At 57.8% G+C, this 57,357-nt stretch carries 53 protein-coding genes and 4 tRNA genes (1 of these 57 only partly in view); 13 read left to right on the plus strand and 44 right to left on the minus strand.

The annotated features are described in order from the left end of the window. Positions 1-127: 127 nt before the first annotated feature. The 4 genes from hemG to pepQ are packed head-to-tail and all read right to left on the minus strand — an operon-like array spanning position 128 to position 4,110. Complete coding sequence (hemG, locus tag EDF75_RS26155) at positions 128-661, minus strand: menaquinone-dependent protoporphyrinogen IX dehydrogenase (RefSeq protein ID WP_133601403.1); 534 nt, start codon at positions 659-661, stop codon at positions 128-130. A gap of 11 nt (positions 662-672) precedes the next feature. Next, complete coding sequence (trkH, locus tag EDF75_RS26160; RefSeq protein ID WP_076948014.1) at positions 673-2,124, minus strand: Trk system potassium transporter TrkH; 1,452 nt, start codon at positions 2,122-2,124, stop codon at positions 673-675. Positions 2,125-2,164: 40 nt separating this feature from the next. Beyond that, entirely contained in the window at positions 2,165-2,779 is a 615-nt protein-coding gene (locus tag EDF75_RS26165) for an IMPACT family protein (RefSeq protein WP_133601404.1), read from the minus strand. Then, entirely contained in the window at positions 2,779-4,110 is a 1,332-nt protein-coding gene (gene pepQ / locus EDF75_RS26170; RefSeq protein WP_045853581.1) for a Xaa-Pro dipeptidase, read from the minus strand. Before pepQ ends, EDF75_RS26165 begins: the two co-directional genes overlap by 1 nt. A gap of 192 nt (positions 4,111-4,302) precedes the next feature. On the opposite strand from pepQ, the gene fadB reads away from it, so the two are divergent. Together fadB and fadA are read left to right on the plus strand one after the other, a co-directional pair. Further along, entirely contained in the window at positions 4,303-6,492 is a 2,190-nt protein-coding gene (gene fadB / locus EDF75_RS26180) for a fatty acid oxidation complex subunit alpha FadB (protein ID WP_133601405.1), read from the plus strand. Positions 6,493-6,501: 9 nt separating this feature from the next. After that, entirely contained in the window at positions 6,502-7,665 is a 1,164-nt protein-coding gene (gene fadA, locus EDF75_RS26185; RefSeq protein ID WP_041143527.1) for an acetyl-CoA C-acyltransferase FadA, read from the plus strand. 258 nt (positions 7,666-7,923) lie between these two features. On the opposite strand, the gene fre is transcribed toward fadA, so the two are convergent. Together fre and ubiD are read right to left on the minus strand one after the other, a co-directional pair. Then, the gene (gene fre / locus EDF75_RS26190) at positions 7,924-8,625 is read right to left on the minus strand and encodes an NAD(P)H-flavin reductase (RefSeq protein WP_123710435.1); all 702 of its coding nucleotides are present in this window, start codon (positions 8,623-8,625) and stop codon (positions 7,924-7,926) included. A 55-nt stretch (positions 8,626-8,680) separates the two neighbouring features. Further along, positions 8,681-10,150, minus strand: a complete 1,470-nt coding sequence (gene ubiD, locus EDF75_RS26195) for a 4-hydroxy-3-polyprenylbenzoate decarboxylase (RefSeq protein WP_041143525.1) — start codon at positions 10,148-10,150, stop codon at positions 8,681-8,683. A gap of 177 nt (positions 10,151-10,327) precedes the next feature. Between ubiD and rfaH the strand changes: the two genes are divergently transcribed. Further along, entirely contained in the window at positions 10,328-10,816 is a 489-nt protein-coding gene (gene rfaH, locus EDF75_RS26200) for a transcription/translation regulatory transformer protein RfaH (protein ID WP_133601406.1), read from the plus strand. Between the two features lie 8 nt (positions 10,817-10,824). On the opposite strand, the gene tatD is transcribed toward rfaH, so the two are convergent. The 9 genes from tatD to udp form a co-directional block, all read right to left on the minus strand. Then, the gene (tatD, locus tag EDF75_RS26205; RefSeq protein WP_166646244.1) at positions 10,825-11,619 is read right to left on the minus strand and encodes a 3'-5' ssDNA/RNA exonuclease TatD; all 795 of its coding nucleotides are present in this window, start codon (positions 11,617-11,619) and stop codon (positions 10,825-10,827) included. A 27-nt stretch (positions 11,620-11,646) separates the two neighbouring features. After that, positions 11,647-12,420, minus strand: a complete 774-nt coding sequence (gene tatC, locus EDF75_RS26210; protein ID WP_045853586.1) for a Sec-independent protein translocase subunit TatC — start codon at positions 12,418-12,420, stop codon at positions 11,647-11,649. A gap of 2 nt (positions 12,421-12,422) precedes the next feature. Beyond that, a complete protein-coding gene (gene tatB / locus EDF75_RS26215; protein ID WP_045853587.1) occupies positions 12,423-12,959 on the minus strand; it encodes a Sec-independent protein translocase protein TatB in 537 nt (178 codons plus the stop codon). A 3-nt stretch (positions 12,960-12,962) separates the two neighbouring features. Continuing rightward, positions 12,963-13,214, minus strand: a complete 252-nt coding sequence (tatA, locus tag EDF75_RS26220; RefSeq protein ID WP_041143520.1) for a Sec-independent protein translocase subunit TatA — start codon at positions 13,212-13,214, stop codon at positions 12,963-12,965. A gap of 131 nt (positions 13,215-13,345) precedes the next feature. Then, the gene (gene ubiB / locus EDF75_RS26225) at positions 13,346-14,986 is read right to left on the minus strand and encodes a ubiquinone biosynthesis regulatory protein kinase UbiB (protein ID WP_076948006.1); all 1,641 of its coding nucleotides are present in this window, start codon (positions 14,984-14,986) and stop codon (positions 13,346-13,348) included. Beyond that, entirely contained in the window at positions 14,983-15,588 is a 606-nt protein-coding gene (gene ubiJ / locus EDF75_RS26230; RefSeq protein WP_133601408.1) for a ubiquinone biosynthesis protein UbiJ, read from the minus strand. Before ubiJ ends, ubiB begins: the two co-directional genes overlap by 4 nt. A gap of 13 nt (positions 15,589-15,601) precedes the next feature. Continuing rightward, positions 15,602-16,357, minus strand: a complete 756-nt coding sequence (gene ubiE, locus EDF75_RS26235) for a bifunctional demethylmenaquinone methyltransferase/2-methoxy-6-polyprenyl-1,4-benzoquinol methylase UbiE (RefSeq protein ID WP_041143517.1) — start codon at positions 16,355-16,357, stop codon at positions 15,602-15,604. 70 nt (positions 16,358-16,427) lie between these two features. After that, entirely contained in the window at positions 16,428-17,876 is a 1,449-nt protein-coding gene (gene rmuC, locus EDF75_RS26240; RefSeq protein WP_133601409.1) for a DNA recombination protein RmuC, read from the minus strand. Positions 17,877-18,017: 141 nt separating this feature from the next. Then, positions 18,018-18,779 carry a uridine phosphorylase gene (gene udp / locus EDF75_RS26245; protein WP_041143515.1) on the minus strand — a complete coding sequence of 254 codons (762 nt, stop codon included), beginning with the start codon at positions 18,777-18,779 and terminating at the stop codon, positions 18,018-18,020. Positions 18,780-19,046: 267 nt separating this feature from the next. On the opposite strand from udp, the gene EDF75_RS26250 reads away from it, so the two are divergent. Beyond that, entirely contained in the window at positions 19,047-19,862 is an 816-nt protein-coding gene (locus EDF75_RS26250; protein WP_123550846.1) for a dienelactone hydrolase family protein, read from the plus strand. A gap of 122 nt (positions 19,863-19,984) precedes the next feature. Here EDF75_RS26250 and metE read toward each other — a convergent pair whose 3' ends face one another. Then, positions 19,985-22,249: a 5-methyltetrahydropteroyltriglutamate--homocysteine S-methyltransferase gene (gene metE / locus EDF75_RS26255; RefSeq protein WP_133601410.1), complete on the minus strand. Its 2,265-nt coding sequence runs from the start codon at positions 22,247-22,249 to the stop codon at positions 19,985-19,987. 232 nt (positions 22,250-22,481) lie between these two features. On the opposite strand from metE, the gene metR reads away from it, so the two are divergent. Continuing rightward, positions 22,482-23,435, plus strand: a complete 954-nt coding sequence (metR, locus tag EDF75_RS26260) for an HTH-type transcriptional regulator MetR (RefSeq protein WP_133601411.1) — start codon at positions 22,482-22,484, stop codon at positions 23,433-23,435. On the opposite strand, the gene EDF75_RS26265 is transcribed toward metR, so the two are convergent. The 3 genes from EDF75_RS26265 to pldB form a co-directional block, all read right to left on the minus strand. Continuing rightward, the gene (locus EDF75_RS26265; RefSeq protein WP_133601412.1) at positions 23,323-24,222 is read right to left on the minus strand and encodes a carboxylate/amino acid/amine transporter; all 900 of its coding nucleotides are present in this window, start codon (positions 24,220-24,222) and stop codon (positions 23,323-23,325) included. The genes metR and EDF75_RS26265 overlap by 113 nt on opposite strands. An 88-nt stretch (positions 24,223-24,310) precedes the next feature. Further along, the gene (gene yigL, locus EDF75_RS26270) at positions 24,311-25,111 is read right to left on the minus strand and encodes a sugar/pyridoxal phosphate phosphatase YigL (protein WP_045853595.1); all 801 of its coding nucleotides are present in this window, start codon (positions 25,109-25,111) and stop codon (positions 24,311-24,313) included. 191 nt (positions 25,112-25,302) lie between these two features. Beyond that, positions 25,303-26,295: a lysophospholipase L2 gene (gene pldB / locus EDF75_RS26280; protein WP_133601414.1), complete on the minus strand. Its 993-nt coding sequence runs from the start codon at positions 26,293-26,295 to the stop codon at positions 25,303-25,305. A gap of 109 nt (positions 26,296-26,404) precedes the next feature. Here pldB and rhtB point away from each other — a divergent pair, with 109 nt between their 5' ends. Further along, on the plus strand, positions 26,405-27,025 hold the full coding sequence (rhtB, locus tag EDF75_RS26285) for a homoserine/homoserine lactone efflux protein (RefSeq protein ID WP_133601415.1): 621 nt from the start codon (positions 26,405-26,407) through the stop codon (positions 27,023-27,025). A 42-nt stretch (positions 27,026-27,067) separates the two neighbouring features. On the opposite strand, the gene rhtC is transcribed toward rhtB, so the two are convergent. The 3 genes from rhtC to pldA all read right to left on the minus strand — a co-directional run bounded on the left by rhtC (position 27,068) and on the right by pldA (position 30,616). Beyond that, positions 27,068-27,688, minus strand: a complete 621-nt coding sequence (gene rhtC / locus EDF75_RS26290) for a threonine export protein RhtC (RefSeq protein WP_045853598.1) — start codon at positions 27,686-27,688, stop codon at positions 27,068-27,070. 160 nt (positions 27,689-27,848) lie between these two features. Beyond that, the gene (recQ, locus tag EDF75_RS26295; RefSeq protein ID WP_123710424.1) at positions 27,849-29,675 is read right to left on the minus strand and encodes an ATP-dependent DNA helicase RecQ; all 1,827 of its coding nucleotides are present in this window, start codon (positions 29,673-29,675) and stop codon (positions 27,849-27,851) included. A gap of 68 nt (positions 29,676-29,743) precedes the next feature. Continuing rightward, on the minus strand, positions 29,744-30,616 hold the full coding sequence (gene pldA, locus EDF75_RS26300; RefSeq protein ID WP_133601416.1) for a phospholipase A: 873 nt from the start codon (positions 30,614-30,616) through the stop codon (positions 29,744-29,746). A 156-nt stretch (positions 30,617-30,772) separates the two neighbouring features. Between pldA and yigI the strand changes: the two genes are divergently transcribed. Further along, positions 30,773-31,237, plus strand: coding sequence for an acyl-CoA thioesterase YigI (yigI, locus tag EDF75_RS26305; RefSeq protein WP_041143499.1), 465 nt, complete (start codon positions 30,773-30,775; stop codon positions 31,235-31,237). Between the two features lie 49 nt (positions 31,238-31,286). After that, positions 31,287-32,180, plus strand: coding sequence for an EamA family transporter RarD (gene rarD, locus EDF75_RS26310; protein ID WP_133601417.1), 894 nt, complete (start codon positions 31,287-31,289; stop codon positions 32,178-32,180). Positions 32,181-32,238: 58 nt separating this feature from the next. On the opposite strand, the gene EDF75_RS26315 is transcribed toward rarD, so the two are convergent. The 9 genes from EDF75_RS26315 to lptM all read right to left on the minus strand — a co-directional run bounded on the left by EDF75_RS26315 (position 32,239) and on the right by lptM (position 40,313). Beyond that, the gene (locus EDF75_RS26315; protein ID WP_133601418.1) at positions 32,239-33,141 is read right to left on the minus strand and encodes an endonuclease/exonuclease/phosphatase family protein; all 903 of its coding nucleotides are present in this window, start codon (positions 33,139-33,141) and stop codon (positions 32,239-32,241) included. 215 nt (positions 33,142-33,356) lie between these two features. Beyond that, the gene (corA, locus tag EDF75_RS26320) at positions 33,357-34,307 is read right to left on the minus strand and encodes a magnesium/cobalt transporter CorA (RefSeq protein WP_041143496.1); all 951 of its coding nucleotides are present in this window, start codon (positions 34,305-34,307) and stop codon (positions 33,357-33,359) included. A 148-nt stretch (positions 34,308-34,455) separates the two neighbouring features. Beyond that, on the minus strand, positions 34,456-34,512 hold the full coding sequence (gene ysgD / locus EDF75_RS27700; protein WP_350028775.1) for a YsgD/CorL family protein: 57 nt from the start codon (positions 34,510-34,512) through the stop codon (positions 34,456-34,458). 148 nt (positions 34,513-34,660) lie between these two features. After that, positions 34,661-36,823, minus strand: coding sequence for a DNA helicase II (gene uvrD, locus EDF75_RS26325; RefSeq protein WP_133601419.1), 2,163 nt, complete (start codon positions 36,821-36,823; stop codon positions 34,661-34,663). 78 nt (positions 36,824-36,901) lie between these two features. Then, a complete protein-coding gene (gene yigB, locus EDF75_RS26330) occupies positions 36,902-37,618 on the minus strand; it encodes a 5-amino-6-(5-phospho-D-ribitylamino)uracil phosphatase YigB (RefSeq protein ID WP_133601420.1) in 717 nt (238 codons plus the stop codon). Next, positions 37,618-38,520 (minus strand): tyrosine recombinase XerC, encoded by a 903-nt coding sequence (gene xerC, locus EDF75_RS26335; protein ID WP_133601421.1) that lies wholly within the window; start codon positions 38,518-38,520, stop codon positions 37,618-37,620. Before xerC ends, yigB begins: the two co-directional genes overlap by 1 nt. Next, positions 38,517-39,224: a DUF484 domain-containing protein gene (locus EDF75_RS26340; RefSeq protein ID WP_133601422.1), complete on the minus strand. Its 708-nt coding sequence runs from the start codon at positions 39,222-39,224 to the stop codon at positions 38,517-38,519. The genes xerC and EDF75_RS26340 overlap by 4 nt, the downstream gene beginning before the upstream one ends. Next, positions 39,221-40,045: a diaminopimelate epimerase gene (gene dapF / locus EDF75_RS26345; protein ID WP_123710446.1), complete on the minus strand. Its 825-nt coding sequence runs from the start codon at positions 40,043-40,045 to the stop codon at positions 39,221-39,223. Before dapF ends, EDF75_RS26340 begins: the two co-directional genes overlap by 4 nt. 64 nt (positions 40,046-40,109) lie before the next feature. After that, complete coding sequence (gene lptM, locus EDF75_RS26350; RefSeq protein WP_041143491.1) at positions 40,110-40,313, minus strand: LPS translocon maturation chaperone LptM; 204 nt, start codon at positions 40,311-40,313, stop codon at positions 40,110-40,112. Positions 40,314-40,451: 138 nt separating this feature from the next. Between lptM and cyaY the strand changes: the two genes are divergently transcribed. After that, positions 40,452-40,772: an iron donor protein CyaY gene (gene cyaY / locus EDF75_RS26355; protein WP_133601423.1), complete on the plus strand. Its 321-nt coding sequence runs from the start codon at positions 40,452-40,454 to the stop codon at positions 40,770-40,772. 83 nt (positions 40,773-40,855) lie between these two features. On the opposite strand, the gene cyaA is transcribed toward cyaY, so the two are convergent. After that, positions 40,856-43,408, minus strand: a complete 2,553-nt coding sequence (gene cyaA, locus EDF75_RS26360; protein WP_045853607.1) for a class I adenylate cyclase — start codon at positions 43,406-43,408, stop codon at positions 40,856-40,858. Between the two features lie 348 nt (positions 43,409-43,756). Between cyaA and hemC the strand changes: the two genes are divergently transcribed. Genes hemC through hemY form a run of 4 tightly spaced genes read left to right on the plus strand, consistent with a single transcriptional unit; the run spans position 43,757 to position 47,844 of the window. Beyond that, positions 43,757-44,698, plus strand: a complete 942-nt coding sequence (hemC, locus tag EDF75_RS26365) for a hydroxymethylbilane synthase (protein ID WP_133601424.1) — start codon at positions 43,757-43,759, stop codon at positions 44,696-44,698. Beyond that, complete coding sequence (gene hemD, locus EDF75_RS26370; protein WP_133601425.1) at positions 44,695-45,435, plus strand: uroporphyrinogen-III synthase; 741 nt, start codon at positions 44,695-44,697, stop codon at positions 45,433-45,435. Before hemC ends, hemD begins: the two co-directional genes overlap by 4 nt. Before the next feature lie 21 nt (positions 45,436-45,456). Further along, the gene (gene hemX, locus EDF75_RS26375) at positions 45,457-46,644 is read left to right on the plus strand and encodes a uroporphyrinogen-III C-methyltransferase (protein ID WP_133601426.1); all 1,188 of its coding nucleotides are present in this window, start codon (positions 45,457-45,459) and stop codon (positions 46,642-46,644) included. 3 nt (positions 46,645-46,647) lie between these two features. Beyond that, positions 46,648-47,844, plus strand: coding sequence for a protoheme IX biogenesis protein HemY (gene hemY / locus EDF75_RS26380; RefSeq protein WP_133601427.1), 1,197 nt, complete (start codon positions 46,648-46,650; stop codon positions 47,842-47,844). Between the two features lie 490 nt (positions 47,845-48,334). On the opposite strand, the gene EDF75_RS26385 is transcribed toward hemY, so the two are convergent. The 12 genes from EDF75_RS26385 to wecC all read right to left on the minus strand — a co-directional run. Next, a tRNA-Pro gene (locus tag EDF75_RS26385) sits at positions 48,335-48,411 on the minus strand. A 42-nt stretch (positions 48,412-48,453) separates the two neighbouring features. Further along, positions 48,454-48,539 (minus strand) — tRNA-Leu (locus tag EDF75_RS26390). A 22-nt stretch (positions 48,540-48,561) separates the two neighbouring features. Beyond that, positions 48,562-48,637, minus strand: a tRNA-His gene (locus tag EDF75_RS26395). A gap of 65 nt (positions 48,638-48,702) precedes the next feature. Then, a tRNA-Arg gene (locus tag EDF75_RS26400) sits at positions 48,703-48,779 on the minus strand. 102 nt (positions 48,780-48,881) lie between these two features. After that, complete coding sequence (gene thrP, locus EDF75_RS26405; protein ID WP_133601428.1) at positions 48,882-50,267, minus strand: bifunctional threonine/serine APC transporter ThrP; 1,386 nt, start codon at positions 50,265-50,267, stop codon at positions 48,882-48,884. Positions 50,268-50,604: 337 nt separating this feature from the next. Beyond that, on the minus strand, positions 50,605-51,345 hold the full coding sequence (gene wecG, locus EDF75_RS26410; RefSeq protein ID WP_133601429.1) for a lipopolysaccharide N-acetylmannosaminouronosyltransferase: 741 nt from the start codon (positions 51,343-51,345) through the stop codon (positions 50,605-50,607). 11 nt (positions 51,346-51,356) lie between these two features. Then, the gene (gene wzyE, locus EDF75_RS26415; RefSeq protein ID WP_133601430.1) at positions 51,357-52,703 is read right to left on the minus strand and encodes an ECA oligosaccharide polymerase; all 1,347 of its coding nucleotides are present in this window, start codon (positions 52,701-52,703) and stop codon (positions 51,357-51,359) included. Next, positions 52,700-53,779: a TDP-N-acetylfucosamine:lipid II N-acetylfucosaminyltransferase gene (locus tag EDF75_RS26420; protein ID WP_133601431.1), complete on the minus strand. Its 1,080-nt coding sequence runs from the start codon at positions 53,777-53,779 to the stop codon at positions 52,700-52,702. The genes wzyE and EDF75_RS26420 overlap by 4 nt, the downstream gene beginning before the upstream one ends. Further along, entirely contained in the window at positions 53,776-55,026 is a 1,251-nt protein-coding gene (gene wzxE / locus EDF75_RS26425) for a lipid III flippase WzxE (protein ID WP_133601432.1), read from the minus strand. The genes EDF75_RS26420 and wzxE overlap by 4 nt, the downstream gene beginning before the upstream one ends. A gap of 1 nt (position 55,027) precedes the next feature. Further along, complete coding sequence (rffA, locus tag EDF75_RS26430; RefSeq protein ID WP_133601442.1) at positions 55,028-56,158, minus strand: dTDP-4-amino-4,6-dideoxygalactose transaminase; 1,131 nt, start codon at positions 56,156-56,158, stop codon at positions 55,028-55,030. A gap of 4 nt (positions 56,159-56,162) precedes the next feature. Further along, positions 56,163-56,837, minus strand: a complete 675-nt coding sequence (rffC, locus tag EDF75_RS26435) for a dTDP-4-amino-4,6-dideoxy-D-galactose acyltransferase (protein WP_133601443.1) — start codon at positions 56,835-56,837, stop codon at positions 56,163-56,165. 78 nt (positions 56,838-56,915) lie between these two features. Next, positions 56,916-57,357, minus strand: partial view of a UDP-N-acetyl-D-mannosamine dehydrogenase gene (gene wecC / locus EDF75_RS26440; RefSeq protein ID WP_133601433.1) — the final stretch only. It continues 821 nt past the right edge of the window; only the last 442 of its 1,263 coding nucleotides appear in the window; its start codon lies off the right edge, out of view; the stop codon is at positions 56,916-56,918.

The raw sequence follows: 57,357 nt of genomic DNA on the forward strand, positions 1-57,357 counted from the left end.
GCGGCCTGTAAGCCGTTGTTCCGTGTCAGTGGAGGCGCATTATAGGGAGTTCTCCGACGTTGACAAGCCCTGTTTGCAAAAAACTTTTCAACCGCTCAGTTTGCCATCATCACGGTGATTTTATCCGCTATTTGCTGCTCATTTGTGCGATCTCTCGCGCAAAATTAGCGACCTGCTGCCAGTCGGTATAGACCACTTCTTTACTGGTATCCGTTTCACCGCCGGTCATCTTCATAATCAGGCGGATCATTACGCGGTCGTACCAGTTGTAGCGCGGATAGCGCAGCGCACCGGCAAACACCGCGCTATGCTGCGGCTGCCACGGCGAGCTGAGCAGGAACTTGCGCGTATAGCTATTGGTTTGCGGAGTACGCTTCTCAGGTTTACGCGCCACGAGGTTAACCGAAAAAAACGCACCGGGCAGCGCGTTCAGCGACTGCAGGTGCTTCTTCACGAAGCGGTCAACCGCAGGATGGAAGTGGCCATAGCGAATGGATGCCCCAATCACCACGCGATCGTAGTCGTGCCATGCAACCGCATCGGCGCGGTTAAGGTTGAGGGTGTCCGCATCGACGCCCAGCTCTTTCAGCTCGGATGCCAGAAAGGAGGCAATTTCACGAGTCTGCCCATCACGGGTGGAAAATAGAATCAACGTTTTCACAAATACTCCAGCTATTCACGCCAGAAAGTGGGAGTAAACAGCACCAACAGGGTGAACACTTCCAGACGACCAAACAGCATATTAGCAATCAGGATCCATTTTGCGACCGGATTCATCGTCGCAAAGTTATCCGCCACGACGCCCAGGCCCGGCCCCAGGTTGTTTAATGTTGCGACGACCGAAGCAAATGCGGAGAAGTCATCGACGCCGGTAGCAATAATCGCCAGCATACTAATGATAAACACCAGCGCATAGGCGGAGAAGAATCCCCATACTGCTTCGAGGATGCGTTCCGGCAGCGCGCGGTTGCCCAGCTTAATGCTGTACACCGCGTTCGGGTGTACCAGGCGTTTCAGCTCGCGGTTCCCCTGCTTAAAGAGCAGCAGGATACGAATAACCTTCAGACCACCGCCCGTCGAACCGGCACAGCCGCCGATAAATGCCGAGCACAGCAGCAGCACCGGAAGGAACAGTGGCCAGCGCGCAATGCTATCGGTGGTGAAGCCCGCCGTCGTGGCCATTGAGACAACCTGGAAGAAGGCCTGATTCAAGGTGGTTAACGCGGAGCTATAGACATCATGCAGCCACAGCACCAGCGTGCAAATCACCACCAGCGTCAGCTGTACGCCAATAAACATGCGGAATTCGGGGTCACGCCAGTACACCTTCAGGCTTCGTCCGCTAAGCAATGAAAAGTGCAGGCCGTAGTTACAGCCGGAGATCAGCAGAAAGACCGCAATAATCGAGTTAATCGTCGGACTGTCAAAGTAGCCGACGCTGGCGTCATGCGTGGAGAAGCCGCCAATAGCGATGGTCGAAAAGCTGTGACCGATGGCGTCAAACGCCGGCATCCCGGCAAACCACAGCGCCAGCGCGCAGGCGACGGTCAGCAGAACGTAGATGAGCCACAGCGTTTTTGCCGTTTCGGCAATTCGCGGGCGCATTTTGTTATCCTTCAGCGGCCCGGGCATCTCCGCCCGGTACAGCTGCATCCCACCGACGCCGAGTATCGGCAGGATCGCGACCGCCAGCACAATGATCCCCATACCGCCAAACCACTGCAGCATCTGGCGATAGAAAAGGATGGCATGAGGCAGCGAGTCGAGGCCAACCAGAGTGGTCGCGCCCGTGGTGGTGAGGCCAGAGAAGGATTCAAAAAACGCATCGGTTACCGTCAGGTTTGGCTGCTCGGCGAAGATAAACGGTAGCGCACCGACGCTGCCCAGCACGGTCCAGAAGAGGACGACGATCAGGAAGCCCTCGCGGGATTTCAGTTCACCCTTTTCACGGCGGTTCGGCCACCATAATAGAGAGCCAATAGCTAAAGCGGCGAAAAAGGTCTGGGTAAACGCCCGCCCGGCACCATCACGGTATATCAGGGCCACTAATCCCGGGAGGATCATGGTCCCCGAAAATAAAATGACCAGCAGTCCAACGATTCGGGTAATCGCGCGAAAATGCATCTCTGGCGCTTCCTTTGATATGCAAAAAATCAGGTGGGGATTATTCGTCAATCTTCAGTAATTGCAACGAGCCACGGCTAAAATCAGCCAGTTTTGCTGAAAATGACGCCACTTCAGCTTGAGGAAGCGCAACACGCAGCTGGACGAACGCCTGATATTCGCTTTCGACAATTTGCCCTGCGAACTGGGTCAACAGCGCCTCAACACCGGCTAATTGCCCGTATTCACACTGCAAAGTATATGCGGTCAGCGGCGTCTTGCGCTGCGTTGTCAGCTGAGCAAGCGCCTGGTGTACGCCACCGCCATAGGCCTTCACCAGACCACCGGTACCCAGTAGAATACCGCCGTAGTAACGCACTACGACGGCGGTTATCTCACCAACGCCGCTGCCCATAAGCTGTGCCAGCATCGGTTTACCCGCCGTTCCCGCCGGTTCGCCATCGTCGGAGAAACCCAGCTGCTGTGAATCATTCGGCGGCCCGGCCACCCACGCCACGCAGTGGTGGCGAGCGTCCGGATGATCCGCTCTTACTGATTCAACAAACGCCTTTGCCGCCATTACGCCATCGGTATGCGCCAGTAGCGTAATAAACCGGCTCTTCTTAATCTCTTCGACAAAACTCACCGGCGCGGCCGGTATCAACCAGCTGTCCATCAGGCCAGTTTCAGATCACGCGTCATATTTTCGACACTGCTTTCATGGATAACGACGTTATCTTCGATACGAATGCCGCCAAACGGCTTCAGCGCTTCAATTTTCTGCCAGTCGAAGTGCTTGCTGAACTGCCCTTCGCGCCACGGCGCCAGCAGGGATTCAATAAAGTAGATACCCGGCTCAATGGTCAGCACCATACGCGGCTGGATCACGCGCGTGCAGCGCAGGTACGGATATTTAGACGGCGCCGCCAGATGGGTACCGGAATCATCCTGCATAAAGCCGGCGACATCATGCACCTGCAGGCCCAGCGGGTGGCCGATGCCGTGAGGCATAAACGGCCCGGTCAGGTCGTTTTCGACCATCGCCTCTTCGCTCATGTTGGTAACGATCTGATGTTTACGCAACAGCTTAGCAATGCGCTGATGGAACTGGACGTGATAATCCACGTAGCTGGTGCCGACTTTCAGCGTGCTAATCAGCGCCAGCTGCTCGTCATTAACGTCCTTAATCAGCTGGGCAAAGTCGCTATCGCCATGCGCGGCCCAGGTACGCGTGAGATCCGCTGCATAGCCGTTATATTCCGCACCGGCATCGAGCAGGAAGCTGCGCGCTTCCGCCGGCGCACGGTGATCCAGTTTGGTGTAGTGCAGCACCGAGGCGTGCTCATTGATCGCCACGATGTTGCTGTACGGTACGTCGGTATCGCGGTGGCCGGTCGCGGTCAGATAGGCCTGGTTGATATCGAACTCGCTCATCCCGGACAGGAAGGCTTCATGCGCCGCCCGATGACCGTTGATCGCTGATTTCTGCGCTTCGCGCATGCAGGCCAGCTCATAATCCGTTTTATAGGAGCGGTAGTAGTGCAGATAGTCGATAACCCCTTTCGGGTTGATTTTATCCGCGGCGATCTCTAACCCCAGCGCGCGCTCAGGGACCGGGCCGATATAGCCAATGTTGCCGCGCGCCGCCGGGAGCTGGCTACCGATACCATCCGCCTTCGGCAGCGCAATCACGTCCACCTCTTCGGTCCAGAATGAAGTCGGCAGCGGCTCAACGTTATGCCAGTAATCAACCGGCAGGTAGAACCACAGCTTCGGCTTATTGACGCCATCCACCAGCAGCCAGCAGTTAGGAACCTGCGTGACGGGCACCCACGCTTTAAACTGCGGATTGACCTTGAACGGGTACGGATGATCGTCAAGAAAAACGTTAACCAGCTCACCGGAGTGAATCAGTAAGGCATCGAGCTTAAAGCGAGATAAAACATCACGGGTACGTTCTTGTAGGGTAGCAATATGGTTTTTATAGAGCGCGGCTAGTGATTCCATCTATTTATCCTTTGATTTTATTAGATCGTGACTCTCCGCATCTTAGCACATCGGCTTCCGGCAGGGCGATTTCCGCCGGGTGTGATCCGACCAGCATTTATTTAAAGACTTGTTTGCAATTCTTTAACATAAATCCCACACTCCGTTTCATCTGGTACGACCAGATCATATTGCTGGACTCAGGAGACTGACATGCTCTACAAAGGCGACAACCTGTACCTCGACTGGCTGGAAGATGGCATTGCCGAACTGGTGTTCGATGCCCCCGGCTCGGTGAACAAGCTCGATACCGCAACCGTAGCCAGCCTCGGCCATGCGCTGGACGTGCTCGAAAAGCAAACAGATCTTAAAGGGCTGCTGCTGCGCTCTGAAAAAGCGGCCTTTATCGTCGGTGCCGACATAACCGAATTTCTCTCCCTGTTCCTGGTCCCGCAGGAGCAGCTGAGCCAATGGCTGCATTTTGCCAATAGCGTTTTCAACCGCCTCGAAGATTTACCGGTGCCCACCGTTTCAGCGGTCAACGGCTATGCGCTGGGCGGCGGCTGCGAGTGCGTGCTGGCGACGGACTATCGCCTGGCCACGCCGGACCTGCGCATCGGCCTGCCGGAAACTAAGCTGGGCATTATGCCGGGCTTCGGCGGTTCAGTGCGTATGCCGCGCCTGCTCGGCGCCGATAGCGCGCTGGAAATTATCGCCGCCGGCAAAGACGTCGGTGCGGATCAGGCGCTGAAAATCGGCCTCGTCGACGGCATCGTCAAGCCGGAGAAGCTGCGCGACGGCGCGCTCAGCATTTTACGCCAGGCCATTAGCGGCGATCTCGACTGGCAGGCGAAGCGCCAGCCGAAGCTGGAGCCGCTGAAGCTCAGCAAAATCGAAGCGACCATGAGCTTCACCATTGCGAAAGGCATGGTTGCCCAGACCGCCGGTAAACACTATCCGGCGCCGATGACCGCCGTCAAAACCATCGAAGCTGCCGCCCGACTCGGCCGCGATGAGGCGCTGAAGCTGGAAAATCAAAGCTTCGTCCCGCTGGCGCACACCAAAGAGGCCCGCGCGCTGGTCGGCATCTTCCTCAACGATCAGTACGTCAAAGGCAAAGCGAAGAAGCTCACCAAAGACGTTGAAACCCCAAAACAGGCCGCCGTGCTGGGCGCGGGGATTATGGGTGGCGGTATCGCCTATCAGTCTGCCTGGAAAGGCGTGCCGGTCATCATGAAGGATATTAACGACAAATCGCTGACGCTCGGCATGAACGAAGCCGCCAAGCTGCTTAACAAACAGCTTGAACGCGGCAAGATTGACGGCCTGAAGCTGGCTGGCGTCATCGGCACCATTCACCCGACGCTGGACTACTCCGGCTTTGAGCGCGTGGACGTGGTCGTTGAAGCCGTTGTCGAAAACCCGAAAGTGAAAAAAGCGGTGCTGGCTGAGACCGAAGGCAAAGTGCGCCCGGATACGGTGCTGGCCTCCAACACCTCAACGATCCCGATCGGTGAACTGGCGGACGCTCTGCAGCGTCCGGAGAACTTCTGCGGCATGCACTTCTTTAACCCGGTGCACCGTATGCCGCTGGTTGAAGTGATTCGCGGCGAAAAAACCTCGGACGAGACGATTGCCAAAGTGGTGGCCTGGGCCAGCAAGATGGGCAAAACGCCGATCGTGGTTAACGACTGCCCCGGCTTCTTCGTCAACCGCGTGCTGTTCCCCTACTTCGCCGGCTTCAGCCAGCTGCTGCGCGATGGCGCGGACTTCCGCAAGGTCGATAAGGTCATGGAGAAGCTGTTCGGCTGGCCGATGGGCCCGGCGTACCTGCTCGACGTGGTCGGCATCGATACCGCTCACCACGCGCAGGCGGTGATGGCCGCCGGCTTCCCGCAGCGCATGCAGAAAGATTATCGCGATGCGATTGACGCTCTGTTCGACGCTACCCGCTTCGGCCAGAAAAACGGCCTTGGCTTCTGGCGCTATACCCAGGACAGCAAAGGCAAACCGAAGAAAGAAGAGGACACGGCCGTTGAAGGCCTGCTGGCGGACGTGAGCCAGCCGAAGCGCGACTTCAGCGATGAAGAAATTATCGCCCGCATGATGATTCCCATGGTCAACGAAGTGGTGCGTTGCCTGGAAGAAGGCATTATCGCCAGCCCGGCGGAAGCGGATATGGCGCTGGTTTATGGCCTCGGCTTCCCTCCGTTCCACGGCGGCGCCTTCCGCTGGCTGGATACGCTGGGCAGCGCAAAATATCTCGATATGGCACAGCAGTATCAGCACCTCGGCCCGCTGTATGAGGTGCCGGAAGGTCTGCGCAGCAAAGCGCGCCATAACGAACCCTATTACCCCCCGGTTGAACCTGCCCGTCCGGTAGGCGAGCTGAAAACGGCTTAAGGAGTCACAATGGAACAGGTTGTCATTGTCGATGCAATTCGTACCCCGATGGGCCGTTCAAAAGGCGGCGCGTTTCGCCACGTGCGTGCGGAAGACCTCTCCGCGCACCTGATGCGTAGCCTGCTATCGCGTAATCCGGCGCTCGACGCGACCACGATCGACGATATCTACTGGGGCTGCGTACAGCAAACGCTGGAGCAGGGTTTCAACATCGCACGTAACGCTGCGCTGCTGGCGGAGATCCCGCACTCGGTGCCCGCGACGACGGTTAACCGCCTGTGCGGTTCATCGATGCAGGCGCTGCACGATGCGGCGCGCATGATCATGACCGGCGACGCCAGCGTATGCCTGATTGGTGGCGTGGAGCATATGGGCCACGTGCCGATGAGCCACGGCGTCGATTTCCACCCGGGCCTTAGCCGTAACGTCGCCAAAGCGGCCGGCATGATGGGCCTGACGGCAGAAATGCTGGCGCGTCTTCACGGCATCAGCCGCGAAATGCAGGACCAGTTTGCCGCTCGCTCCCACGCTCGCGCATGGGCTGCGACGCAATCCGGCGCCTTTAAAAATGAGATTGTCGCCACGGGCGGTCACGACGCCGACGGGGTACTGAAATCATTTAACTATGATGAAGTTATTCGCCCGGAAACCACCGTAGAGGCGCTGGCCGCGCTGCGCCCCGCCTTTGACCCGGTCACCGGCACCGTCACGGCGGGCACCTCTTCCGCCCTCTCCGACGGCGCTGCCGCCATGCTGCTCATGAGCGAGAGCCGCGCCCGGGAGCTGGGGCTGAAACCCCGCGCCCGCGTACGCTCAATGGCCGTTGTTGGCTGCGATCCGTCCATCATGGGCTATGGCCCGGTTCCGGCCTCAAAGCTGGCGCTGAAAAAGGCCGGACTGAGCGCCAGCGATATCGACGTTTTTGAAATGAACGAAGCGTTTGCCGCGCAGATCCTGCCGTGCATAAAAGATCTGGGCCTGATGGAGCAGATCGACGAAAAGATCAACCTTAACGGCGGAGCGATCGCCCTGGGCCACCCGCTGGGCTGCTCCGGCGCGCGTATCAGTACCACGTTAATTAATCAGATGGAGCGCAAAGACGCGCAGTTTGGGCTCGCCACCATGTGCATTGGTTTAGGTCAGGGGATTGCGACGGTATTTGAGCGGGTTTAATTGAAGGGGGTTCTCAACGCCACTGGACCCAGAACAGCCGAAGGCTGCCTTCGGTGAGGGACACGGATGTCCCTTATTCATCCCGATGAGCTGACGCAAGTGAGTAATGCGGGTGAATGAGCGCCGCCAACGCAGTGATGGTAACAATGGCGAAGAGAGAAGGTTTAGTTGCCGTTCTTCCCGCCTGTCAGGGGCGGGTTTTTTATTTCTGCAATCCACCATCAGCCGCCCCTTCCCGCAAGAACGGGGCGCCGATAATCAGATAAACGCGAAGGCGTCACCAAACAGACGATCTTCACGCGCCTGACGCTCATTACAGAACAGGTCGCGGGCAATTTTAGCCATCTCGAAGCGACCGGCGATGTAGATATCATGCTCCGCCAGGGTACCGTAATCCTGCAGCACCGCGGTCAGCACGGTTCCGGAACGTCCGCGCCAGTCTTCTTCCGGCTGTTCAACAACCGGCTCGATGCGCAGGCCAGGATGCTCAATGCTCAGCGCTTCCAGCTCAGACAGATCGTAGAGGTGCTTCGCCTCGCGGCCGCCCCAGTAGATGGCAATATCGCGATTCGGATTGCGGGCCAGAGCCGTTAACAAAATGGAACGCACGTATGAAAAACCGGTTCCCCCGGCAATGAGAATGAGCGGACGATCCTCATCTTCACGCAGCCAAGCTTCGCCATGCGGGATATCAACCTCAATCTCACGCTCTTTCAGGATGCGATCCATGACCGCCATCGCATACAGGTTTAGCTCAGAAGCGCCGATATGCAGTTCAATAAACTCCTGTTCCGCTGGCGTAGAGGCCATAGAGAACGGACGCTTATCGCGCTCATCCATTACCACCATCAAATACTGGCCGGCGCGGAAAGAGAAAGCCGCTTCTGGCACTAATCGAACGCGATACACGGTATCGGTAATCGCCTCCACCGAGGTCACTTTACAGCTTAAGGTTGTCATGCGTCCCCTCTGTCGGGTCTATAGAGCAAAACAGCGGCGTTAGCCCCGCTTACTGTTATTTAAAGATAGCCAGCTCGTCCCAGATGGCGTCGACGCGCGCCGTCACCTCAGGATCTTTTTTGATTGGGCGGCCCCATTCTCGCTGGGTTTCGCCTGGCCATTTGTTTGTGGCATCCAGCCCCATTTTTGAACCCAGGCCGGAAACCGGCGAGGCAAAATCCAGATAATCAATTGGCGTATTTTCTACCAGTACCGTATCACGAGCCGGGTCCATCCGGGTAGTAATCGCCCAGATCACATCGTTCCAGTCGCGCGCGTTAACGTCATCATCGCAGACAATAACGAATTTGGTGTACATAAACTGGCGCAGGAAGGACCATACGCCCATCATCACGCGTTTAGCATGTCCTGCGTACTGTTTCTTCATCGTGACTACCGCCAGGCGGTAAGAGCATCCTTCCGGCGGCAGGTAGAAATCGACAATTTCCGGGAACTGCTTTTGCAGAATCGGCACAAAGACTTCGTTGAGCGCCACGCCTAATACGGCAGGCTCATCGGGCGGTCTTCCGGTGTAGGTCGAATGGTAAATGGCATCTTCGCGTCGGGTAATATGGGTCACCGTAAACACCGGGAAGCTGTCCACTTCATTGTAATAGCCGGTGTGATCGCCGTACGGCCCTTCCGGCGCCATTTCACCCGGTTCAATATACCCTTCCAGCACAATTTCAGCGCTGGCGGGGACTTCCAGATCGTTAGAAATACACTTCACGACTTCCGTTTTCGTTCCGCGCAGCAGGCCGGCAAAAGCGTACTCCGAAAGGGTATCGGGAACCGGCGTCACTGCCGCAAGAATGGTCGCCGGGTCGGCGCCGAGCGCCACGGAGACCGGGAAACGCTCTCCCGGATGAGCCGCACACCACTCCTGGAAATCCAGCGCGCCGCCGCGATGGGATAGCCAGCGCATAATCAGCTTATTTTTGCCAATCAGCTGCTGGCGATAGATACCCAGGTTCTGCCGTTCCTTATGCGGGCCGCGGGTGACCGTCAGCCCCCAGGTAATCAGCGGCGCGGCATCATCCGGCCAGCAGGTCATAATCGGGATCTGCGTCAGGTCGACGCTCTCGCCTTCGATAATTTTCTGCTGACAGGGAGCGCCGCGCAGGCGCTTAGTCGGCATGTTCAGTACCTGCTTGAACTGCGGCAGCTTATCGAAGAGATCGCGAAAGCCTTTTGGCGGCTCGGGTTCTTTGAGGAAAGCTAACAGCTTGCCCACTTCCCGCAGCGAGCTAACGTCTTCCTGCCCCATGCCCATCGCCACGCGCTTAGGCGTGCCAAACAGATTACACAGCACCGGCATGGTGTAACCTTTAGGATTTTCGAATAGCAGAGCCGGGCCGCCGGCACGTAAAGTGCGATCGGCAATTTCGGTGATTTCCAGATGAGGATCGACCGGCAGGGATATCCTTTTCAGTTCCCCCTGCTGCTCCAGTAATGTCAGAAAGTCGCGTAGATCGTGGTATTTCATGGAGTTGTTATTGACCTCTATACAGGCGGCTGATTATACGGTGTTCGCCGGCGCCATGCTGTACTTTTGTTAAATTAGCGTGAAAGAATATAGAATTTTAGTTTTCACTTATAATGGCTTTCGCGATCGCTCCAGGCTTTTGTTATGCTTGCTACTAATCGAGTGGAAAGAGTTATTATGCAAGCCTGGTATTTACTGTATTGCAAGCGTGGGCAGCTTCAGCGCGCCCAGGAACATCTCGAACGGCAGGCGGTCAATTGCCTGATGCCGACGATCGCACTGGAAAAAATCGTCCGCGGTAAACGCACTACGGTCAGCGAACCCCTGTTCCCTAACTATCTGTTTATCGAATTCGATCCGGAAGTTATCCATACCACGACCATTAGCGCTACGCGCGGCGTGAACAGCTTCGTTCGTTTTGGCGCCCAGCCGGCTACCGTACCGTCGGCGGTTATCCATCAGCTCTCGATCTATAAACCGGAAGGCATTACGGATCCGGAAACGCCGCATGGCGGCGATAGCGTGCTGATTACCGACGGGGCGTTCGAAGGCCTGCAGGCGCTCTTCAGCGAGCCGGATGGCGAAACTCGCTCTATGCTGCTGCTGAACCTGCTTAACAAGCAGGTGCTGCAGAGCGTCAAAAATACCGACTTCCATAAAATCTAACGGCGCGGTTAAAAGCGAACGCCAAAGAGCGTTCTGGCGTTGGCGTCCGTCACCTCCTCCAGCCGCTGAGCCTCCTCTCCACGCCAGCCCGCAACGCGCGTCAGGATGTGCGGCAGGTGCACGGGCTCGTTGCGCCGGGAATTGGGTTTAGGGCTCAGGTCTCGCGGCAGTAGATAGGGCGCATCGGTCTCAATCAGCAGGCGATCGGCCGGAATTTCAGTCAGCAGATTGCGCAGCTCAAGGCCTCGACGCTCGTCGCATACCCAGCCGGTGATCCCGATATACAAACCTCTCTTCAGACACTCGTGCACTTCATCACGACTGCCGGTAAAGCAGTGCAGCACGGCTCCGGGCAGCTTATCCAGCCACGGCGAGAGCAGCGTCAAAAAGCGCTCGTGGGCGTCGCGGCAGTGCAAAAATACCGGCAGCGAAAGTTCGGCCGCCAGCGCCAGCTGGGCGCTAAACGCCGCTTCCTGCTCCGTCGGAGTCGAAAAGTTACGGTTGAAATCGAGGCCGCATTCACCGATTGCCACCACTTCCGGTCTGCGAGCCAGCTCGCCGATCGCCACAGCGACCGACTCCGTCCAGCTGCTGCTGTCATGCGGGTGCACGCCAGCGGTTGACCAGCAGCGGGAATAGCGCTGCGCCATCTGCTGCGCCTGTTCACTCTCATGGAGATTGGTGCCGGTCAGCAGCATGCCGGTCACGCCGGCCGCCTGAGCGCGGGCAACGACCTCGTCACGATCGCGAGAAAACTGTGAACTGGTCAGATTTACGCCAATATCAAACATCTCCCCTCCCATATGACAACCGCCCTGACGGGCGGTTAATTACTCTTCTTTACTGCCCGCCTCTTCGGCAGCGGCATCTTCATCGCGCGTCAGGCGTTTTCCGGTGTAGAAGCGGGCGAAGAAGACCCCAACTTCAAACAGGCAGTACATCGGAATCGCCAGCAGCGTTTGCGAGAATACGTCCGGCGGCGTCAGCAGCATACCCACAACGAAGGCACCAACCAGCACATAGGGCCGTTTCTTGCGCAGATCGTCCGGCGTGGTGACGCCCATCCAGCACAGCAGGACGATGGCCACCGGCACTTCAAACGAGACGCCAAAAGCGATAAATAGCGCCATGACGAAGTCGAGATAGCTGCGGATATCGGTGGAGACCTGCACGCCTTCCGGCGCCGCGTGCGTGAGGAAGCCAAACGCCAGCGGGAACACCACAAAGTAGGCGAAGGCCATACCGATGTAGAACAGCAGCGTGCTGGAGACCAGCAGCGGCATCACCAACCGGCGTTCATGCTTATACAGGGCCGGCGCCACAAACGCCCAGACCTGATAAAGAATGACCGGCACCGACAAAATGATCGAGACCATAAATGTCAGCTTGATCGGCGTAAAGAAAGGAGAGGCTACGTCCGTGGCGATCATCGTCGCGCCAACCGGCATCTGCCGGATAAGCGGGGCCGAAACCAGCTGATAGATGTCGTTGGCAAAGTAAACCAACGCCAGAAAAATCACCAGAATCGCGAGAATGCTGTTGATCAGACGCTTACGCAGCTCAATCAGATGCGAAATTAGCGGTTGAGTATCGTCTACGCCCATTTTTACGGTTTATCACTCGATGCGGGGGAGGAATCGGTAGCTTTTACGGCAGCCTTTTCTTTGGCTTCAGGAAGCTCGGTCGACGGCGTCAGCGGCTCATCGACGGCGCTGGCTGGCGCATGAACCGGCGCGCTGGCCTGGCGTTCAGCCGTCGCCGGCGTGACGTCCTGGCGCTGTTCTTCGCTGCCTTTCACCACCGGGTTATGGATAGTGTTCGCTTCGTCGCTGGCTTTCTCAGGATCGTGCGCGGAATAGGAGCGTTTCATGGATTCGGCGGCTTCACGCAGCTCGTCCATTGAGGCCTTCAGCTCAGGCGTCAGGTTATCCAGGCTCGCCTTTTCGACTTTCTTCAGGCTTTCCTGAAACTCCTGCAGTTTTAGTTCCTGAGTGATCTCATTTTGCACGGTAGCCGCCAGCGACCGCAGCGTGCGGATCCAGCTAGCCACCGTTTTTACCGCTACAGGCAGTCGCTGTGGCCCCAGTACGATGAGGCCAATAACAAACACCAGCAGTAGTTCACTAAAACCGATATCGAACACGAATTACACCTGCTCTTTGTCGTGGCGTTTTGTCTCGTCTTTTTTCGCATCATCCTGCTTATCAGCGATAGATTTCGCCGCGAAATCCGCGTCCGGAGTCCCGTTTTCAGGTTTTTCATCATCACTCATGGCCTTTTTAAAGCCCTTGATTGATGCGCCTAAATCCGATCCCAGCGAGCTCAGCTTTTTTGTCCCAAAAAGCAGAACGACGATGACGACAACAATTAATAACTGCCAGATACTGATACCACCCATACACATTCCCCTATGACAGATGATGAATTAATGGGACGCATTATACACGTCATCCCGCGGGCCGCCTCTTCGTCAGGCTGCTCGCATGACTTCGCGCAACAACGAATGCGCCGTGATGGAGGCCATACCGCTTAGCGCGTTTTCCGCCAGCCAATCAGCCAGGTCACAACGCCACCGGCCATTAGCCAGCCGGGCATCAGGCCCCACTCCGGCCGGTGGATAAATAACAGCGTACCGCTGAGTAATAAAACGGCGCCTATACCAAACAGATAACGGGACTGTCCCTGGCGAGCGTGCCGCACCTGGATGTCGCGGACAATCGTATCAACGCTGTGCTGCAGCTGTTTGCTCTGCTGCAGGCTTTGGTACACCAGCTCCGGTATCTCCGGCATTCTTTCAATCCAGAACGGCGCTTTTTCTTTGAACGCGCGTACCAGCGCCGGAATACCGACCTGATCTTTAATCCACGACTCAAGGAAAGGCTTCGCCGTTTTCCACAAGTCTAACTGAGGATAGAGCTGGCGGCCTACCCCTTCTACGTAAAGTAATGTCTTCTGTAGCAATACCAGCTGCGGCTGAACTTCCATATTGAAGCGCCGGGCGGTATTGAACAGGTTCAGCAGAACATGCCCAAAGGAGATTTCAGCCAGCGGCTTTTCGAAGATAGGTTCGCAGACGGTGCGGATGGCAAACTCGAACTCTTCAACGTTTGTATCCGCAGGCACCCAGCCGGAATCGACGTGCAGCTCGGCGACTTTGCGATAGTCACGGTTGAAGAAGGCGATGAAGTTTTCCGCCAGATAGCGCTTATCTTCTTTATTCAGCGAGCCCACGATGCCGCAGTCAATGCCGATATATTTCGGGTTCTCCGGATGCTCATAGCTGACAAAAATATTGCCCGGATGCATGTCCGCGTGGAAGAAGCTATCGCGGAATACCTGGGTGAAAAACACCTGCACGCCCCGCTCTGCAAGCAGCTGCATGTTGGTACCCTGAGCTTCCAGCGCCTCGACATCGGAAACCGGGATGCCGTAAATCCGCTCCATCACCATCATGCCTTCGCTACAGTAATCGGAGTAAACCTCCGGAACGTAGAGCATCGGGCTATCTTCGAAATTGCGCCGCAGCTGAATGGCGTTTGCCGATTCGCGCAGCAGGTTGAGCTCGTCGAGCAGCGTCTTTTCATACTCGCGCACCACTTCCTGCGGGCGCAGGCGGCGGCCGTCGGGCAGCAGGCGAGGCACCCAGCGCGCCAGGCGATAGATAAGCTTCATATCCGCTTTGATAACCGGCACGATGTCCGGGCGGATAACCTTAATCACAATCTCTTTGCCGTTCTCTTTCAGGCGCGCGGTATGCACCTGTGCAATCGAGGCGGAGGCCAGCGGCTCAATCGAGAAATCATCAAACCAGGCATCAACCGGAAGGCCGCCCATCGCCTGCTCGATCTGCTTTTTAGCCAGCTGGCCATCAAACGGCGCCACGCGATCCTGCAGGAGCGCGAGCTGATCGGCTATTTGCGGAGGAAAGAGATCGCGACGGGTTGACAGCATCTGGCCAAATTTGATCCACACGGGCCCCAGCTCCTGCAGCGCAAGGCGTAAGCGTTCACCGAGAGGTTTGTCTTTGTGACGATTTGGCATCCAGAACAGCGTACGCCGCCAGATACGCAGCGGCAGCGTGATACGCATTTTGGGGATCAGCTCATCGAGCCCGTAGCTCAAAAAGGTGCGGATAATAAGATACAGGCGCCGTAATTCTCCTGGCGTCATTTGCCCTCCAGCATTTCCAGCCGTTTTTCAAGCGCAGCCAGGGCGCGTTCCGCGGCGGCGGTCTCTTCCCCAAACCAGGCCATTTCCAGCGGGCCCGGCGCCAGACGCCACTCTTCGGTGAGCGTCTCAGCGATATACCGCTGCTGGCGCTGCGCGCCGTGCAGCAGAAAGCGAGCGCCGGTGCGGAATACTTTGCTGACGCCCTCGGCGACAATATCGCCGGTATACGGGGCCAGCAGCTCAGCGGGATCAAACTCCGCCAGATCGCACAGCGTCACCATATTCTGCACCACCTGCAGATCGCCCTGCACCTGCAGGTCACCGCTGCGGATAAGCGCGGTAAGCTGCTGACGATTGCGCAGCTGCGGCAGGACGCTCAGGCGGGTGATGACGGTACAGTCGGCTTCGCCTTCCCACGCGCCAAGCACATCGACCTGGCGCTCGCTAAAGGCCAGAACCACCGGCGTCGCCAGCTCCTGCAGCTCCACGCGCAGCACTTTCCCTGACAGACGCTGACGCGCCGGTTTTAAGGCTTTATCACGCCAGAGAAAGGTATTCAGAACCGTCTCAATACCCGCGGTTACCAGTGGTTTGAAAGGCATAGCGTCTCCCCTGTCAGAACTTATAACCGCGGTGTAACGCCACGATACCTGCCGTCAGGTTGTAGTAGTCGACGCTTTCAAAGCCCGCATCCTGCATCATGCCCTTCAGGGTGTCCTGATCGGGGTGCATGCGAATAGATTCCGCCAGATAGCGATAGCTTTCGCCGTCGCTGGCTACCAGTTCACCCACGCGCGGCAGGATATGGAAGGAGTAGGCGTCGTACGCTTTGCTCAGCGGTTCAATAATCGGTTTTGAAAACTCCAGCACCAGCAGGCGTCCGCCCGGCTTCAGAACCCGGTACATGGAGCGCAGCGCTTTTTCTTTATCGGTGACGTTGCGCAGGCCGAATGAAATAGTGATGCAGTCAAAGGTGTTATCGGCAAACGGCAGCGCTTCGGCATTGGCCTGAACGTACTCAACGTTGCCGACGATGCCGACATTGCGCAGCTTTTCGCGGCCCATCTTCAGCATTGAATCGTTAATATCGGCCAGCATGACGCGGCCAGATTCACCGACCAGGCGGGAGAATTTTGCCGTCAGGTCACCGGTGCCGCCGGCCAGATCCAGCACGGTCTGCCCGCGACGCACGCCGCTGCAATCGATGGTGAAACGCTTCCACAAACGATGAATACCGAACGACATCAAATCGTTCATCACATCATATTTTGCGGCCACAGAATGGAATACATGCGCAACCATGTCCGCCTTCTGCTCTTTGGCAACCGTCTGAAAGCCAAAGTGCGTCGTTTCTTGTGAATCCTCAACCATCTCAATGCCTGCTTGCTTATCAAGAAAATGTTCGCCGAGTGTAACAGATTTAGCGCATTTCCCATACGGTTCAACGCGGCTGAGAACCCTCGCCCGACATCGATGAGGCGGAAGGTTCGGATGAAAAACCGTTATTTTCCGATAGGTTATCATCATCATCCAGCCGGTATTCATCGTCCTGGGCGGTTGCCTGTTCGACTAAGTCCGGATTAATCCCGCGCTTAACCTCCACCCCGAGGCCGCGAAAGGCTTCAGCCTGCACCAGCAGGTTGCCGCGACCGGAGGCCAGCTTTTTCATCGCCTGGCGGTAATTATCCTGCGCTTTGTCGAGGCTCTGGCCTATTGCGGACATGTCATCGACGAACAGCCGCATCTTGTCGTACAGGCGGCCCGCGCGTTCGGCAATTTTCTGCGCATTGCGGCTCTGATGCTCATAGCGCCAGAGGTTGGCGATAGTGCGTAACGCAACCAGCAGCGTGGTGGGGCTGACCAGCATAATATTGTGCTGCAGCGCTTCGCTGATAAGCTCTGGCTGGCGGTCTATCGCCAGCAGAAATGCGGGCTCAACGGGGATAAACATCAGAACGTAGTCGAGCGATCGCAGCCCCGGCAGCTGCTGGTAGTCTTTCCTGCCAAGCAGGCGGATATGGCTGCGCACCGAGGCAATATGCTCCTGCAGCGCCGCCTCGCGGGCGTAATCATCTTCGGCGTTGAAGTAGCGCTCATAGGCCACCAGCGTCATTTTGGCATCAATGACCACGTCTTTTCCCTGCGGCAAACGGACGATCACGTCCGGCTGCATCCGCGAGCGGCTTTCCGTTTCGATGCTGACCTGGGTCTGGTACTCGTAGCCTTCCCGCAGCCCGGAAGCCTCCAGCACGCGGGTTAATACCACTTCCCCCCAGTTGCCCTGGGTTTTGTTATCGCCCTTAAGCGCGCGGGTCAGGTTGAGAGCCTCCTGCGCCATTCGGGTATTGAGCTGCTGTAAATTGCGGATTTCATGGGCCAGGGTGTGACGCTCTCGCGCCTCCTGACCGAAGCTATCCTGTACCTGGCGACGAAAGCCGTCCAGCTGTTCACGCAGCGGCGTCAGCAGGCCGTGCAGGCTTTGTCGGTTCTGCTCATCAACCCGCCGGTTGCTGTGCTCGAAAATGCGGTTAGCCAGATTTTCAAACTGCTCGCTGAGGCGCTGCTCGCTGTTCATCATCTGGCGAACTTTCTCTTCCGCATGTAGCCGGGTAGATTCAAGGCGGGTGGTGACTTCACGGAGGTCGGCCTCCAGCGAACTATTGATATCGCGCAGGCTGCGCAGCTCATTATTCAGCAGCTCGCACTCATCGCGCCAGTGGGCCGCCTGCACCACCTGCTGGCGGGCCGAGCTGAGCTCAATATCCAGCTCGCGCCGCTCTTCGATGAGGTCGGCACGCGTCCGATCGGCAGCGGCCTTCGTCGCCAGCCAGCCGACGACCAGCCCTACGACCAGCGCCGCGATGGCACTTATAATAATTGAGATATCCACAACGCCCCCTGCTACTGCAACCGCCTACGGCACAAAAATAGAATTGTGCTGTACAAACGTCCAGTTTAAAAGGAATTTCCTGCGAGGCGCAGCGCAAAAAAGAGAGGCCGGGCGAGCCGGCCTTCGCGATAAGGGGAGGAACTACAGCAGACGGCGGGCCGCTTCAACGACAATTTTCACCGCATGGCTTTCGGTTTGCTTCATGGTTTCGGCGTTAGGAATTTCCTGCTGGGTACGGTTAACGATAACCCCGGCAACCATCCCGGCGCGCAGGCCCTGGCTGGAGCACATGGTCAGCAGCGTGGCGGATTCCATTTCGTAGTTCATGACGCCCATCGCCTGCCACTCTGCCATCGAGCCTTTAAAACGGCTCACCACGCGACCGGAAACGGTGTCATAGCGCTCCTGGCCCGGATAGAAGGTGTCAGAAGAGGCGGTTACGCCGATATGGGTCGTTGCGCCGATTGATTTAGCCGCTTCCACCAGCGCGGTGGTGCAGGCAAAGTCAGCGACGGCCGGATATTCCATTGGCGCAAAGTGCAGGCTCGCGCCGTCGAGGCGCACGGATGCCGTGGTCACCAGAACGTCGCCAACGTTGATATTCGGCTGGATCGCGCCGGTGGTGCCGATACGCAGGAAGGTATTGATTCCCAGCTGAGCCAGTTCTTCAACGGCAATCGACGTCGACGGGCCGCCGATACCGGTAGAGCATACGATCACCGGCTTGCCGTCAAGCTCGGCGCGCCAGGAGGTAAATTCGCGGTGCGATGCCAGCTTGACCGGCTTATCCATCAGCGCGGCGATCTTTTCCACACGCTCCGGATCGCCAGGGACGATAGCCAGCGTAGCCCCTTGTAAATCATTTTTGGTGAGGCCGAGATGAAAAACATCAGACTTAGACATAAAAAACTCCTCTGTGGGTCGAATTATCAGCAGAAGCAAAACGGTACTTTACAGAAGCCATCCGCTTAATTTTGTGACACCAATCACCATGAATGAAAATCATTGCAACAATATTCCATTAAATAGTGAGTTACGTCACATTAACAAGTTATATTCGCCGTGCCTGAACAAAAGATAGCCTGTTTCGGGCACTGTGGTTTGTTAACGTCCGGTCTTAAGAGTCTATAGTTATCGATGCGCTAATAAATTAAGGGTACGGAGAATACCATGACCACAACCAAGCAACCCGGCTTTGCACCTGCAGCCACCCCGCACGCTTCTACCGCCGTTTATACGCCGGAAGAGAGCATTACCGCTGGAGAAACCTCGATCCCTTCTCAGGGCGAGAACATGCCGGCGTACCATGCCCGGCCGAAAAATAGCGATGGCCCGCTTCCGGTGGTGATCGTGGTGCAGGAAATTTTCGGCGTCCATGAGCACATCCGCGACGTCTGCCGTCGTCTGGCGCTGGAAGGCTATCTGGCGATCGCTCCAGAGCTGTACTTTCGCCAGGGCGATCCAAACGAGTACACCGATATCCCGACGCTATTCCAGGAGCTGGTCAGCAAAGTCCCGGACTCGCAGGTGCTGGCAGACCTTGACCACGTCGCCAGCTGGGCGGGACGTCACGGGGGCGATGCTCATCGCCTGCTGATCACCGGTTTCTGCTGGGGTGGACGTATTACCTGGCTCTATGCCGCGCATAACCCGCAGCTGAAGGCCGCCGTCGCCTGGTACGGCAAGCTGGTCGGGCAGAAAACGCTGAACTCCGCAAAGCATCCGGTGGACGTCGCCGTCGATCTTAATGCTCCGGTGCTGGGACTCTACGGCGCGAAGGATGACAGCATCCCGCAGGATACGGTAGAAACCATGCGCCAGGCGCTGCGCGCCGCCAACGCGACGGCAGAGATCGTGGTCTACCCGCAGGCCGGCCACGCGTTTAATGCCGACTATCGTGCCAGCTACCATGAAGAGTCGGCGCAGGATGGCTGGCAGCGCATGCTGGCGTGGTTTGCTCAGTATGGCGGGGGAAAGAAGGCTTAAATTTGCGCTCCCGATGAATATAAAAGAGGAGGCATCCGCCTCCTCTTTTTATTACCGCACGATCAATTTATTACCGCACGATCAATTTCTGCGTTACCGCTGATTTTTACCGCGGCGGCTCTTTATGCGGATTCACGCAGGTTCTGCGCGGCTTTCACCATGTTCGCCAGCGCCGCACGGGTTTCCGGCCAGCCGCGAGTTTTCAGTCCGCAGTCCGGGTTAACCCACAGACGCTCCGCCGGTATGCGCTGAGCGGCTTTCTCCAGCAGGGCTTCAATCCACTCCACGCTCGGGACGTTAGGCGAATGGATGTCATACACGCCCGGCCCGATTTCGTTCGGATATTCGAACTCCTCGAACGACTCCAGCAGCTCCATGTCGGAACGCGAGGTCTCAATGGTAATCACGTCCGCATCCAGCGCCGCAATAGAATCCATGATGTCATTGAACTCGCAATAGCACATATGGGTATGGATCTGGGTATCATCCTGCGCCACGGCGGCGTTGATACGGAAGGCTTCCACGCCCCACTGCAGGTATGCATCCCAGTCGCTCCGCTTCAGGGGCAGGCCTTCTCGCAGCGCCGGTTCATCAATCTGGATGATACCGATACCGGCCGCTTCCAGATCCGCCACTTCGTCACGCAGCGCCAGCGCAATCTGCTTCGCGATGGTTTCGCGGCTGACGTCTTCGCGGGGGAATGACCAGCACAGAATCGTCACCGGGCCGGTCAGCATGCCTTTCACCGGCTTGTCGGTAAGAGACTGCGCGTATTTCGCCCACTCAACGGTGATGGCTTCCGGGCGGCTGACGTCGCCGATCACCACCGGCGGCTTGACGCAGCGCGAACCGTAGCTCTGCACCCAGCCGTTTTGCGTAAAGATAAAGCCGTCGAGGTGCTCACCGAAATACTCCACCATGTCGTTACGCTCGGCTTCGCCGTGCACCAGCACGTCGAGGCCTAAGCGCTCCTGTTCAACGATCGCCTGCTTAATGTGCTCCGCGATGCCGGTACGGTAGTTATTAGCGTCGAGATTGCCTTTCTTGAAGTCCAGACGCAGGCCGCGAATTTCGGTGGTCTGCGGGAAAGAGCCGATGGTCGTGGTCGGCCACGCCGGCAGGTTAAAGCGGGCGCGCTGGGCCTGGGCACGCTCCGCGTACGGGCTGTTGCGCTGGCTGTCCCGGGCGGTAATGGCCGCCAGACGTTTTTCCACCGCGGCGTTGTGTACGCGGGTTGAGTGACGGCGGGCCTGAATCGGCGCACTCCACGCCTCAATGGCGGCGGTATCGCCGCTGTTCAGCGCATCGCGCAGCAGCGCCAGCTCGGCGCATTTTTGCAGAGCGAAGGCAAACCAGCTTTTCACTTCCGCATCCAGGCGGGTTTCCACGCTCAGATCGATCGGGCTGTGCAGCAGGGAGCAGGAGGAGGCGACCCACAGCTGACGTTTGCCGACGATCTCTTTAATTTGCGCATATTTCTCGGTGAGATCTGCGCGCCAGACGTTACGACCGTTGACCAGGCCCGCGGAGAGCAGCCAGCCTGACGGCAGGCGCGCATGCAGCCCGGCAATATCATCTTTACCGTGAACCAGGTCAACGTGCAGACCCTGTACCGGCAGCGCGACGATGGTATCGAGGTTGGCGCTCACCCCTTCAAAATAGGTAGTCAGCAGCAGCTTAACCTGGCCCTGCAGCGCGTCGTATGCCGGCTTAAAGGCATCCAGCCACGCCTGCGGCAGCTCCAGCACCAGCGCCGGCTCATCAATCTGCACCCACTCAACGCCGCGTTTTGCCAGCTCAGCCAGCACCTGCTGATAGACCGGGAGAATGTCATTCAGCAGCTCCAGGCGATCGAACTGCTCGCCTTTCACTTTACCCAGCCACAGATAAGTAACCGGGCCAAGCAGCACGGGCTTCACCTTATGGCCCAGCGCCAGCGCTTCGTCAACTTCGTCCAGCAGCTGGGTCCAGGTCAGTTTGAACGCCTGACCTTTCACAAACTCCGGCACCATGTAGTGATAGTTGGTGTTAAACCATTTGGTCATTTCCGCCGCTGCCGCCGGTTCACCGGTCGGCGCACGGCCGCGGCCAATGCGGAACAGCGTATCGATATCGACGGAGCCGTCTTTGTTCTGATGACGAGCCGGCACGTTGCCCAGAAGCAGGCTGGTGGTCAGAACATGGTCGTACCAGGCGAAATCGCCCACCGGCAGCAGATCGATACCCGCCTGCTTTTGCTGATCCCAGTGGCGGGCGCGCAGCTCACGGCCCGCTGCCAGCAGCTCTTCGCGGGTGGCGTTACCCGCCCAGTAGCTCTCTTGCGCTTTTTTCAGCTCGCGGCGAAGACCAACGCGAGGGAAACCGAGGGTGTGATTGATAATTGTCATTTTTTGAGCCTCATGATGTGCAAATCCTAAGGATTTTAAATTCAGAGAAGGCGGCAAACTTGCTCATCCCCGGGAGCTTACTGAAGTAAGTGACCGGGTGAGGAAGTGCGGCCAACGCACCATAAATTCGAAAGATAAAGGATTTAGACGTCCAGATGTTTACACATCCATAATTGGCGGTTACTGTATATTCCTCAAGCGCAAATTATTCATGCCGAAGTGAAGGACTTTCATGATCGAAATTAAACACCTGAAAACGCTGCTGGCGTTGCGGAATAGCGGTTCACTCGCGGGCGCTGCGGCGGCCCTGCACCAGACCCAATCCGCCCTGTCCCACCAGTTCAGCGATCTGGAACAGCGCCTTGGCTTCCGTCTGTTTGTGCGTAAAAGTCAGCCTTTGCGCTTCACCGCGCAGGGCGAGATTTTGCTGCAGCTGGCACACCAGGTGCTGCCGCAAATCACTCGCGCCCTGCAGGACTGTAACGAGCCGCAGCAAACCCGGCTGCGCATCGCCATTGAGTGCCATAGCTGCATTCAGTGGCTGACACCGGCGCTCGAGAGCTTCCGCGCCAGCTGGCCGCACGTCGAGGTTGATTTCCAGTCCGGGGTGACCTTTGACCCGCAGCCCGCGCTCCAGCAGGGCGAGCTGGATCTGGTGATGACGTCCGATATTCTGCCGCGCAGCGGGCTGCACTATTCGCCGATGTTTGATTTTGAAGTGCGCCTGGTGCTGGCGCCGGATCATCCGCTGGCCTTGAAAACGCGGATTGTGCCGGAAGACCTGGCCGCAGAGCTGCTGCTGATTTACCCGGTGCAACGCAGTCGCCTGGATATCTGGCGCCACTTCCTGCAGCCGGCGGGTATCAGCCCGCAGCTGAAGAGCGTCGATAATACGCTGCTGCTCATTCAGATGGTTGCCGCGCGGATGGGCATCGCGGCGCTGCCGCACTGGGTGGTGGAGAATTTTGAACGCCAGGGTCTGGTGGTCACCAAAACCCTGGGTGAAGGCCTGTGGAGCCGGCTGTACGCCGCCGTGCGCGACGGCGAGCAGCGTCAGCCGGTTACCGAAGCATTTATTCGCTCAGCGCGGAACCACGCTTGCGATCATCTGCCGTTTGTCCGGAGTGCGGAGCGACCCAACGGCGATGGACCCACAGCGAGGCCAGGATCACCAGAGCCCCGATAATAAAGCTCGGCCAGTGGGGCTGTTCCTGCCAGATGGCAAGGTTAACCAGCAGCCCGGCTGGAACATGGACGTTATTCATGATGCCCAGCGTTCCGGCATCCACCTGCGTCGCCCCGTAGTTCCACATGAAGTACCCCAACCCCGAAGCCACCACGCCGAGCCATACCAGGATGCTCCACTGCACCGTGGTCGTCGGCAGCCTGTGCGGGTTGCCCAGCATAAGCCAGGCCGCAACCGCCACCAGCAGCGCCCCCATATAGAACCACGCAAAAGCGTTGTGCTGGGGCATCGGCCGTAGCTCCATCAGGCGTTTGTAGCCCACCATGCCGATGGCAAAGCAGATATTCGACAGCTGAACCAGCAGCAGACCGGTCCAGAAATGATCGCTCACTTTATCGTAGCGAATAATGGCCGCCCCCAGCACCGCCAGCCCGGCGCTGAGCAGGTAGCCCCAGCGCAGCTTACGCCCGCTGATCAGGTCATAAATCAGGGTGATATAGAGCGGCGTAAACACCGTGAACAGCAGGAATTCGGAGACCGTCAGGTAGAGGTAGGCGCGGAACGCCAGCAGATACATAATGCCAAGCTGCATGGCCCCTACCAGCATATACAGCACGATAGTTCGCGGCGACTGTCCGCGGGTGCGCAAAAACGGCAGGAACACCAGCGCCGCCAGCCCAACGCGCATCAGCACCGAAAAGTAGCTATCAACGCTGCCCGCCAGGTACTCGCCGATCAGGCTAAAGGAGAAGGCCCACAGGATGGTGGTAATAATCAGTAGCGCCACAATGAATGTCTCTCAGGAGGAAGAACGCTCATTGTAGCGAAGAGTCAGGTTGACAACTGGAGAATAAATCGCCAGTCGTCAATCTTTATCAGGAGAGATAGAGCCTGCGCAGATAGTGCGGCACCGCGTCGTCAGCGTTGCTGCCAATCACCTCCAGCTCGGGGTGAAGATCTTTCAGGCGCTGGTGCGCATTCAGCATAATGCAGCCCTTGCCCGCCATCGACAGCATCTCTGCATCGTTCATGCCGTCGCCAAAGGCGATGCAGTCCTTCAGGGCGTAGCCCTGCATTTTGGCCACCGCTTCGAGGGCATGACCTTTCGATACGCCGCCCGCCATCACTTCCAGACAGGTCAGCGTTGAGAAGCTGACGTTCACGCGATCGCCCCAGCGGGCGTTGATCGCCTGCTCCAGCGGCAGCAGATGCTGATGATCCTCGCAGGTGAAAAACACCTTGCTGATCCCCTGGGAATCAAGCTCGCCGGGCTCGTACAGCTTGTAGTTAAACACCGCCTCTTTGAAAAAGCGCATCTCTTCCGGGCGGTGGCGGTTCATGTACCATTCGTCGTCGCGATAGACGTTGGTGACGACCAGCGGATCGCTGCGCATCATCTCAAACAGATCGCTGGCAATATCGCGATCGAGGTTATGGGCGAATATCTGATTGCCTTCGCTATCGTGCACGCGCGCGCCGTTGGAGGTGATCATGTAGGACTTAATGCCGAGATTATCGCGAATCTGCCCGACGTCGATGTAATGACGGCCGGTGGCAAAAACAAAGTTGATGCCGCGAGCGGTCAGCAGCTGCAGCGTCTCTTTCGCGTAGGGGGTTAGGTAGTGATCGGGAGAAAGCAGCGTGCCATCTAAGTCAGACGCAACAACCTGGTACATAAAAATTTTAACCTCTAAGCAGGGCGACGAGCGTTTTCGTCGGATTAAGAGCCTATCCCATCAGGCTATTTTATTTGCCATTTCGGACCCGGGCAGCGCTCACCATCCTCACGTACGACCTGTACGTTGCGGTGGTTCCGCGCTGTCCGTGCCCCACAGGCTGCAACAATCTACACCTGCCGGGAAAGGCTCTAATTGTGTCGAGTGAAAAAATCGACGATGGCATTTAGCGCGACTGAGCGCATGGCGTCCTTTTCAAAAAGGATCTCATGGTATGCCCCTTCTATGACAAGCGGCTTATTACCTTCGCAGGGGTGGCCCGCCGCAGCTCGCAGCTCGCAGTAGCGCTCGTGCATACGGTTGTCGACCACGCGTTCTTCTTCAGCCTGCAACAACAGCGTGGGGGTAATATCTTTTTCTACGCCAGCCAGCGCCTCTTCGCCCGCGAGGATCCCCTCGCGCACCCAGTGGTACGTTGGCCCGCCCACCCGCAGCTGGGGTTCGTCCGCATAGAAGCGCAGGTTGCGCCGGTAGCGCTGGCGGCTATGCGTCAGAACGTTGACCGAGAAGGGCAGCGCCCGCCAGCGGCCGGTGCCAATGGCGTACTCTTCCCGAATGCGCTGATAGCCCTCAGCCCAGTCGAGAATATGGCGCACCATCCAGTCCGGAAGACGCATAACGATCCCGAACATCGGCGCGCACAGCGCGATGGCATCACAATGCTGCTGGTGGCGTTGCAAAAATAAGGTCGCGATTGCACCGCCCATTGAGTGAGCCAGTATAAAGCGTTTTCGCCAGTGGCCTGGCGCAACTTCCTGCTGCCAAAGCGCAGCGAGATCGTCAACGTAATCGCTAAAGTTGACGACGTGACCACGGTGGCTGTCGGTTAATATGCGCCCCGATCGCCCCTGTCCGCGGTGATCGATAATCATCACATCGAAACCGCTGTGGAACAGATCGTAGGCCAGCTCGGCGTACTTCACGTAGCTTTCGATACGCCCAGGGCAGATAACCACCACCCGGTCGTGTTGTTTGGCGCAGAAGCGTACAAAGCGGACCGGGATGCTGTCCACGCCCGTAAATTCCGCTTCTTCCCGCTGTCGCCAGAAATCGGTCAGAGGCCCCATAGTGAAAGCCGCAAACGCGTTTTCTCGTGTGTCCCAATCCTTTTGCTGCCAAAACATCGGGTTTACACCCCTGTTAACCGCCAGAAATCGTTTTTTTACCGTGTATCACACAAGGCTTACACAATAGCGTATTGTGGCATAAAAACAGACAATCAGGGAGTTTCTCATGACGTTCGAGTGGTGGTTCGCCTATCTGCTGACATCGATTATTCTCAGCCTGTCCCCGGGCTCAGGGGCGATTAATACCATGACCACCTCAATCAACCACGGCTACCGCGGGGCAACGGCCTCGATTGCCGGCCTGCAGACCGGGCTGGCGATTCACATCGTTCTGGTCGGTATTGGCCTGGGAACGCTGTTTTCCCGCTCGCTGCTGGCCTTTGAAGTGCTGAAATGGGCGGGTGCGGCCTATCTTATCTGGCTGGGCATTCAGCAGTGGCGGGCCGCGGGGGCAATCAATTTGACGACCCTCGCCAAAGCGCAAACCCAGGGGAAATTATACCAGCGGGCGGTTTTCGTTAATCTGACCAACCCAAAGAGCATCGTGTTCCTGGCGGCCCTGTTCCCGCAGTTTATCGTGCCGCATCAGCCCCAGGTGATGCAGTATCTCGTTCTGGGGGTCACCACCATTGTGGTCGATATCATCGTGATGATTGGCTATGCCACGCTGGCGCAGCGCATTGCGGTATGGATTAAGGGGCCAAAGCAGATGACGGCGTTGAACAAGATCTTTGGATCGCTGTTTATGCTGGTTGGCGCGCTGCTGGCTTCGGCACGCCACGCCTGAGGTGAATAACTCCGCCAGGCGCAGCCTGGCGGGTCTTCGGACTTAGCGTGAAATAATCAGATGAATGCCAAAACCGGTGAACAGCGCGCCGGCCACGCCGTCAATCCACTTCGCCATCCGCTGGTAGCCGCGGCGCATCGCCGGCAGCGCAAACAGGCTGGCCACGACCGCAAACCACGCCAGCGTTTCCAGGACGATCAGCAGGAAAATACCCCAGCGCTCGCCTGCCCCGACGTTATCGCCAACAAACAGCGAGAAAACCGAGCCAAAATAGATAATCGCTTTCGGGTTAGCCAAGTTGGTGAGCAGCCCTTTGAGGAAACTGCGCCCGCTGCGGGCCAGTTCAACCTGCGGCTCCGCGGCGGGCGCCTCGCTTTTTTTCAGCGCGCCGCGCAGCATCTGATAGCCCATCCAGCACAGATAGAGCCCGCCGCCGACCATAATAATAGTGTGCAGCCAGGCCATTTTTTCAATGATCAGGTGCAGGCCGAGCAGCGCTACGCCCGCCCAAACCATCACCCCGCAGGTGATCCCGAGTACGCCCATCATCGCCTCTTTGCGCGAGCGGCTGACGGCGGTTTGTGAAACGAAGAAGAAGTCCGGGCCCGGACTCATCAGCGCGATGATGTGCACCAGCGCGACGGTAAGGAAAAGCATCAGCATAGTTAACCCACTGGAATGGAGTGATCAAGATGCGTCAGGGTGACAAATGAGGACATTCCCAGGCGCGAAAAACAGCCGGCGACGAGGGTGAGTGAGCGCAGTCAACGCAGAGCAGCTTGAAGGATGAAGAGGATATCCTGACACCTTTTCGCCCGCCTGACTACTCCTCTTCACCATCAATATGCGCGCGGATCAGCGCCATAAACTCTTTGCCGAAGCGCTCCAGCTTGCGCGTACCGACGCCGTTGACGCTGAGCATCTCGCCGGCGGTAATCGGCGATTGCTCGGCCATTTCGATCAGCGTCGCATCGTTAAACACGACGTAGGGCGGGATATTCTCTTCGTCGGCAATGGCTTTACGCAGCTTGCGCAGCTTGGCAAACAGCTTGCGATCGTAGTTGCCGCCGAATGATTTTTGCATCGCTTTTGGCTTCAGCGCCACGATCCGCGGCACCGCCAGCTGTAGCGGAACTTCGCCGCGCAGTACCGGGCGAGCGGCTTCGGTGAGCTGCAGCGCCGAGTGCTGGGCGATATTCTGCGTCACCAGCCCGAGGTGGATCAGCTGGCGAATCACGCTCACCCAGTGCTCGTGGCTCTGATCGCGACCAATACCGTAAACCGGCAGCTTATCGTGGGCCATATCGCGAATACGCTGGTTATTGGCGCCGCGCAGAACCTCCACGACGTAGCCCATCCCGAACCGCTGGTTGACGCGATAAATCGTCGACAGCGCCTTACGCGCATCCATTAAGGCATCGTACTGCTTCGGCGGGTCAAGGCAGATATCGCAGTTGCCGCACGGCTCCTGACGCCCTTCGCCAAAATAGTTCAGCAGCACCAGGCGGCGGCAGGTCTGCGCCTCGGCAAAGGCCCCCATGGCGTTCAGCTTATGGCGTTCAATATCCAGCAGCGGCCCGGCGGGCTTCTCCTCAAGGCAGCGGCGCAGCCACGCCATATCGGCCGGATCGTAAAACAGCATTGCCTCCGCCGGCAGGCCATCGCGCCCGGCGCGGCCGGTTTCCTGATAGTAGGACTCAATGTTACGGGGAATATCAAAGTGCACCACAAAGCGGACGTTCGGCTTATTGATACCCATTCCGAAGGCCACCGTCGCCACCACGATTTGTAGGTCATCGCGCTGGAACTTCTCCTGCACATCGGCACGAACCTGATGCTCCAGCCCGGCGTGGTAGGCTGCCGCGCTGACGCCGCGGCTTTGCAGGCGCGCGGCGGTATCTTCTACTTTCGAGCGGCTGTTGCAGTAAATAATGCCCGACTTGCCCCGCTGGTCCTGCACGTAACGCATCAGCTGGTCCAGGGGCTTAAATTTTTCCATCAGCATATAGCGGATGTTGGGGCGATCGAAGCTGCTGACCTGAATCAGCGGGTCGTTCAGCCCCAGCAGGCGAACGATATCGCGACGGGTGGTGTCATCGGCGGTGGCGGTCAGCGCCATAAACGGGATTTGCGGCATCCGCTGACGCAGCTGCCCCAGGGCGGCGTATTCCGGACGGAAATCATGCCCCCACTGGGAAATGCAGTGCGCCTCATCCACCGCCAGCATCGACAAATTCCAGTGGCTGAGATGCTCGAGGAAATTATCCAGCATCAGGCGTTCAGGGGCGATATAGAGCAGGCGAATCTGTCCGCTGCGGCAGCCGGCCATCACTTCCTGCTGCTGCTCGCGGCTCTGGGTTGAGTTCAGGCAGGCCGCCGACACGCCGTTCGCCAGCAGCTGATCGACCTGATCTTTCATCAGCGAGATCAGCGGCGATACCACCACCGTCAGGCCGCCCAGCACCAGCGCCGGCACCTGATAGCACAGCGATTTGCCGCCGCCGGTTGGCATCACGACCAGGCAATCACGCCCTTCCAGCGCCGTGTCGATAATGGTTTCCTGACCCGGGCGGAACTGCTGGTAGCCGAAGGTTTCCTGTAAAACCTGCTTTGCCAGCAACGTTTGATTCAATACTTCCGCCTGTGCCACATTGACCCCGTCTGCCTGAAAAGAAAAACAGGCGCTATTTTCAGCGCCCGTGAGCCAGAGTGCAACGATTAAAACAGATCGTTGAGCGTCACGCCGACGCCGACGCGCGTCTGGTTAAAGTTATAGTCGATGAGCGACTCGCCATAGCCGCTGTAGACCTGAGTATAAAACCGCACGTGGCGGGTAATCGGATAGCTAACGCCAACCTCTGCGCCGCCGTAGCCGGTATTCCAGTTATATTGCCCCTGCGCGCTGAGTATGGCATCGCCTAGCTGATAGCCAACTTTCAGCCGGTAATAGCCCATATATTTGGTGATGTCCGGATTATCATCGGTGCTGCCGATAACGTACCAGGGCTTCACTTCCACCAGCCAGTTGCCGTTTTGCGCCATCAAGCGGGTATACAGGCGATTCCAGCTGCGGGAGGTGGGATCGGAGCGGCCGTTGGAGTCGTGGTTATAGCCTACCTCAATATCGCGCAGCGTCCAGCCGGCGAGCCGATAATCCGTCGCAAAGCCGAGGAACAGCTGCGGCTCATAGTTCGTTTCGCGAAATGGCGCAGACTCCTTGCTGTTTGAGAGCTGCCACCAGGATTTCTGCGTATAGGAGGCACCGAGCAGCGAATTATCGCCGAGGATCCCCCGCCACAGCGGGAAGGCGAGGCTGAGCTGGAATTTCACCTCATCCTTGCGGGCATTTTCGGCCCAGTCATAGCTGGAGATCGCTTCCTTGTTGATATCGCTGCTCCACGTATAGAGCAAGTAGTTGCTCTCATAGGGATAGAGCAGGAACGGATTATCATGATCCTGCAGCAGGTTAGCGATAATGCTGCCGCGCACCGCGGGCGTATCGTGGACCTGATGATTAATCGGCACGTCCTGCGCCAAAACGCCGGCCGGGAGCGCAAACAGCGCCAGCAGCCAGGCCAAAGAGATACGCATTACTGTTCTCCTGAAAGAGTGATTTTTATTTCTATTTTACACCGGGCTCATTTTACCTGTTTATGGACTCCCTGCTCGGTTATCCGTTCCGAAAGTGGAAATCAATATTTTAGAGGCATAAAATCAACATCTCATTAACGAATGGATACGCCTGCTATGTCTGAACTCACTTCCGAAGCCGCCCTAAAGCTGGTGGGCGAAATTTTTGTCAACCATATGCCGTTTAACCGCGCCTTAGGGCTGAAGCTGGAGCGTTACGAAAAAGAGTTCGCCCAGCTGAGCTTTAAAAACCAGCCTATGATGGTCGGCAACTGGGCGCAAAGCATTCTGCACGGCGGCGTGATCGCCTCGGCGCTGGACGTTGCCGCCGGCCTGGTGTGCGTCGGCAGTACGCTGACCCGCCATGAGACCATCAACGAAGAAGAGCTGCGCCAGCGCCTGTCGCGTATGGGCACCATCGATCTGCGCGTCGACTACCTGCGACCGGGCCGCGGAGAGCACTTCACCGCCACCAGCAGCCTGCTGCGCGCCGGGAATAAAGTGGCGGTCGCCCGCGTAGAATTACATAACGAAGATCAGGTTTATATCGCCAGCGCCACGGCGACGTATATGGTGGGTTGATCGGCGTAAATCGAGTAACATCGCTGTTTTGGCGTAACGGATTTTACCGATGGATGCAAAACAAACGCGGCTTGGCGTTATTCTGGCTCTTGCCGCCTATTTTATCTGGGGTATTGCACCCGCATATTTCAAGCTTATCTACTACGTTCCCGCAGATGAAATTCTGACTCACCGCGTGATCTGGTCCTTCTTCTTTATGCTGGCGCTTATTAGCTTTAGCCGCCAGTGGCCGCAGGTTAAAAAGCTGCTGCAGACGCCGAAAAAGGTGCTCCTGCTGGCGCTGTCGGCGGTGCTGATTGGCGGCAACTGGCTGCTTTTCATCTGGTCGGTGAATAACCACCATATGCTGGAGGCCAGCCTCGGCTACTTTATTAACCCGCTGGTCAACATTGTGCTGGGGATGCTTTTCCTCGGCGAGCGTTTTCGCCGCATGCAGTGGCTGGCGGTATTGCTGGCGCTCTGCGGGGTGCTGGTGCAGCTATGGACCTTTGGTTCGCTGCCGGTAATTGGCCTCGGACTGGCGTTTAGCTTTGCCTTCTACGGGCTGGTGCGTAAGAAGATTGCCGTTGATGCCCAAACCGGGATGTTGTTTGAAACCCTGTGGCTGCTGCCGGTTGCCGCCCTTTACCTGTTCGGTATTGCCGATAGCCCCACCAGCCATATGGGCCAAAACCCGTGGTCGCTGAACCTACTGCTGATGGCCGCTGGCGTCGTTACCACCATCCCGCTGCTGTGCTTTACCGGCGCGGCCACCCGCCTGCGCCTCTCCACGCTGGGCTTTTTCCAGTACATTGGCCCAACGCTGATGTTCCTGCTGGCGGTGCTGTTTTACGGGGAAGTTCCGGGGGCAGATAAGATGGTCACCTTCGCCTTTATCTGGGTCGCGCTGGCGGTGTTTATCGTCGATGCGCTGTACACCCAGCGCCGGCTGCGTCGGGCTTAGCGCCGTCGCGTCCGCCTCACGCGCCGGCCTCTCATCCGCAGAGGCCGGCGCGTTATTTTTACTGCTCGGTGAGCTCCAGCTCGGCAATCAGGGGTAAATGATCGCTGGCGGATGACCAGGCAAAGGCCGGCGAGTTATGCGGCACCTCGATTTTTTTCACATTCCATTTTTGCCCCTTGAAGGTAAAAATATGGTCAATATCTATTGCCGGGTTAACCGCGGGCCAGGTGCGGTAATCCGTCCCCTGCTTCACCACGGGGTTAAAGAAATAACCCACCTCTTTTAACGGCTGCTCATCGTGCGTGGAGTTAAAATCACCCGCGAGAATTTTGATCGATGAGGCGATATCTTTAAAGTCCGACGGGGCATCGCCGATGCTCACGTCCAGAAGATGGCGAACCTGCTCCACGCGCATCGTCGGATCCTTCTGCCAGTCGAGATGGGTCACCATCACCAGCACCGGGCTGTCAAAGCCGGGAACGGCGATTTGCGCCAGCAGCGCGATTCGCTGCTCGGCATCCCCCGACGGCAGCTTAATCACCTGGGTGTGGTCGATTTTATATTTGGACAGAATACCGAGACCATACTCACCGCCGTCGAAATCCAGCGCCTTGCCGAAGGCGTAGTGATAGTGGTTGGCGTCCGCAATAGTTTTTAGCTGATCGATTTTCTGGCTTCTGGCGGTTTTATTATCGACTTCCGGAACCGCAATAATATCGGCGCCGATGTTCTTAATCGCTAAATTGAGTGCAGTAAAATCCGCCACGTTATCGGACGCTTCATTCTTGCCGATGTTATAGGTCGCAATCTTCAGCTGAGGATAATTCTCGGCGTAGACTTTATCCGCAACGCCGCCTTTTTGAACCGCAAGAATTTCATTACCAGCAAGTTTTTCAACAGCTTGTGCATTAACGGAGAGGCAGGCAAGCGCTAGGAAGGGGAGTGTAAAGATACTTTTCATTATAAAATTTCACCTTTTTTTATCGGGAATATTGCGATGGTAACAATTATCCCTCAGCCTTTATGTGACTTATGGCCCACACTTCTGATGCGTAGAGAATTAAGTCACTCGCGATAATCAAAGCCTGTTTCCGTTCTCCGGCGCGGCGGCCGACATAAAGGCGAAAAAAAACCGGCCACCTTATAAGGCGGCCGGCTTTGATATAATTTATTGTTTTAAAGCCAGTTTTTACGCTTAAAGTAGAGATATGGCGCCAGGCCGGCCAGCATCATAAAGACGATCGCCCCCGGATAGCCAAAGCTCCAGTGCAGCTCGGGCATAAACTCAAAGTTCATCCCATAGCTCGACGCCACCAGGGTTGGCGGCAGGAAGACCACGGAGACCACCGAGAAGATCTTGATGATGCGGTTCTGCTCGATGTTGATAAAGCCCATCGCCGCCTGCATAAGGAAGTTCACCTTCTGGAACAGCGATTCGTTATGCGGCAGCAGCGATTCGATATCTCGCAGGATCTCGCGCGCCTGCTCCAGCTGGCCCGCCGGCAGGCGCGCCTTACGCACGAGGAAGTTCAGCGCCCGCTGGGTATCCATCAGGCACAGGCGCACCTTCCAGCCGATATCTTCCTGTTCCGCCAGGGTAGAGAGCGCGTCATCGTACTCGTCGCCCTGCCGACCTTCCATAATCACCCGGCTCAGCTTTTCCAGGTCGCTGTAGATATTTTCAATCTCATCCGCCAGCTGTTCGATTTTTGTTTCGAACAGATCGAGCAGCAGCTCATAGGCATTACCATCAACCATAGACTGGTTGCGCACGCGCATGCGGTAGAGACGGAATGCGGGCAGCTCACGCTCGCGCAGGGTAAAAAGGCGCCCTTCGCGGATGGTAAACGCCACCGTGGAGTTGCCGGCGTGATCCTCTGCATCTTCAAAGAAGAAAAATGAGTGAATGTGTAAACCGTCTTCATCTTCGAAGAAACGCGCCGACGCTTCGATATCTTCCAGCTCCGGACGGGTTGCCAGGTTCTGACCCAGTTCCGTCTGCACGCGGCTACGTTCTTCATCGTCAGGCTCGACCAGATCGACCCACACCGAGCTGGCAAGGTGCTTGATCTCGTCGGCTTCGAGGCGCGTCAGACGATTATTTTCCAGTTGAAATGCGCTCAGCATGACCGGGACTCCCAATGCAAAAAAATTATCGGACAGTTCGGTGGGCACACAGAAACAAAAGGGGTTTCAGACCATTAAGCCTGACTCAGAGCGACGGGTATGACGGGTCGCTGACAACCGCTAAGGCTATCAGCATAAGAGGATAGCCTTAGGAGTTGTTCCTGACGGACAGGAAGTTGAGCCAGCATCTACTGGGTGTGTCCAAGGCGAATGTCCTCTTAGCGTAATCGTGCGCGCATGTTACGCCAGCGCAAAAACGGCGTCAACACGCAACGAAACGCTAAAGAGCAAATCCTGCCCTTTAGCATATAAGGCTAGCAGATTATTACAAAAAAACGATACTTTTCTTACTGTTACACTGTTTCCAGCCGCGCATAGGCCGCCACCAGCCATTTGATGCCCTGACCCTGGAAAGCCACCTGCAGACGGCTATGCTCGCCGCTACCTTCCAGATTGACGATGGTGCCTTCACCGAATTTCGGATGGCGCACGCGCTGGCCCAGTTTGTAGCCGGTATCGTTCTCCGCCATCGGCGTACCCATCCGCTGATGGCTCACCGGACGGCTCACCGTGGCGCGCAGGCGCACCTCTTCCACGCACGTCTCCGGCAGCTCGCCGATGAAGCGCGACGGACGATGGTAAACCTCTTTGCCGTACAGGCGACGGGTTTCGGCGTAGGTCAGGGTGAGCTTCTGCATCGCGCGGGTTACGCCCACGTAGGCAAGGCGCCGCTCCTCTTCCAGGCGCCCGCCCTCGTCGAGCGCCATCTGGCTCGGGAACATCCCCTCCTCCACGCCGACGATAAACACCTGCGGGAACTCCAGACCCTTCGCCGAGTGCAGGGTCATCAGCTGGACCGCATCCTGCCAGGTATCCGCCTGCCCTTCGCCCGCCTCCAGCGCGGCGTGAGAAAGGAACGCCTGCAGCGGCATTAAATCCTCATCTTCGTCGTTGTAGCTGAACTGGCGCGTTGCCGTCACCAGCTCTTCTAAGTTCTCGATACGCGTCTGGCCTTTTTCGCCCTTCTCCTGCTCGTACATGATGCGCAGGCCGGAATCTTTAATCACCCGGTCGGTCTGGACGTGCAGCGGCATATCCGCCGTCTCCTGCGCCAGGGCGTCGATCAGCTCCATAAAGCGCTGCAGGGCGCTGGCGGCGCGGCCCGCGAGGGCTTTATCTTTCAGCAGCTCGCGGCACGCCTGCCACAGCGTCAGCTGGCGGTCGCGCGACGTTTGACGCACCACGTCCAGGGTGCGATCGCCGATGCCGCGGGTCGGCGTATTGACCACGCGCTCGAACGCGGCGTCATCGTTGCGATTGGCAATCAGGCGCAGGTAGGAGAGCGCATCTTTGATCTCCTGGCGTTCGAAGAAGCGCATGCCGCCGTAAATGCGGTATGGCATGCTGGCCTGCAGCAGCGCCTCTTCCATCACGCGCGACTGGGCGTTGCTGCGGTAAAGGATGGCGCACTGCTCCAGCGCCCCGCCGTTTTCCTGCCAGGTTTTAATCCGGTTAACCACGAAACGCGCTTCGTCGAGATCGTTAAAGGCGCAGTACAGGGAGATCGGTTCGCCGTCGGCGCCGTCGGTCCACAGCTTCTTGCCCAGACGTCCGCTGTTATTTTCAATCAGGGCGTTGGCAGCGCTGAGGATATTGTTGGTTGAGCGGTAGTTCTGCTCCAGGCGAATGGTCTCGGCGCCGGGGAAATCGGTCAGGAAGCGCTGGATATTCTCAACCTGTGCGCCGCGCCAGCCGTAGATCGACTGGTCATCATCGCCGACGATCATCACCTTGCCGCTATCGCCCGCCAGCAGGCGGACCCAGGCATACTGAATATTGTTGGTATCCTGGAATTCGTCGACGAGGATATTGGTAAAGCGTTCGCGGTAGTGCTGAAGAATATGCGGCTTGTTGAGCCACAGCTCGTGCGCGCGCAACAGCAGCTCGGCAAAATCCACCAGCCCTGCGCGATCGCAGGCTTCCTGGTAGGCCTGATACACCTTCTGCCAGGTCTGCTCCACCGGATTACCGTAGCTCTGGATATGGTGCGGGCGCAGCCCCTCATCTTTTTGACTGTTGATGTACCACATCGCCTGACGCGGCGGCCACTGCTTCTCATCGAGGTTCATCGCTTTGATCAGACGCTTCAGCAGGCGCAGCTGATCTTCGCTATCGAGGATCTGGAAATCCTGCGGCAGGTTGGCATCAAGATGGTGGGCGCGCAGCAGACGGTGCGCCAGGCCGTGGAAGGTCCCTACCCACATGCCGCCCTGGGTGGTGCCCATCAGCTGGCCGATACGATGGCGCATTTCCGCCGCCGCTTTATTGGTAAAGGTCACCGCCATAATGGAGAACGGCGAACAGTTTTCTACGCTTATCAGCCAGGCAATGCGATGCACCAGTACGCGGGTCTTACCGCTGCCCGCTCCAGCCAGAACCAGCATATTGGTACGCGAGGCCGCGACGGCTTCACGCTGTTTATCATTAAGGCTGTCGAGCAGGTAAGAAACGTCCATTGGCACCGCCGGAAATGAGCCGCCCGGCAGCGCTTCGCCGACCGGGCATACTGTTAATATATACAGAACTAATGGTGATTATATCAGCGAGGTCAGAGATGCCAACCGCGAAATTTCAATGTGCGGCAGCAGCCGGCTGTCGGTGGTGTGCATCAGGTCAGCGCCCTGCGGCTTAATCCAGCAGGCCTGCATGCCGCAGCGGATGGAACCCGCCACGTCGGTGGTCAGGTCATCGCCGACGTGGAGTATCTGCCCCAGCGGCAGCGCCAGGCGCTCCGCCGCCAGATGATACATATCGGCAAACGGCTTAGAACGCCCGTCAGGCCCGGCGCGCAGCACAAAGCGGAAATAGTCGCTCAGGCCGAACAGTTCCGGCTGCGCATTGCCGTTAGTCACCGCCACCAGCGGCCACTTCTCCGCCAGCGCGGCCAGGGTATCGTGGGTTTCCTGCGGTACGTCAATCAGGCTGCGCCAGTGGGCAAAGTTCGCCATCGCCGCATCGGCGCCGTATTCGGCCTGCGCGGCAGAGAGTCCGGCGTTCATCATCCCCAGCACCAGAGCACGCCTTCGCCATTCGGTCACGTCGTGGTAAATATCCGGCTCGGTCTCCAGCAGCGTCTGGCGCAGCTGCTGCAGGTGATGGGCATCGAACTCGCTCAGCGAAGGATGGTAGTTGCGCACGAAGGCCAGCGACTCGTGCAGCGTCCGGTCGATGACCGGGCGGTTGTCATAAAGGGTATCGTCCAGGTCAAACGTCAGGGCTGAAATCTGGCCCAGAGGTCGGTAAAAGCGCATTATTTCCCCCGTTTGGCGCGCGGATGCGCCGCATCGTACACCGAGGCAAGGTGTTGAAAGTCAAGATGGGTATAAATTTGGGTGGTGGAGAGGTTGGCATGGCCCAGCAGCTCCTGCACGCCGCGCAGATCGCCGCTCGATTCCAGCATATGCGTGGCAAAGGAGTGGCGCAGCTTGTGCGGATGAACGTGGCTGTTCAGCCCCTGCTTAATTCCCCACTCGGCAAAACGCTTTTGAACATTGCGCGCGGAGATGCGTTTGCCGAGCTTCGACAAAAACAGCGCGTCGTCATCGGTGCCGAACAGCCCGCGTAGATCCAGCCAGTGCTCGATCCACGCTACCGCGCTGCGGCCAATCGGCAGCCGGCGCTCTTTACTGCCTTTCCCCATCACCCACACCTCTCCTGACTCCAGGTCGAGGTGCTTAATGTCGAGGTTCACCAGCTCAGAAAGACGCAGGCCCGCGCCGTACATCACTTCCAGCATCGCCCGGTCGCGTACCGCCAGCGGATCGTTCAGATCGATATCCAGCAGCCGGTTAACGTCATCAACGTCGATATTTTTCGGTAAATGGCGCGGTATTTTAGGCGCCGAAATCCCCTTTGCCGGGTTCGCGGTCAGCTCGCCCTGCGCCACCAGCCAGTCAAAGAAGCTGCGCAGCGCCGAGAGGCGCAGCGCCAGGCTTGCCGGGCCCAGCCCCTGTTTTCGACTCCGCACCGCCAGCCCGCGCACCTGGGCGGCATCGCACTGCTGCCAGCTTTTTAAGCCAGCGCTTTCAGCAAGCGCGATCAGCGCATCAAGCTGGCGTCGGTAGTTAAGCAACGTAATCGGGCTAAGCTGACGCTCCACGCCAAGATAGCGCAGGAAACGGGCAACGGCGGCAAACAGGGGAGAGTCGGTCATGCGCGTTCAACCCAGCGCTCCAGCAGTCCTGGCAGCATCTGGGCTATTTCCTGCAGCAGCTGCGTGCCCTGTCCCTGCTGATAGTGCTGCGCATCGCGGCTGCTGAACAGCATAACGCCGGGCGCATCATCGCCGCCCAGCAGCGACATCGCCACCGAACCGATGGCTTTCGCTTCCGGCAGCACCACCAGCAGCTCCGGCCCGTTCAGCGGGCCGAGGTAGTGGCGCTCCTGCCTGAGACGCTGAATTCGCACGGGTTCAAAGGCCTGTCGGGTCAGCGCCAGGTGGGTGAATTTTGAGGGCGCGCCGAGCCGCCAGCTGTCGGGGAACAGGCGCACCGTCGCGCCGGCCAGGCCGAGCTCGCGGGCCCAGCGATGAAAGCGATTGAGCATCTCATCGAGGCTGTCTGCCGCCGCCAGCCGCGTCTGCAGATGAAAGAGCCGCTGGAACAGGCTTTCGTTGGCCGTCGCCTGCTCCATCAGCAGCGTCATGTTCTCTTCCAGCACGTTGATATGATTACGCGCGCGGGCCATGTGCCACTCGACCAGCGAAACCGTCCCCCGAACCGGGTGAGGAACCTGCATGTGCTCCACAAGAGCGGCATTACGAATAAAGAATTCAGGATGTTGCAACAGATAGTCCACCACCGCGCGGTCATCCAGCGCGCCGATCGTATCCTGCTGTTCTTCCCCGAGTTGTTTCATAGATGAATAAATCCGTCGTAGACGTGTGCCGCCGGGCCAGTCATAAACAACGGTTGGCCCGGGCCTTTCCAGGCGATATCAAGACGCCCGCCTGGTAATTCCACGCGTACTTCCTCGGCCAGCAGCCCCTGTTGGATACCGACCGCGACCGCCGCGCAGGCGCCGCTGCCGCAGGCCTGGGTCTCGCCCGCGCCGCGTTCATAGACCCGCAGGCGAATGCGATGACGCTCGACTATCTGCATAAAACCGATATTCGCGCGTTCCGGGAAGCGTTCGTGGCTTTCCATCACCGGGCCAAGCGTTTCCACCGCCGCGGTTTCCACGTCATCGACCTGGATGACGCAGTGCGGGTTCCCCATTGAGACCACGCCGCACAATACTGTCTGCTCAGCGACGCGCATAATATAGGTCTTTTCCGCTTTGTTTGCGCGGAACGGAACCTGGGACGGCTCAAAGTTCGGCTCGCCCATATTCACGCGCACCAGATCGTCTTCCGTTACGCTTAATACCATACGACCGTTCGCCGTGCTGACGCGGATATCACGTTTATTGGTCAGGCCTTTCAGACGTACAAACCGCGCAAAGCAGCGCGCGCCGTTGCCGCACTGCGACACTTCGCTGCCGTCAGCGTTAAAGATGCGGTAATGAAAATCCAGATCCGGATCGTAGGGCGGCTCGACAACCAGCAGCTGATCGAAGCCCACGCCAAGATGCCTGTCTGCCAGCCGGCGAATCAGCTCCGGAGAGAAAAAAACGTTCTGTGTTACCGCGTCAACGACCATAAAGTCGTTACCCAGGCCATGCATTTTAGAAAACTGCATCATCTGTACTCTAACTAATTTGCGTTTCAGGAGGACGGCAGGCCGTTCATCCCGGGGAGTATCGTCAGTAGTCTACCTGGGTCGGGCCACCGCTATCGCCGCGATCGTTACGATCCGGCGTCGCGCTCTGGATACCGCTATCGACCGGTTTGGTCGGCGGCGGCGCCGTTTTATCCGCCGGTGGGAAATAGAGCGGCCCCTTCAGACCACAGCCGGTGAGGCTGAAGATCGCCAGCAGAACGGCAAGCGTAGGAAAAACGTTTTTCATTGATAGTTGCCCGTGAGTCATTCTTTCTGCTTTCTATCATCGCAGGAGAAGACGTAAAAGCAAGCGTTTAGCATCCGACTGCGCGCGCTTTTGTTTCGCGCTATACTGCCGCCATCTTCAAAAAAGCAGGGTAGAACCATGAATGACAGTGAATTCCATCGCCTGGCTGACAGCCTGTGGATGACTATCGAAGAGCGCCTGGACGAGTGGGACGGCGATAGCGATATCGATTGTGAAATTAACGGCGGCGTGCTGACCATTAGCTTTGAAAACGGCAGCAAAATCATTATTAACCGTCAGGAACCGCTGCATCAGGTGTGGCTGGCTACCAAGCAGGGCGGCTACCATTTTGACCTCAAAGGCGATGAGTGGATCTGCGATCGCAGCGGCGAAGCCTTCTGGGATCTGCTGGAGCAGGCGGCAACGCATCAGGCAGGCGAAGCGGTAAGCTTCCGTTAAAGCGGGCTAGCTGGCTACGCCCATCGGTATCCCCGGTACGCTTCGCGCAGCCGGGGAGTACCTGGCGATATCAGGACGCGATATCAGGAGTAGTGCTGCTGGAGCATCGGCGACGCCGCGGCATCCTGATTGACCGGGGCCGTCACGGCACCAATGGCCTGGCTACGGAAAGGAATGACCTGCGGCCGGCCGTCAACGTCAACGATCTGGTAGAACTGCGGCAGGTTGAAGTTGATAAAGCTGGAACCGTAGGTGAACCGATCGTGCGATGAGGAGTAGAAGCGGCTAACGTCGCGCACCAGCTCCTCTTTACTGCCTTCACAGTGATGGTAAACCTCGGCGCGGTTGCTCTCGTCGAGAATATAGATATTAAATCCGCTGTCGTTATCCGCCTCTTCAAAGAAGAACTGAATAATCCCTTCGCTGGCAAAACCATCCACCACCTGCGGCAGCCTGACGTGGTTGGTTTCTACCTGAACCGACAGGCCGTGCAGCTTGTTGTGCGAAATGGCGCCATAGAATTCAATGGCATTTTCCAGCTTCTGCACCGAGACGTTAAGACGTTCAAAGAACAGGCCCCACGTCTGTCCTGAGACGCGCAGCGCCTTGAAGCGGCCGGTGTCCTGACGGGTGCTGGAGAGGCGTAGCTCAACGCACTCGGAGACCAGCTGCTGCACGCGGGTGCGGATGAGCCCGCGCAGATGCTGGCTGTAGCAGAACACTTCAACGCTATCCGGCGGCGCGGCGTCCTGGTGCATTTTGCCCAGAATGGTCTTCAGCGCTTCGATCATCGCCTGCTCGCCGTTGAAGTGCAGGGTTCGCACTTCGTTCCACGAGTTGCGATACAGCAGGTCCACGCTGCCTATCAGGCACTTCTGCTCTTCGCCAAAGCTAAATACGTCCAGCTTGCGGAAGTCAAAATGCACCACCTGATTGCGGAACGCGGCGGTCGGATCGTACTCAAGGTTAACGATAATCGCCAGATGGCGGATTTCGCAGGGGCTATACAGCGCTTTCGGCGTAGGCGAAGGCAGACGCAGCGGGAAGTGGTGAGAAACATCGGCCACCATCTCCTGCAGCTTCGCCAGGTCGACAATGCCGTTGCCCTTAATAAACAGCCGGGTGCGCGACGTCAGCAGGCCGTTAAACCACGCCCATGCCACCAGCTTGTTCAGATAGCGGTTATATTCCAGCGGCTGATGGCTAACGATCGATTCCATATCCGGCGCGCGGTTATAGACGTACCAGCCGGTGCGGTTGGCGCGGCCCGGCGGCACGTGGATAAAGGTCAGATTCGGTTCGGAGAGATCCGGTGATATCTGCGGGTTCACCAGGGTCACTTTCCCCGGCAGCGCTTCAAACGCCGCGTACAGCTTGCGGGTCAGCACGCCAATATCCTGCGGGCTGGCGGAAACGCTGAGGTTGTTGCGACGCGCAAAACGAATCAGGTTGCGGTAGCTCTGCATCATCGCATCAAGCAGTTCGTTGTGCGCTTTGCGTACTTCGTCGATCTTCCAGTTGGCCCGGTTGTCCAGCATCGCCAGACGCTTTTCATCCCAGCCCCACTCTTTCACCAGGTGGCTCACCACCTCGCGACGCCAGCCCACGCAGGCGCGCTCGCGGCTCAGCTTTTCGCACACTTTGAGGTAGAAACATCGGCGTACCAGGTCGAGGCGCGTCTCGTCCTCGATGGCCTGCAGGTAGATCGTGACGCGTTCCAGCATCATGCAGTAGGGATCGAGACCGAAGGAAACGATCTCGCCGTCGTGCAGGCGCTGTTTAATATCTTTCGCCAGCAGGCGGTTATTGGGGTATTCCCAGGAATAGGCTTCCAGCAGCAGCGTTTTCAGCACCGCCTTATAAGGCGAATCAATGCTTTTATACAGCTGCCACAGGCTGGCGCCGAAATACTCTTCCGCCGACAGCGAGCTCAGGCCGCCGAGATCCAGCCATTCGTTCGGCGTCAGCACGCCCTGCGCGTAGAGGCTCATGACGTAATCGTCATAGTGCTCTTCTTCGTCGCACGGCACCATGTTCCACAGAATACGCTTGCCGGCAAGGCGCACGGCGGTGCGGTAGAATTCGTCCAGCAGCAGGATATGCTGCGTAGAGCCGCAGTCTTCGCCGCCCAGGCTGCCGCTTTCGTTATGGCGGAAGCGGTTCTCATCGATCAGGAAGAAGCTGACTTCCACGCCCAGCGACGCCGCCCAGCTCTCCAGCAGGCTGCATTTACGCTGCAACAGCTGGCGCTCGTCGGTATCGAGCCAGGCCTGGTGGCAAACCCATATATCAAGGTCGGAAGAGCAGCTTTGGCCGACGGATGAGGTGCTGCCCATGGAGTAAACGCCGGTAATCGGCAGCTCGCCTTTCGGCGGCTCCTGCGTCAGCATGCCGCGGTTTAGCTCAAGCTCGTCAAGGTAGTGGCGTTGGGTTTCATCAGGCGTGTAAAGGCAAATGCCTCGGGGAACGTTACCGTCAAGGTAACCCGGCATCAACGGGTGATGATAATGTAGTAATGTCGGCAGTAGACTGTAAACCTGCTGAAAAGCGGGTCCCATGGCAGCAAGCGCGCGATCTACGCGCAGTTGGTTGATGGCATCCAGTCTCTGTTTCAGTGTCTCAATATAGAGGTACAAGACATATCGCCTGATGTTCAAAAACCCGACGTACCATAGCCAGTACCGGGTTTCAGTATTTCAACAAAAACCGTCACCATTCGTCGTCGGTGTGGTTGTGATGAACTGCTGACGGACAAATGGTTTAAAACGTGATCAATCTAACACCTTGCTGATTGACCGTAAAGAAAGATGCGCTACATACAAGTGTAGCACCGTTTACTGCGTGTAAATTCCTCTCTACGGTTCGGCAACCGGTATGCGCATAAAAGGCCAATAAAGAGATGGCCGAGGTCCTGCCCCACAAAACTGACATCCATAAGACAACAATGTTAGGATGGTTTGTGGTCGACAATGACGGTAACAAGCATGTTAGACAAAGTTTTGAAAATTGCCACAAGGCAAAGCCCACTTGCGCTATGGCAGGCGCATTATGTGAAAGAGCGCCTTGAGTCCTGCCATCCGCAGCTCAAGGTTGAACTGGTGCCAATGGTCACTCGCGGCGACGTGCTCCTTGATACACCCCTCGCAAAAGTGGGTGGCAAGGGCCTGTTTGTCAAAGAGTTAGAGCTTGCCATTATGGAAGGGCGCGCCGATATCGCCGTCCATTCTATGAAGGATGTTCCCGTCGAGTTTCCCGAGGGCCTCGGGCTGGTAACGATTTGTGAGCGAGAAGATCCGCGCGACGCTTTTGTCTCAAATCACTATGCCTCCATTGACGCGCTGCCTCAGGGCAGCATCGTTGGCACGTCAAGTTTACGCCGCCAGTGTCAGCTGGCCGCACGGCGCCCGGATCTGCAGATTCGTTCCCTGCGCGGTAACGTCGGTACCCGTTTGGGCAAACTGGATAGCGGTGAGTATGACGCGATTATTCTCGCCGCGGCGGGGCTGCTACGCCTCGGGCTCGAAGCACGAATTCGCCAACCGTTAAGCCCTGAACAGTCGCTGCCCGCCGTCGGCCAGGGCGCAGTCGGCATCGAGTGTCGGCTTGACGACGAATGGACGCAGGCGCTGCTGGCGCCGCTGAACCATGCGCCAACGGCAATACGTGTTCGCGCCGAGCGGGCGATGAACACTCGCCTTGAGGGCGGCTGTCAGGTGCCGATCGGCAGCTACGCCGAGCTTATTGACGGCGAGCTGTGGCTACGCGCGCTGGTCGGCGCGCCGGACGGTTCGCAGATGGTTCACGGCGAGCGCCGCGGACGCCCGGAAGACGCCGAGCGCCTTGGCGTCTCTCTGGCGGAAGAGCTGCTGGATAACGGTGCCCGGGAGATCCTGACCGCCGTTTATGCCGGAGAAGCGCCACGATGAGTATCCTGGTCACCCGTCCGCTGCCGCAGGGCGAAGAGCTGGTCAGCCGCCTGCGCGGGCTGGGACGCGTGGCCTGGAGCTTTCCACTGATTGAATTTACGCCCGGCCGCGAGCTGCACACGCTCGGCGACCGGCTGGCGGCTCTCTCCTCGGGCGATTTATTGTTCGCCCTTTCGCAGCACGCCGTGGAGTTTGCCCACGCTCGCCTGCAGCAGCAGGGCCTGCGCTGGCCGCTGGCTCCCGGCTATTTTGCAATTGGCCGCACCACGGCGCTGGCCCTGCATAAGGTCAGCGGCCACAATATTCGCTACCCATTAGATCGGGAAATCAGCGAAGTCTTGCTACAATTACCTGAATTACAAAACATTGCTGGTAAGAAGGCCCTCCTGCTTCGCGGCAATGGCGGCCGGGAACTACTCGGCGAAACGCTCCGCGAGCGCGGCGCTGATGTCACTTTTTGTGAGTGCTATCAACGTTGTGCAAAGCATTATGATGGTGCAGAAGAAGCAATGCGCTGGCAGTCTCGCGGCGTCTCCACGCTGGTCATTACCAGCGGTGAGATGCTGCAACAGCTTTGGACGCTGATCCCGCAATGGTATCGAGAACGGTGGCTCCTCCGCTGTCGCATTTTAGTTGTCAGCGAGCGCCTGGCCCAGCAGGCACGGGAATTGGGCTGGCAGGATATCCAGGTTGCCGAAAGCGCCGACAACGATACGCTGCTACGCGCATTACAATAACTCTCAACATTGGAAGCCATAATGACGGAACAACAAAATCAATCCGCCGTGGTTGAAGAGACCAGGGAGGCCGTGGAAAAGACGCCACAGCCAGAGAAAACCGGGAAGGAAAAGGGCGGGAATAAAACCAGTCTTGTTTTGAGCGCGGTCGCTATCGCGATTGCCCTCGCCGCCGGCGTGGGCCTGTACAGCGTGCACAAGCAGCAGCTATCCCGACAGAACGCGGCCAGCTCCGCGTTAGCCGCGCAAATTGCGGCCCTGCAAAAATCGCAGGAAGGCCAAAAAACCGAACTCGAAGGCATCATCAGGCAGCAGGCTGACCAGCTGACCGCGGCCAAAAGCCAGCAGGATGCGCTGGCGAAGCAGCTGGAAGAAGTGCAGCAGAAAGTGGCCGTTATCTCCGGCAGCGACGCTAAAACCTGGCTGCTGGCGCAGGCTGATTTCCTGGTGAAGGTTGCCGGACGCAAGCTGTGGAGCGATCAGGACGTCACGACCGCCGCCGCGCTGCTCAAAAGCGCCGATGCCAGCCTCGCCGACATGAATGACCCCAGCCTGATTGGCGCGCGCCGCGCCATCACCGACGATATCGCCTCGCTCTCGGCGGTAAGCCAGGTCGACTACGACGGCATCATTCTCAAAGTGAATCAGCTCGCTAATCAGATAGACAACCTGCGTCTGGCGGATAATAACGACGACGACTCGCCGATGGATTCCGACAGCGAAGAGCTGTCCAGCTCCATCGGCGAGTGGCGTATTAACCTGCAGAAAAGCTGGCAGAGCTTTATGGACAGCTTTATCACCATCCGCCGCCGCGATGAAACGGCAGTGCCGCTGCTGGCACCGAACCAGGACGTCTACCTGCGCGAGAATATTCGCTCCCGCCTGCTGGTCGCCGCGCAGGCGGTTCCGCGCCACCAGGAAGAGACCTACAAGCAGGCTCTGGAAAACGTATCAACCTGGGTTCGCGCCTATTACGATACTGACGATGCCACCACCAAAGCCTTCCTTGAGGAGGTCGATAAGCTGAGCCAGCAGAGCATCACCATGAGCGTACCGGAAAATCTGCAGAGTCAGGCAATACTCGAGAAACTGATGCAGACGCGAGTACGTAACCTGATGGCACAACCCGCCGTCGCGCAGAGCGGTGCTCCGGCTCCTGCCCCGACGCCAGCCGTGCCGGCACCAGCCCCTGCGCCACAAGGAGAGTAACGCATGTTGAAAATTCTCTTACTCTTCGCACTGCTGATCGCCGGGATCGTTATCGGTCCGATCATTTCCGGCCATCAGGGCTACGTGCTGATCCAAACCGATAACTACAACATTGAAACCAGCGTTACCGGCCTGGCGATCGTACTGATCCTCACAATGGTGGTGCTGTTTGCCATTGAATGGCTGTTGCGGCGTATTTTTCGCACCAGCGCCCATACCCGCGGCTGGTTCGTAGGTCGTAAACGCCGCCGCGCGCGCAAGCAAACCGAGCAGGCGCTGTTAAAACTGGCGGAAGGCGACTACCAGCAGGTTGAAAAGCTGATGGCCAAAAATGCCGATCACGCCGAGCAGCCGGTGGTTAACTATCTTCTGGCGGCGGAAGCGGCCCAGCAGCGCGGCGATGAAGCCCGCGCCAATCAGCATCTTGAGCGCGCAACGGAGCTGGCCGGAGACGATCTGATCCCGGTCGAGATTGCCCGCGTGCGCCTGCAGCTGGCGCGCAATGAAAATCATGCGGCGCGCCACGGTATTGATAAGCTGCTGGAAATCACTCCCCGACATCCTGAAGTCCTGCGTCTGGCGGAACAGGCCTACACCCGCACCGGCGCGTGGCACTCGCTGCTGGATATCATCCCGTCCATGGCAAAAGCCAACGTCAACGATGAAGAGCATCGCGCCGCGCTCGAGCAGCAGGCGTGGATCGGTTTAATGGATAAGACGCTGGCCGATCGGGGCAGCGAAGGCCTGCGCGAATGGTGGAAAAACCAAAGCCGTAAAACGCGTGGCCAGGTCGCGCTGCAGGTGGCGATGGCGAATCTGCTCATTGAGAGCGATGACCACGATACCGCGCAGCAGATTATTATCGACGGCCTGAAAAAGCAGTATGACGATCGTCTGGTGATGCTTATCCCGCGCCTGAAGACCAATAATCCGGAACAGCTGGAAAAAGTGCTGCGCCAGCAGATCAAAACCGTCGGCGATCGTCCGCTGCTGTGGAGTACGCTGGGGCAATCGCTGATGCGCCATGGCGAATGGCAGGAGGCCAGCATCGCGTTTCGCGCCGCCCTGAAGCAGCGCCCGGATGCGTTTGACTACGCCTGGCTGGCGGATACGCTCGACCGCCTGCACCAGCCGGAAGAGGCCGCCACTCTGCGCCGCGACGGCCTGCTGCTAACCCTGCAGAACAATACGCCGCAGTAGCCGTCCCAGCCGCTGTCGCCTCATCAGGGGCGACAGCGCTCTTCTCGCCGCGCCCCTTCTCTGTTTATCCCCTGCCCTTTTCTTACCGGTCCCTGAAAGAAAAAAACGCCCGCACTGATAATCAGGGCGGGCGTTAAAACAGGTCTGTTTGACAACAAATTGGGTGCTTCACTCAACGTCGTGTCCATGGTGTTTGATGAGACCAGATAATGGCGACATCTGTCAGTGGACGATAAGCACCGTAAACGGCTCTGCGTCATTCCTGAGTTTATGAGGCACTAAGGCGAACATAAGAGATGGAATGAGCATCTACCCGTTTATTATCGCACAGGTTCTGTGGAGATGACATCTCCCCCGATGGTGAATTGGGAGTTTTCTGGACAAATAATGGCGGTAGAAGCAGGGAGTTTTTATTTTTTAAATCAGGAAGATACGAGGATTTTTTGCAATATCAGAAAACAAAAAACCCCGCCGAAGCGGGGTTCAAAATTGGTCGGCGAGAGAGGATTCGAACCTCCGACCCACTGGTCCCAAACCAGTTGCGCTACCAAGCTGCGCTACTCGCCGATATACTGCTTTTTGAATTTTTAGTTCAATTCTTTAAAGTCGTGGTGCGAGGGGGGGGACTCGAACCCCCACATCCTAAGGACACTAACACCTGAAGCTAGCGCGTCTACCAATTCCGCCACCTTCGCAATTCACAACTCTATCAAATAATGGGGTGGCTAATGGGATTCGAACCCACGACAACTGGAATCACAATCCAGGGCTCTACCAACTGAGCTATAGCCACCACTACAAATCTTTTCACGCGGCAATGTCTAAAACATTCCACCGCAGCTCAAGCACCGGGTTAAATGGTGCGCCCGACAGGATTCGAACCTGAGACCTCTGCCTCCGGAGGGCAGCGCTCTATCCAGCTGAGCTACGGGCGCTTAGCGCCGTTGCGGGGTCGGATATTACGGACTTCCCCCCCCGCTGTCTAGTGCCTTTTTAAATAAAATTTCCGTTTGCTCACACTTTATGCGCTTTGCTGCTTATTCAGCCGCTTTATCGACATTTCCATGCCGCCCGAGGCCAAAAACCTTATAAATAAGGGTCACCAGGGCCAGGAAAAGAATTCCGACAAACAGCGACATCCGGGTATCTTCGTTAAAACCCATGCCGATCAGCACGCAAACCAGAAACGCCATCGTAATATAGTTCGCCCATGGGAAGAGCAGCGAGCGGAACGGGTGGCTGGCCATCGCCTCCTGATGCGCGCGGCGAAAACGCAGCTGGCTAATCAGGATCACAAACCACGGCACCATACCCGGCAGCACGCTGGCGCTGTAGACGTAGACGAACACCCGCTGCGGATTGGGAATAATATAGTTCAGGCAGGAGCCCACCAGCAGGATCAGGATCGACAGCGCGACGCCGACCGCCGGTACGCCGCTGCGGGAGACCTTGCCGACTGCCGCCGGCAGCTGGCGGTTTTTTGCCAGCGCGTAGAGCATGCGGCCACAGCTGTACATTCCGCTATTGCAGCCGGAAAGCGCGGCCGTCAGAACCACAAAGTTGATAATGCCCGCCGCGGCGGTGATGCCAATCTTCGCAAAGGTCAGTACGAACGGGCTGCCGCCGGAGCCAATCTGATTCCACGGGAAGATAGTCACAATGACGAAAATGGCGCCTACGTAAAAAATAAGGATACGCCACAGAACTTTGCCGACCGCGCTGCGCAGGGTCACCTGCGGATTCTTCGCTTCTCCGGCGGTAATACCGATAAGCTCAACGCCCTGGTAGGAGGCAACGACAATACAGAGCGCGGTCAGGAAGCCCTTCCAGCCGCCGGCAAAGAAGCCGCCGTGTTCGGTCAGGTTGCCAAAGCCGATAGAGTGCCCGCCGTTACCAAAGCCAAAGAAAATCACCCCCAGCCCGACCACAATCATCACGATGATGGTCGTGACCTTAATCATCGCAAACCAGAACTCGATCTCGCCGTACAGGCGTACCGCCGCCAGGTTCGCCAACGCCACCAGCCCAACGGCAATCAGGGCCGGTATCCACTGCGCCATCTCAGGGAACCAGAACTGGACGTAAACCCCGATGGCCGTAATCTCCGATATCCCTACCGCCATCCACATAAACCAGTAGGACCAGGCGGTCAAATAGCCGAAGAACGGGCTCATATAGCGGTGAGCGTAAACGGCGAACGAGCCGGTTACCGGTTCGAGGAACAGCATCTCCCCCATCGAACGCATGATAAAGAAGACAAATAAGCCCGCAATAATATACGCCAGCAGGACCGACGGGCCGGCCCATTTCAGCGTACTCGCCGATCCCATAAATAAACCGACGCCAATCGTACCGCCAAGGGCGATTAGCTCAATGTGCCTGGCCTCCAGCCCGCGCTGAAGTTCCGCTTTTTTCTCAGTCATATACCCTCTTGTGTTTGCCCTGCTCCGGGTTTTACTCGTTCCCCGCCGAACGGCCTCGCTATTGGCAGCACGCACCTATCCCTCCGTCATCATGATGGTTGTCGGAAAGTTAGCTGATAAGCCGCCTTGATGCCCTTCTGAAGGTCCCGCGCATATACCGGTTATTTTTATAAATGTGTGAAAGGAAATAGCCCTGCCTGCACGCCGGCAAAGAGTGCCGGCGCGCATTAAGCATGCGAATGGTTAATTAATTTTGCCGAAATGGCAAATAAAGTATCAGCCAGGTGAATACATTACACAGAATATGTGTGAAAACTCGCCGGTTTGCAGTGGAATATTAGAGCTGACCGGTATAATACCAACGTAAATATCGCAGCAGCCTGATCTGTCTTTTAATCCGGCTCGGCTGTGATATCAAACGATAGAACCACTCCAGCCCCATATTCTGCCAGAACCTGGGGGCCCGGTGAACGTGGCCGGTAAATACGTCGTAGGTGCCGCCCACGCCCATATAGAGCGCCTGCGGATAAACCCGCCGGCAGTCGCGCATCAGGATCTCCTGGCGCGGTGAACCCATCGCCACGGTGACAATCCTGGCCCCGCTGTCGCGGACGCGCTCAAACAGCGCCTGGCGGTGGTCGGCGGAGAAATAGCCGTCCTGGCTGCCGACGATGTTAACATTCCAGCGCTGGCGTAGCTGCGTACAGGTCTGGGCCAGCACCTCCGGCTTGCCGCCGATCAGAAAGACCGGCGTGCCCTGGGCTCCGGCGCGCTCCATCAGGGCTTCCCACAGGTCGGCCCCCGCCACGCGCGATACCTGGGCCTGAGGATATTTTTTACGTAATGAACGCACCACGCTAATACCGTCGGCATATTTAAATTCTGCCGCTTCAATCAGCGCCCGAACCTCGGGATCGTCCTCGACTGCCAGCATCTTTTCGGCATTGATCGCCACCAGCGTACCCTGACGAATGGCGCCGTCAGCGTAGAGAAAATCCAGTGCGTGCTGCATGTCGCGCCACCCGATGAGCTGTAAACCTCTCAGCAGATACAACGGCGCGGAAGTACTCTCAGACATGTTAATCCTTATCAGACCTGAGGTTGCGAAAGCGGTTTGGTCCGCTTATGAATCAGTCCTACGCTATCCAGGAACCAGTACAGCAACTTCGCCGCCAGCAGGCAGATACCAAAGATCACGAGGAAAAACACCACGCGAGAGCCGAAAGAATCCAGCCCTTCGCGTGCCAGCACGATCATATTGAAGATAGCGCCAAAACAGAAACTATGCAGAATGGCCGCCTTGTAGCGGTTGCTCTCCCGGTTGCCAAGCTCATACAGCCAGTCAAACCACTTAATAATCAGCCCGACCGCGACCGCTCCCAGCGGAATAAACCAAACTCCGCCCATAACCACCAGTGAACCAATCAGCGTGGGCGAGATAGCCAGCCCGGAGTGATTATTCAGCACTTCCCAGGTGAAGTAGTTGGCGGTATTCAGAACCATCGAAGGCCGGCCGTGCCACATCCAGCTGGGGATAAAGACGTAGAAATCCCTGATCATCGGCGCCAGCCCCTGGAACGCTATCTTATCGTAGTTCTGCAGCAGCAGCGCCAGGTTCTCCCACGGCGAGAAGGTATCGCGGGTCAGGTACAGGAAGGTATAAAACGCCTCATCGCCGCTGACGTTCATCCCGTAACGCTTCAGGGCCAGCCAGAACATACCGACGATACCCAGCACGCCGGCCGCAGCCAGCATCCACAGGCTTATCCAGCCGCGAATAATGCCGATAAACAGGAAGATGGCGAAGGCGATAATGATGTTCGCCCGCGTGCCGCCGACGATAGCGTAGGTCAGCAGACCAAAGGCGGTGGTGCTGATAAGGAAGAAAATCCACGCCTTATAGTCCTGGCGCAGGAAGTAGACCACCAGCATCGCCGGAATAAAGAAATAGAAAAAGCGCTTCAGCGCCACGCCGGACACTTCGCTGGAGAAGATCTGGCTATAGGAGTTGAGCCTGAACAGCAGGAATCCGTTGTGGGCAAAGAAAATGCCGACGCACAGCAGCGCAACGGCCAGCAGAATCATCCATGCCAGATGGGTCTCCACGCGGTTCATGGTGAACAGCGGGCGGCGCTGGCGATCGTGCGCGGACGAACGCAGCCGCGTCTTGTAGGTGACGTAATACACCGCGTAAAAGCACACCGACACCAGCAGGGTTTCCAGCAGCACTTCCGGCGGCGCAACGCTGACGTCAAAGCGGAAGACCAGAATGCTGGTCAGCGGGAAGCCGAAGAAGAAAGTCAGCAGAAACAGCAGCGAAAAGAAGACGTTGAAGTTAAAGCGCACCCGGCGAAACTCAAAATACGTGGCGGTGGCAATAAACAGCGACGACAGCAGCCAGACCACCAGCAGCCCGCTAAATTGCATTAATGTCATGCGCTCACCCCCGAGGCAATCTGCAATGCCCGCCGCCAGCCCGTCAGATAGTTTGGCCGGAAGAAAGCAATCTGGTTCTTATCAACGTTCGCCAGCTGACGTTGGGCCTCGCGTACCACGGCAACATCCAGGATATCGCCGGTAAACAGTACCGGAATATTCTGCTCCGTCATATCCTGCCAGAACGGATTCTCCCGATTCAGGACGCAGGGAATACCCGCCTGAATCAGCAGGCACAGCGTACCGATCCCCTGCTGGCGGGCAAAGAGAAAATAGCCCAGATCGCAGCGGCGCAGCAGTGCCAGATAATCGTTGAATTCCAGCCTGTCGCTGAGCACCTGTAAATTCCCGGCGCTAAACAACGCCGCGCCCGCCGCGCGCACTTCGTTAATATATTCGGCATTGTTGGCCGGATAGCCCATCGGGACAATCACGTTTACCGTATCGCCAAACTGCTGATGAATAGCGCGCAGCGCCGCAATATGTTCATTGCTGCGATCGCCTGAGTTGCCCACCAGAATAGTCAGCGCTTCGCCGCGCGGAGCGCTATCCGCCAGCGTATTCAGCGCCGGATCCATCCGGGTCGGGAAATAGAGCAGCTCCCCCGCCACCTTAGGGTGACGGCGGGCAAACCAGCTCAGGTCGCCGCGGGTGGCGAAAACGCGCCCCACGCGCCCCTGCGCCATACGGCGCAGCGGATAGAAAAGCCGGAACTTCAGGCTGGACGAATTCTCATACAGATCGGCGCCCCAGATATGCCAGTTGAACTGGGAAGGGCGAATTCCACCGCCGAGCAGCGCCAGCCACAGGCCGGTATTGAACTGACCGTGGAAGAAAAAGCGCTGGCGCCGATCCGCTTTCGCCGCGGAGATGACCGCCTGCGCCAGCGATTTCTTTCCGGGATAACAGGTGATGGATAGCGCCGGATACGCCTCGCGGACGCCCGCTGCTTCACCGACCACCATAAACCTGCGCGCCCGCTCGTCGCCGGCGGCCAGCTCGTCATTAAAGAACCGCAGAACGGTCTGATTGTGGTGCGGAATATCCGATCCCAGTACGTGTATCAGTGCTGTCATGCCCGTTTACGCCAAAGTAAAAACACGCCGCTACAAAGGGCGAAATAAACAATATACGTAGCCATATACGCCTGCGCTGCGCCAACTGCGCCGTGCGCCGGAATAAGCCAGTGTGAGAAGGCGGTCAACAGCGTGAACTGGCTGATTTCCGTCAGAATATAAAAACGCAGTGATGCTTTGGCGATCACCAGGTAGCCGTAAACATAGGCTCCGACCTTAAGGACGTCGCCCACCAGCTGCCAGGCAAACAGGTCACGCATCGCCGTAAAGCGTTCGGAAAACAGCAGCCAGATGGCAAAGTCGCGCAGTAGCCAGACGGTCAGGCTTGCCGCCGCCACCGCCGGCAGGACAAATTTTAACGATTTGCCGATCTCGCGGGTAATATCCGCTTTGGCGGTTAGCCGGGAGAGCGTAGGCAGCAAATAGACGCTGAACGACGCGGTAATGAACTGCAGATAGGCGTCGGAAATACTGCTCACCCCCTGCCAGATCCCCACAGCCTCCCAGCCGTAATGCTCCGCCAGCAGGTTACGCATCATCACGTAAGCGACCGGCAGCGTTACCGAGGTAATCAGCGCCATCAGGGTAAATTTTGACAGCTGCCCCGCCAGGCCGTTATCCCAGCGCGGGCGCAGCGCGCTAAGCGGGATACTCCCCCGCCGCCACAACACGATAGCCGCCGGAACCACCACCAGCGCGGGAACCAGCGCCAGCCCTAGCAGCGCACCCTGATAGCCGCCGAAATGGTAACAGGCATAGTATGCCACCACGCCGATCAGGCTACCGGCAATCAGCGATACCGCGTTCCCCGCCGCATCGCGGAAGCCTTTTATCAGCGCCAGCAGAAAGTTAGCCCAGGCAATGCCCATCTGCACCAGCGCTACCAGCCGCACCAGCCCCTGGTACTGCGTATGACCAAACAGCCCCTGGCTAATCGGCGCCGCGGCGAGTAAAAAGATAATCGCCAGCAGCGTCGAAAAGCCCAGCACCATCGAAGAGGAGGTGCCGACTACCTTATCCAACTGCCGGCAATCGTCATGATGCTGCGCCACCAGCTTGGTTACGCCGTTGAAAATACCGGCGCCGGCGAGGACGCCAAGCACGGTGACCAGCTGGCGAAAGTTACCGGCCTGACCTACGCCCGCCGGCCCGAAGGAGACGGCCAGCAGCTTAACCACCAGCAGTCCGGCACCGATTTTGACCAGGGTGGACGCCGCGGTCCACAGGGAAGCTTTTGCCAGCGACATATCAGGAGAAGTAGCTCAGCAGCGAGTTAATCACCGTCCGCTGGTTAACCGACGACAGATTGTAGAACAGCGGCAGACGCAGCAGGCGCTCGCTCTCCTGGGTGGTAAAACGGTCTTCGCCGCGGAACTCGCCGAAGTTCTCCCCTGCCGGGCAGCTGTGCAGCGGGATATAGTGGAAGACGGCGAGAATCTCGGCCTCTTTCAGCCACGCGATCAGCCTGCTGCGGTCGTCGATATCCCGCAGCTTGATATAGAACATATGCGCGTTGTGCCCGCAGTCGGCAGGGACAATCGGCAGCTCGATGCGCCCGGCGCGCGCCAGAGGCAGCAGCGCGTCGTAATAGCTCTGCCACAGCGTCAGGCGCTGCTGATTAATTTTCTCCGCCGCTTCCAGCTGCGCCCACAGATAGGCGGCCTGCAGGTCGGACATCAGATAGCTGGAGCCGATATCGCGCCAGGTGTACTTATCCACCAGACCGCGGAAGAACTGGCTGCGGTTGGTGCCTTTTTCGCGAATAATTTCCGCGCGCTCGACCAGCTGGCGATCGTTGATCAGCGTCGCCCCGCCTTCGCCGCCGGCGGTATAGTTTTTGGTTTCATGGAAGCTAAAGCAGCCGATGTGCCCGATAGTTCCGAGCGCGCGCCCTTTGTAGGTCGACATGACGCCCTGCGCGGCATCCTCCACCACGAACAGGTTGTGCCTGCTGGCAATAGCCATGATGGTGTCCATCTCGCAGGCAACGCCGGCATAGTGAACCGGCACAATCGCCCGGGTCTTCTCAGTAATGGCGGCTTCGATCAGCGTTTCGTCGATATTCATGGTATCGCGGCGGATATCGACAAAGACAATTTTGGCTCCGCGCAGCACAAAGGCGTTGGCGGTAGAGACGAAGGTATAGCTCGGCATAATGACTTCGTCGCCCGGCTGGATATCCAGCAGCAGCGCCGCCATCTCCAGCGAAGCGGTACAGGACGGGGTCAGCAGCGCTTTTACCGTGCCGAAGCGCTGCTCCATCCACTGCTGGCAGCGGCGGGTAAATCCGCCGTCGCCGCACAGCTTGCCGCTGCCCATCGCAGACTGCATATAATCAAGCTCGGTTCCCACCACCGGCGGCGCGTTAAATGGAATCATCATGTCACCTGTATAACCAGTACGCGGTGTTTTCCACATTCGCACCGCTGAGAATATAACGTTTAAGCGCGGCGGTATTACCCATCTGGGTCGCCACCCGCAGTGTAGAGAGCCCGCGCGATCCGGCCCAGCTTCGCGCCGCCTGCATCAGCTCAGCGCCGGCGCCGCGGCCGGCCAGCAGGCCGATCCGGGCGTCCGTGGCGTTGAGCTGACGCAGGGAGACAAAAGCGCGGATATCACCGTCGGAGGTGCGGAAAATCAGGCACTGGTTATCAAAGGTCCCCAGCACCGCATTTTCAATCCATTGGGCGTAGAAACGGCCGCTGGCATCAGCGGCATACCACGGCGCGCGAAAGCGGCTGAGGGCAAACGCCTGCGCCGCCAGCTCCCGCAGACGCGGGATGTCCGCGGCGGTGGCGATTTCGCACCCGAGATCGTCGGCCGTCCCGGCCGGCAGCGCCAGATCGACTTCCCCTTCAACCAGCTGGAAACCCAGCTGCTGTAAGGCATCCAGCCGTTCGGTATCGTCCGCCGCAATCTTCGCCTGCAGACGCGACCAGCCGGTCAGCGCCTCGCTCGTCAACGGCGGAGCGTCGTGTCGAAAGCGCACGATCGCGCTGTTAACGCCAAAGAAGCGATTTTCCCACTCCAGGGGTTCAATACTGGCGCGGACGGACACGGACGAGATCCAGTAAGTATTGGCCATAGCCGGAGCCAGGGATCGGGCCTTGGTTCATAGCGGTGACCAGAATCGTTCTCACCGCCATACCCCTTTGGTATCGACGATAAATGCCTGGGTTACGCTGTCGCCGCCGATCGCTTTGAACTCATGGTGATCGACCAGCATCACCAGTACATCGGCGTTTGCCAGAGCATCGCTCAGCGATGCCAGGGTGCACAGACCCTCGAGCTTCTTCGGCAGCTGGTGAATATTGGGTTCGACAACCAGCGTTTCGCCGCTGTGCCAGGCCGCAATTTGCATGGCGATAGCCATCGCCGGGCTTTCGCGCAGATCGTCGATGTTCGGCTTGAAGGCCAGGCCAAAGCAGGCGATTTTCAGCTCGCTGGCGCGCCGGTTGCTGGCGGCAAGACACTCGGCCACCCGCGCCTTCACCTGCTCGATAACCCATTCGGGCTTATGGTCGTTGACCTCACGCGCGGTGCGGATCAGCCGCGCCTGCTGCGGATTTTGCGCCACG

It is taken from the genome of Klebsiella sp. BIGb0149 (assembly GCF_004362605.1).
In the GTDB taxonomy this organism is placed as follows: Bacteria; Pseudomonadota; Gammaproteobacteria; order Enterobacterales; family Enterobacteriaceae; genus Klebsiella; species Klebsiella terrigena.

Excerpts from the sequence above, each read along its gene's own strand:
- trkH (WP_076948014.1), bottom strand. The coding sequence starts at position 2,124 with ATGCATTTTCGCGCGATTACCCGAATCGTTGGACTGCTGGTCATTTTA.
- EDF75_RS26165 (WP_133601404.1), bottom strand. The coding sequence starts at position 2,779 with ATGGACAGCTGGTTGATACCGGCCGCGCCGGTGAGTTTTGTCGAAGAG.
- pepQ (WP_045853581.1), bottom strand. The coding sequence starts at position 4,110 with ATGGAATCACTAGCCGCGCTCTATAAAAACCATATTGCTACCCTACAA.
- fadB (WP_133601405.1), top strand. The coding sequence starts at position 4,303 with ATGCTCTACAAAGGCGACAACCTGTACCTCGACTGGCTGGAAGATGGC.
- fadA (WP_041143527.1), top strand. The coding sequence starts at position 6,502 with ATGGAACAGGTTGTCATTGTCGATGCAATTCGTACCCCGATGGGCCGT.
- fre (WP_123710435.1), bottom strand. The coding sequence starts at position 8,625 with ATGACAACCTTAAGCTGTAAAGTGACCTCGGTGGAGGCGATTACCGAT.
- ubiD (WP_041143525.1), bottom strand. The coding sequence starts at position 10,150 with ATGAAATACCACGATCTACGCGACTTTCTGACATTACTGGAGCAGCAG.
- rfaH (WP_133601406.1), top strand. The coding sequence starts at position 10,328 with ATGCAAGCCTGGTATTTACTGTATTGCAAGCGTGGGCAGCTTCAGCGC.
- tatD (WP_166646244.1), bottom strand. The coding sequence starts at position 11,619 with ATGGGAGGGGAGATGTTTGATATTGGCGTAAATCTGACCAGTTCACAG.
- tatC (WP_045853586.1), bottom strand. The coding sequence starts at position 12,420 with ATGGGCGTAGACGATACTCAACCGCTAATTTCGCATCTGATTGAGCTG.
- tatA (WP_041143520.1), bottom strand. The coding sequence starts at position 13,214 with ATGGGTGGTATCAGTATCTGGCAGTTATTAATTGTTGTCGTCATCGTC.
- ubiB (WP_076948006.1), bottom strand. The coding sequence starts at position 14,986 with ATGACGCCAGGAGAATTACGGCGCCTGTATCTTATTATCCGCACCTTT.
- ubiJ (WP_133601408.1), bottom strand. The coding sequence starts at position 15,588 with ATGCCTTTCAAACCACTGGTAACCGCGGGTATTGAGACGGTTCTGAAT.
- ubiE (WP_041143517.1), bottom strand. The coding sequence starts at position 16,357 with ATGGTTGAGGATTCACAAGAAACGACGCACTTTGGCTTTCAGACGGTT.
- udp (WP_041143515.1), bottom strand. The coding sequence starts at position 18,779 with ATGTCTAAGTCTGATGTTTTTCATCTCGGCCTCACCAAAAATGATTTA.
- EDF75_RS26250 (WP_123550846.1), top strand. The coding sequence starts at position 19,047 with ATGACCACAACCAAGCAACCCGGCTTTGCACCTGCAGCCACCCCGCAC.
- metE (WP_133601410.1), bottom strand. The coding sequence starts at position 22,249 with ATGACAATTATCAATCACACCCTCGGTTTCCCTCGCGTTGGTCTTCGC.
- metR (WP_133601411.1), top strand. The coding sequence starts at position 22,482 with ATGATCGAAATTAAACACCTGAAAACGCTGCTGGCGTTGCGGAATAGC.
- yigL (WP_045853595.1), bottom strand. The coding sequence starts at position 25,111 with ATGTACCAGGTTGTTGCGTCTGACTTAGATGGCACGCTGCTTTCTCCC.
- pldB (WP_133601414.1), bottom strand. The coding sequence starts at position 26,295 with ATGTTTTGGCAGCAAAAGGATTGGGACACACGAGAAAACGCGTTTGCG.
- rhtB (WP_133601415.1), top strand. The coding sequence starts at position 26,405 with ATGACGTTCGAGTGGTGGTTCGCCTATCTGCTGACATCGATTATTCTC.
- rhtC (WP_045853598.1), bottom strand. The coding sequence starts at position 27,688 with ATGCTGATGCTTTTCCTTACCGTCGCGCTGGTGCACATCATCGCGCTG.
- pldA (WP_133601416.1), bottom strand. The coding sequence starts at position 30,616 with ATGCGTATCTCTTTGGCCTGGCTGCTGGCGCTGTTTGCGCTCCCGGCC.
- yigI (WP_041143499.1), top strand. The coding sequence starts at position 30,773 with ATGTCTGAACTCACTTCCGAAGCCGCCCTAAAGCTGGTGGGCGAAATT.
- rarD (WP_133601417.1), top strand. The coding sequence starts at position 31,287 with ATGGATGCAAAACAAACGCGGCTTGGCGTTATTCTGGCTCTTGCCGCC.
- EDF75_RS26315 (WP_133601418.1), bottom strand. The coding sequence starts at position 33,141 with ATGAAAAGTATCTTTACACTCCCCTTCCTAGCGCTTGCCTGCCTCTCC.
- corA (WP_041143496.1), bottom strand. The coding sequence starts at position 34,307 with ATGCTGAGCGCATTTCAACTGGAAAATAATCGTCTGACGCGCCTCGAA.
- uvrD (WP_133601419.1), bottom strand. The coding sequence starts at position 36,823 with ATGGACGTTTCTTACCTGCTCGACAGCCTTAATGATAAACAGCGTGAA.
- yigB (WP_133601420.1), bottom strand. The coding sequence starts at position 37,618 with ATGCGCTTTTACCGACCTCTGGGCCAGATTTCAGCCCTGACGTTTGAC.
- xerC (WP_133601421.1), bottom strand. The coding sequence starts at position 38,520 with ATGACCGACTCTCCCCTGTTTGCCGCCGTTGCCCGTTTCCTGCGCTAT.
- EDF75_RS26340 (WP_133601422.1), bottom strand. The coding sequence starts at position 39,224 with ATGAAACAACTCGGGGAAGAACAGCAGGATACGATCGGCGCGCTGGAT.
- dapF (WP_123710446.1), bottom strand. The coding sequence starts at position 40,045 with ATGCAGTTTTCTAAAATGCATGGCCTGGGTAACGACTTTATGGTCGTT.
- lptM (WP_041143491.1), bottom strand. The coding sequence starts at position 40,313 with ATGAAAAACGTTTTTCCTACGCTTGCCGTTCTGCTGGCGATCTTCAGC.
- cyaY (WP_133601423.1), top strand. The coding sequence starts at position 40,452 with ATGAATGACAGTGAATTCCATCGCCTGGCTGACAGCCTGTGGATGACT.
- hemC (WP_133601424.1), top strand. The coding sequence starts at position 43,757 with ATGTTAGACAAAGTTTTGAAAATTGCCACAAGGCAAAGCCCACTTGCG.
- hemD (WP_133601425.1), top strand. The coding sequence starts at position 44,695 with ATGAGTATCCTGGTCACCCGTCCGCTGCCGCAGGGCGAAGAGCTGGTC.
- hemX (WP_133601426.1), top strand. The coding sequence starts at position 45,457 with ATGACGGAACAACAAAATCAATCCGCCGTGGTTGAAGAGACCAGGGAG.
- hemY (WP_133601427.1), top strand. The coding sequence starts at position 46,648 with ATGTTGAAAATTCTCTTACTCTTCGCACTGCTGATCGCCGGGATCGTT.
- thrP (WP_133601428.1), bottom strand. The coding sequence starts at position 50,267 with ATGACTGAGAAAAAAGCGGAACTTCAGCGCGGGCTGGAGGCCAGGCAC.
- wecG (WP_133601429.1), bottom strand. The coding sequence starts at position 51,345 with ATGTCTGAGAGTACTTCCGCGCCGTTGTATCTGCTGAGAGGTTTACAG.
- wzyE (WP_133601430.1), bottom strand. The coding sequence starts at position 52,703 with ATGACATTAATGCAATTTAGCGGGCTGCTGGTGGTCTGGCTGCTGTCG.
- EDF75_RS26420 (WP_133601431.1), bottom strand. The coding sequence starts at position 53,779 with ATGACAGCACTGATACACGTACTGGGATCGGATATTCCGCACCACAAT.
- wzxE (WP_133601432.1), bottom strand. The coding sequence starts at position 55,026 with ATGTCGCTGGCAAAAGCTTCCCTGTGGACCGCGGCGTCCACCCTGGTC.
- rffA (WP_133601442.1), bottom strand. The coding sequence starts at position 56,158 with ATGATTCCATTTAACGCGCCGCCGGTGGTGGGAACCGAGCTTGATTAT.